The sequence below is a fragment of the Devosia sp. ZB163 genome (assembly GCF_028613635.1).
GTDB lineage: Bacteria > Pseudomonadota > Alphaproteobacteria > Rhizobiales > Devosiaceae > Devosia_A.
Genome location: NZ_JAQRMY010000004.1, coordinates 225,439 through 282,346, shown reverse-complemented (window position 1 = coordinate 282,346; position 56,908 = coordinate 225,439). Strand labels below are relative to the sequence as shown.

General features: G+C 65.7%; 53 protein-coding genes and 1 other RNA gene. 15 read left to right on the top strand and 39 right to left on the bottom strand.

Annotated elements, in window-relative coordinates:
- Positions 1-92 precede the first annotated feature (92 nt).
- The 24 genes from PRN20_RS19565 to PRN20_RS19450 all read right to left on the bottom strand — a co-directional run bounded on the left by PRN20_RS19565 (position 93) and on the right by PRN20_RS19450 (position 25,303).
- Complete coding sequence (locus tag PRN20_RS19565) at positions 93-932, bottom strand: outer membrane protein assembly factor BamD (RefSeq protein ID WP_273959319.1); 840 nt, start codon at positions 930-932, stop codon at positions 93-95.
- Positions 933-1,012: 80 nt separating this feature from the next.
- Complete coding sequence (gene lpxC / locus PRN20_RS19560; protein ID WP_273959318.1) at positions 1,013-1,939, bottom strand: UDP-3-O-acyl-N-acetylglucosamine deacetylase; 927 nt, start codon at positions 1,937-1,939, stop codon at positions 1,013-1,015.
- Positions 1,940-2,075: 136 nt separating this feature from the next.
- Positions 2,076-3,725: a cell division protein FtsZ gene (gene ftsZ / locus PRN20_RS19555; protein WP_273959317.1), complete on the bottom strand. Its 1,650-nt coding sequence runs from the start codon at positions 3,723-3,725 to the stop codon at positions 2,076-2,078.
- A 200-nt stretch (positions 3,726-3,925) separates the two neighbouring features.
- Entirely contained in the window at positions 3,926-5,239 is a 1,314-nt protein-coding gene (ftsA, locus tag PRN20_RS19550) for a cell division protein FtsA (RefSeq protein ID WP_273959316.1), read from the bottom strand.
- Positions 5,240-5,243: 4 nt separating this feature from the next.
- Positions 5,244-6,239, bottom strand: coding sequence for a cell division protein FtsQ/DivIB (locus PRN20_RS19545; RefSeq protein ID WP_273959315.1), 996 nt, complete (start codon positions 6,237-6,239; stop codon positions 5,244-5,246).
- Positions 6,227-7,147, bottom strand: a complete 921-nt coding sequence (locus tag PRN20_RS19540; protein WP_273959314.1) for a D-alanine--D-alanine ligase — start codon at positions 7,145-7,147, stop codon at positions 6,227-6,229. Before PRN20_RS19540 ends, PRN20_RS19545 begins: the two co-directional genes overlap by 13 nt.
- Before the next feature lie 221 nt (positions 7,148-7,368).
- Positions 7,369-8,361 carry a UDP-N-acetylmuramate dehydrogenase gene (murB, locus tag PRN20_RS19535; protein ID WP_273959313.1) on the bottom strand — a complete coding sequence of 331 codons (993 nt, stop codon included), beginning with the start codon at positions 8,359-8,361 and terminating at the stop codon, positions 7,369-7,371.
- Positions 8,358-9,782 carry a UDP-N-acetylmuramate--L-alanine ligase gene (gene murC, locus PRN20_RS19530; RefSeq protein WP_273959312.1) on the bottom strand — a complete coding sequence of 475 codons (1,425 nt, stop codon included), beginning with the start codon at positions 9,780-9,782 and terminating at the stop codon, positions 8,358-8,360. Before murC ends, murB begins: the two co-directional genes overlap by 4 nt.
- Complete coding sequence (gene murG / locus PRN20_RS19525) at positions 9,779-10,864, bottom strand: undecaprenyldiphospho-muramoylpentapeptide beta-N-acetylglucosaminyltransferase (RefSeq protein WP_337956265.1); 1,086 nt, start codon at positions 10,862-10,864, stop codon at positions 9,779-9,781. Before murG ends, murC begins: the two co-directional genes overlap by 4 nt.
- 14 nt (positions 10,865-10,878) lie before the next feature.
- Entirely contained in the window at positions 10,879-12,042 is a 1,164-nt protein-coding gene (locus PRN20_RS19520) for an FtsW/RodA/SpoVE family cell cycle protein (protein ID WP_273959310.1), read from the bottom strand.
- 152 nt (positions 12,043-12,194) lie between these two features.
- Positions 12,195-13,280 carry a phospho-N-acetylmuramoyl-pentapeptide-transferase gene (gene mraY / locus PRN20_RS19515; protein WP_273959309.1) on the bottom strand — a complete coding sequence of 362 codons (1,086 nt, stop codon included), beginning with the start codon at positions 13,278-13,280 and terminating at the stop codon, positions 12,195-12,197.
- A gap of 25 nt (positions 13,281-13,305) precedes the next feature.
- The gene (locus PRN20_RS19510) at positions 13,306-14,730 is read right to left on the bottom strand and encodes a UDP-N-acetylmuramoyl-tripeptide--D-alanyl-D-alanine ligase (protein WP_273959308.1); all 1,425 of its coding nucleotides are present in this window, start codon (positions 14,728-14,730) and stop codon (positions 13,306-13,308) included.
- A 3-nt stretch (positions 14,731-14,733) separates the two neighbouring features.
- The gene (locus PRN20_RS19505; protein ID WP_273959307.1) at positions 14,734-16,218 is read right to left on the bottom strand and encodes a UDP-N-acetylmuramoyl-L-alanyl-D-glutamate--2,6-diaminopimelate ligase; all 1,485 of its coding nucleotides are present in this window, start codon (positions 16,216-16,218) and stop codon (positions 14,734-14,736) included.
- Positions 16,196-17,926, bottom strand: coding sequence for a peptidoglycan D,D-transpeptidase FtsI family protein (locus PRN20_RS19500; RefSeq protein WP_273959306.1), 1,731 nt, complete (start codon positions 17,924-17,926; stop codon positions 16,196-16,198). The genes PRN20_RS19505 and PRN20_RS19500 overlap by 23 nt, the downstream gene beginning before the upstream one ends.
- On the bottom strand, positions 17,927-18,301 hold the full coding sequence (gene ftsL, locus PRN20_RS19495; RefSeq protein WP_273959305.1) for a cell division protein FtsL: 375 nt from the start codon (positions 18,299-18,301) through the stop codon (positions 17,927-17,929).
- Positions 18,298-19,284 (bottom strand): 16S rRNA (cytosine(1402)-N(4))-methyltransferase RsmH, encoded by a 987-nt coding sequence (rsmH, locus tag PRN20_RS19490; protein WP_273959304.1) that lies wholly within the window; start codon positions 19,282-19,284, stop codon positions 18,298-18,300. Before rsmH ends, ftsL begins: the two co-directional genes overlap by 4 nt.
- Before the next feature lie 96 nt (positions 19,285-19,380).
- Complete coding sequence (locus PRN20_RS19485; RefSeq protein WP_273959303.1) at positions 19,381-20,343, bottom strand: NAD(P)-dependent alcohol dehydrogenase; 963 nt, start codon at positions 20,341-20,343, stop codon at positions 19,381-19,383.
- Entirely contained in the window at positions 20,340-20,567 is a 228-nt protein-coding gene (locus PRN20_RS19480) for a helix-turn-helix transcriptional regulator (RefSeq protein WP_055880152.1), read from the bottom strand. Before PRN20_RS19480 ends, PRN20_RS19485 begins: the two co-directional genes overlap by 4 nt.
- 5 nt (positions 20,568-20,572) lie before the next feature.
- The gene (locus tag PRN20_RS19475) at positions 20,573-20,998 is read right to left on the bottom strand and encodes a hypothetical protein (protein ID WP_273959302.1); all 426 of its coding nucleotides are present in this window, start codon (positions 20,996-20,998) and stop codon (positions 20,573-20,575) included.
- A gap of 323 nt (positions 20,999-21,321) precedes the next feature.
- Positions 21,322-21,711: RNase P RNA component class A (gene rnpB / locus PRN20_RS19470), an RNA gene on the bottom strand.
- 33 nt (positions 21,712-21,744) lie between these two features.
- Positions 21,745-22,443 (bottom strand): J domain-containing protein, encoded by a 699-nt coding sequence (locus PRN20_RS19465; protein WP_273959301.1) that lies wholly within the window; start codon positions 22,441-22,443, stop codon positions 21,745-21,747.
- A 125-nt stretch (positions 22,444-22,568) separates the two neighbouring features.
- Positions 22,569-23,303 (bottom strand): hypothetical protein, encoded by a 735-nt coding sequence (locus PRN20_RS19460; RefSeq protein ID WP_273959300.1) that lies wholly within the window; start codon positions 23,301-23,303, stop codon positions 22,569-22,571.
- 141 nt (positions 23,304-23,444) lie between these two features.
- Complete coding sequence (gene metF, locus PRN20_RS19455; protein ID WP_273959299.1) at positions 23,445-24,344, bottom strand: methylenetetrahydrofolate reductase [NAD(P)H]; 900 nt, start codon at positions 24,342-24,344, stop codon at positions 23,445-23,447.
- A complete protein-coding gene (locus tag PRN20_RS19450; RefSeq protein WP_273959298.1) occupies positions 24,341-25,303 on the bottom strand; it encodes an ArsR/SmtB family transcription factor in 963 nt (320 codons plus the stop codon). Before PRN20_RS19450 ends, metF begins: the two co-directional genes overlap by 4 nt.
- Positions 25,304-25,445: 142 nt before the next feature.
- On the opposite strand from PRN20_RS19450, the gene PRN20_RS19445 reads away from it, so the two are divergent.
- Together PRN20_RS19445 and PRN20_RS19440 are read left to right on the top strand one after the other, a co-directional pair.
- Positions 25,446-25,790, top strand: coding sequence for an ArsR/SmtB family transcription factor (locus tag PRN20_RS19445; RefSeq protein ID WP_273959297.1), 345 nt, complete (start codon positions 25,446-25,448; stop codon positions 25,788-25,790).
- Complete coding sequence (locus PRN20_RS19440; protein WP_273959296.1) at positions 25,787-26,263, top strand: SRPBCC family protein; 477 nt, start codon at positions 25,787-25,789, stop codon at positions 26,261-26,263. The genes PRN20_RS19445 and PRN20_RS19440 overlap by 4 nt, the downstream gene beginning before the upstream one ends.
- A 60-nt stretch (positions 26,264-26,323) precedes the next feature.
- Here the strand turns inward: PRN20_RS19440 and PRN20_RS19435 are convergent, their stop codons facing one another.
- Positions 26,324-27,460: a DUF2336 domain-containing protein gene (locus PRN20_RS19435; RefSeq protein ID WP_273959295.1), complete on the bottom strand. Its 1,137-nt coding sequence runs from the start codon at positions 27,458-27,460 to the stop codon at positions 26,324-26,326.
- A 217-nt stretch (positions 27,461-27,677) separates the two neighbouring features.
- Positions 27,678-29,858, bottom strand: coding sequence for a catalase/peroxidase HPI (gene katG, locus PRN20_RS19430; protein ID WP_273959294.1), 2,181 nt, complete (start codon positions 29,856-29,858; stop codon positions 27,678-27,680).
- A 98-nt stretch (positions 29,859-29,956) separates the two neighbouring features.
- Here katG and PRN20_RS19425 point away from each other — a divergent pair, with 98 nt between their 5' ends.
- Entirely contained in the window at positions 29,957-30,868 is a 912-nt protein-coding gene (locus PRN20_RS19425) for a hydrogen peroxide-inducible genes activator (RefSeq protein ID WP_273959293.1), read from the top strand.
- On the opposite strand, the gene PRN20_RS19420 is transcribed toward PRN20_RS19425, so the two are convergent.
- Complete coding sequence (locus tag PRN20_RS19420; RefSeq protein WP_273959292.1) at positions 30,850-31,437, bottom strand: MOSC domain-containing protein; 588 nt, start codon at positions 31,435-31,437, stop codon at positions 30,850-30,852. The genes PRN20_RS19425 and PRN20_RS19420 overlap by 19 nt on opposite strands.
- Positions 31,434-32,342, bottom strand: coding sequence for an EamA family transporter RarD (gene rarD, locus PRN20_RS19415; RefSeq protein WP_273959291.1), 909 nt, complete (start codon positions 32,340-32,342; stop codon positions 31,434-31,436). The genes PRN20_RS19420 and rarD overlap by 4 nt, the downstream gene beginning before the upstream one ends.
- 170 nt (positions 32,343-32,512) lie before the next feature.
- Between rarD and PRN20_RS19410 the strand changes: the two genes are divergently transcribed.
- Positions 32,513-32,965 carry a host attachment protein gene (locus tag PRN20_RS19410; RefSeq protein WP_273959290.1) on the top strand — a complete coding sequence of 151 codons (453 nt, stop codon included), beginning with the start codon at positions 32,513-32,515 and terminating at the stop codon, positions 32,963-32,965.
- Here the strand turns inward: PRN20_RS19410 and PRN20_RS19405 are convergent, their stop codons facing one another.
- Positions 32,966-33,397, bottom strand: coding sequence for a rhodanese-like domain-containing protein (locus PRN20_RS19405; RefSeq protein WP_273959289.1), 432 nt, complete (start codon positions 33,395-33,397; stop codon positions 32,966-32,968).
- A 96-nt stretch (positions 33,398-33,493) separates the two neighbouring features.
- Between PRN20_RS19405 and ftrA the strand changes: the two genes are divergently transcribed.
- Positions 33,494-34,462 carry a transcriptional regulator FtrA gene (gene ftrA / locus PRN20_RS19400; RefSeq protein WP_273959288.1) on the top strand — a complete coding sequence of 323 codons (969 nt, stop codon included), beginning with the start codon at positions 33,494-33,496 and terminating at the stop codon, positions 34,460-34,462.
- On the opposite strand, the gene PRN20_RS19395 is transcribed toward ftrA, so the two are convergent.
- From PRN20_RS19395 to tam, 4 genes are all read right to left on the bottom strand, one after another.
- On the bottom strand, positions 34,459-35,304 hold the full coding sequence (locus tag PRN20_RS19395) for an alpha/beta fold hydrolase (RefSeq protein ID WP_273959287.1): 846 nt from the start codon (positions 35,302-35,304) through the stop codon (positions 34,459-34,461). The two genes, ftrA and PRN20_RS19395, sit on opposite strands and share 4 nt — an antisense overlap.
- A gap of 66 nt (positions 35,305-35,370) precedes the next feature.
- A complete protein-coding gene (locus tag PRN20_RS19390) occupies positions 35,371-35,517 on the bottom strand; it encodes a hypothetical protein (protein WP_273959286.1) in 147 nt (48 codons plus the stop codon).
- A 6-nt stretch (positions 35,518-35,523) separates the two neighbouring features.
- Entirely contained in the window at positions 35,524-35,697 is a 174-nt protein-coding gene (locus PRN20_RS19385; RefSeq protein ID WP_273959285.1) for a hypothetical protein, read from the bottom strand.
- A gap of 131 nt (positions 35,698-35,828) precedes the next feature.
- Positions 35,829-36,593: a trans-aconitate 2-methyltransferase gene (gene tam / locus PRN20_RS19380; protein WP_273959284.1), complete on the bottom strand. Its 765-nt coding sequence runs from the start codon at positions 36,591-36,593 to the stop codon at positions 35,829-35,831.
- A 176-nt stretch (positions 36,594-36,769) separates the two neighbouring features.
- On the opposite strand from tam, the gene argG reads away from it, so the two are divergent.
- Entirely contained in the window at positions 36,770-38,107 is a 1,338-nt protein-coding gene (gene argG, locus PRN20_RS19375; RefSeq protein ID WP_273959283.1) for an argininosuccinate synthase, read from the top strand.
- Positions 38,108-38,160: 53 nt separating this feature from the next.
- On the opposite strand, the gene PRN20_RS19370 is transcribed toward argG, so the two are convergent.
- The gene (locus PRN20_RS19370; RefSeq protein WP_273959282.1) at positions 38,161-39,219 is read right to left on the bottom strand and encodes an ADP-ribosylglycohydrolase family protein; all 1,059 of its coding nucleotides are present in this window, start codon (positions 39,217-39,219) and stop codon (positions 38,161-38,163) included.
- A 7-nt stretch (positions 39,220-39,226) separates the two neighbouring features.
- The gene (ettA, locus tag PRN20_RS19365; protein WP_273959281.1) at positions 39,227-40,882 is read right to left on the bottom strand and encodes an energy-dependent translational throttle protein EttA; all 1,656 of its coding nucleotides are present in this window, start codon (positions 40,880-40,882) and stop codon (positions 39,227-39,229) included.
- A 194-nt stretch (positions 40,883-41,076) separates the two neighbouring features.
- Here ettA and PRN20_RS19360 point away from each other — a divergent pair, with 194 nt between their 5' ends.
- A complete protein-coding gene (locus tag PRN20_RS19360) occupies positions 41,077-41,976 on the top strand; it encodes a TolB family protein (RefSeq protein ID WP_273959280.1) in 900 nt (299 codons plus the stop codon).
- A 191-nt stretch (positions 41,977-42,167) separates the two neighbouring features.
- Here PRN20_RS19360 and PRN20_RS19355 read toward each other — a convergent pair whose 3' ends face one another.
- A complete protein-coding gene (locus tag PRN20_RS19355; RefSeq protein ID WP_273959279.1) occupies positions 42,168-42,644 on the bottom strand; it encodes an Lrp/AsnC ligand binding domain-containing protein in 477 nt (158 codons plus the stop codon).
- Positions 42,645-42,786: 142 nt separating this feature from the next.
- Here PRN20_RS19355 and PRN20_RS19350 point away from each other — a divergent pair, with 142 nt between their 5' ends.
- Entirely contained in the window at positions 42,787-43,803 is a 1,017-nt protein-coding gene (locus PRN20_RS19350) for a 1-aminocyclopropane-1-carboxylate deaminase (protein ID WP_273959278.1), read from the top strand.
- Positions 43,804-43,863: 60 nt separating this feature from the next.
- Here PRN20_RS19350 and PRN20_RS19345 read toward each other — a convergent pair whose 3' ends face one another.
- Both PRN20_RS19345 and PRN20_RS19340 read right to left on the bottom strand, forming a co-directional pair.
- On the bottom strand, positions 43,864-44,544 hold the full coding sequence (locus PRN20_RS19345) for a DUF2461 domain-containing protein (protein ID WP_273959277.1): 681 nt from the start codon (positions 44,542-44,544) through the stop codon (positions 43,864-43,866).
- The gene (locus PRN20_RS19340; RefSeq protein ID WP_273959276.1) at positions 44,541-46,712 is read right to left on the bottom strand and encodes an FdhF/YdeP family oxidoreductase; all 2,172 of its coding nucleotides are present in this window, start codon (positions 46,710-46,712) and stop codon (positions 44,541-44,543) included. Before PRN20_RS19340 ends, PRN20_RS19345 begins: the two co-directional genes overlap by 4 nt.
- A 106-nt stretch (positions 46,713-46,818) precedes the next feature.
- Here PRN20_RS19340 and PRN20_RS19335 point away from each other — a divergent pair, with 106 nt between their 5' ends.
- The 7 genes from PRN20_RS19335 to PRN20_RS19305 all read left to right on the top strand — a co-directional run bounded on the left by PRN20_RS19335 (position 46,819) and on the right by PRN20_RS19305 (position 55,477).
- A complete protein-coding gene (locus PRN20_RS19335; RefSeq protein WP_273959275.1) occupies positions 46,819-47,016 on the top strand; it encodes a DUF2934 domain-containing protein in 198 nt (65 codons plus the stop codon).
- 109 nt (positions 47,017-47,125) lie between these two features.
- Positions 47,126-48,190, top strand: a complete 1,065-nt coding sequence (locus PRN20_RS19330) for a linear amide C-N hydrolase (protein ID WP_273959274.1) — start codon at positions 47,126-47,128, stop codon at positions 48,188-48,190.
- 279 nt (positions 48,191-48,469) lie between these two features.
- The gene (locus tag PRN20_RS19325) at positions 48,470-49,030 is read left to right on the top strand and encodes a cysteine hydrolase family protein (RefSeq protein ID WP_273959273.1); all 561 of its coding nucleotides are present in this window, start codon (positions 48,470-48,472) and stop codon (positions 49,028-49,030) included.
- Positions 49,027-50,028, top strand: a complete 1,002-nt coding sequence (locus PRN20_RS19320; RefSeq protein ID WP_273959272.1) for a GlxA family transcriptional regulator — start codon at positions 49,027-49,029, stop codon at positions 50,026-50,028. Before PRN20_RS19325 ends, PRN20_RS19320 begins: the two co-directional genes overlap by 4 nt.
- A gap of 90 nt (positions 50,029-50,118) precedes the next feature.
- A complete protein-coding gene (locus tag PRN20_RS19315) occupies positions 50,119-50,766 on the top strand; it encodes an ankyrin repeat domain-containing protein (RefSeq protein WP_273959271.1) in 648 nt (215 codons plus the stop codon).
- A gap of 186 nt (positions 50,767-50,952) precedes the next feature.
- Entirely contained in the window at positions 50,953-52,167 is a 1,215-nt protein-coding gene (locus tag PRN20_RS19310) for an efflux RND transporter periplasmic adaptor subunit (protein ID WP_273959270.1), read from the top strand.
- A gap of 175 nt (positions 52,168-52,342) precedes the next feature.
- Entirely contained in the window at positions 52,343-55,477 is a 3,135-nt protein-coding gene (locus tag PRN20_RS19305) for an efflux RND transporter permease subunit (protein WP_273959269.1), read from the top strand.
- A gap of 39 nt (positions 55,478-55,516) precedes the next feature.
- Here the strand turns inward: PRN20_RS19305 and PRN20_RS19300 are convergent, their stop codons facing one another.
- Positions 55,517-56,233, bottom strand: a complete 717-nt coding sequence (locus PRN20_RS19300) for a hypothetical protein (RefSeq protein ID WP_273959268.1) — start codon at positions 56,231-56,233, stop codon at positions 55,517-55,519.
- Between the last annotated feature and the right edge of the window lie 675 nt (positions 56,234-56,908).

Below are 56,908 nucleotides of genomic sequence, written 5' to 3'. Positions count from 1 at the left end.
AAGAACAAACAGGCAACGGATTTGTTGCCTGCTTGTGGTGGAATAAACAGCGAAGGTCCGATCGAGTCCGACGGGCCCGCGCCCGTCGCCGGTCAGGTGCGCTTGAGCTGCGCGAGGCTGCTACCCGGGTTCACCTGCGGGGAAATCCCCTGCTTGGCGAGCAGGTCGAAGGCCTGCTTGTACCAGGTCGACTGCGGATAGTTATGCCCCAGCACCGCCGCCGCAGTCTGCGCCTCGGAGACGAGGCCAAGCTGCAGATTCGCTTCGACGAGGCGATAGAGCGATTCTTCGATGTGCGTCGAAGTCTGGAACTGCTCGGCCACCATGCGGAAGCGGTTGATGGCCGCCGGATAGTTGCCATTGCCGAGGTAGTAGCGGCCGACCGACATCTCCTTGCCCGCGATCTGGTCGACGGCAATCACCATCTTCTCGCGCGCGTCCTTGGCGTACTCGCTCTTGGGATAGTTGGCGACGATCAGGCTGTAGGTCTCGATCGCATCCTTCGAGATCTGCTGGTCGCGGGTGATGTCCTTGATCTGGCCGAAGTAGGAATTACCCTTCAGATACAGGACGTAAGGCACTTCCTTGGAGGACGGGAAGAGCGCCAGGTACCGGTCGGCGGCGAGAATCGCCTCAGGGAACCGGCCAATGCGGTAGTTGGCGTAGATCTCCATCATCTTCGCCTTCTCGTTGAATTCGGAGAAGGGATGCTGGCGCTCGAGCTTCTCGAGCGTGGCGATGGCGGTGACATAGCGCTGCTTGTCCATCTCGCCGAGCGCCTGCTGATACAGGGTGTCGGGCGGGATGATCGGTTCTTCCTTGATCTTGGGCTGGCCGAAGAGGTTGCAGCCGGCAAGCAGCAAAACAACACCGGCTAGCGCCACAAAGCGCGCAACACGAACCGAAACACCTGCATGCTGAGAGATCGTCACGACCTGCCCCATCCCTTGACGCACCACCGAAATTTGGCAGGCGGACTAATGACAAAAAAGATCAAAACTGTGGCGCGGCCTTAGCCGACGGACCGCAGGTAGGACCTTACGCTGAGTCCCTCGGGGACGTCGTCGAGTGCATCGAACTGAGCGGGCAACTGGTCCGCAGTCACGATCTCGTAGTTTGCCTCGCTGGCAAACAGACCGTTCAGAACGAGCGCATTGAGCGCATGTCCGCCCTTGTAGGAACGGAACCGCCCATAGATCGGCAGACCGCACAGCGCGAGATCGCCTATGGCATCCAGAAGCTTGTGACGGACGAACTCGTCCTCGTAACGCAGGCCGCCCGGATTGAGGATCCGATCTTCGTGAACCGTGATCGAATTCTCCATCGAGGAGCCTAGCGCATAGCCAGCCTGGCGCAGGATCTTGGCATCGCGCACGAAGCCGAAGGTACGCGCCCGGGACACATCGTCGTAATACTTGCGCGGCGTCCAGTCGAAGATCATCCGCTGCCGGCCGATGACACGGCTGTCGAAGTCGATCTCCAGGTCGAGCAACCGCCCATTATAGGGCTCGAGCGCAGCCGAAGCTTCGTTATTGCGGACAGTGACTTGCCGCATGATCTTGATGTAGCGGCGCGGCGCCGGCTGAACCATCAGGCCGACGGCCTGGATGCCTTCGACGAAAGGCCATGCGCTGCCATCGATGATCGGGCACTCCGTGCCGTCGAGCAGAAGGTGGCAATTGTCGACGCCCATGCCGGAGAGCGCGGAAATCACATGCTCGACCGTCGCAACCGAGACGCTGTCGCCAAGGTCGATCGTCGTGCACAGGGTCGTGCGGGTAACGCGCGAGAAATGCACCGGCACCGGGCCGACGCGGCGACCGTCTTCCAGCACCCGCGTAATGGTGTACCCGCTGTCCGGAGCTGCCGGTTCCAGGGTGAGGGTGACAGGGGCGCCGGAGTGGACACCGAAACCGCTGAATTCGAGCGCATCGGCCAAAGTCCGCTGCCGCGTCGAAAGTTTATGCATGCTCTAAAGGACTCCAGCCCCGTATCAACCCGGTGCAGTCATAGACAATAAAATCCCGGCGCGGAAGCCGCGCCGGGGCTGTGAAAACAGGCTCCTGTGGCGGCATTTAGCCGTGCTTGCGGAGGAAAGCAGGTATCTCGATATGCTCCTTGGGAGCCTGCTGCGGCGCTGCCCGACCGTGTTGGTCGAGATTGCCGCGGGCGCCCTCGGCACCGCCGGAAACCCGTGCATTCCGGGCGCCTCCAGCTTCGATGGCGCTGCGTGCAGCGGCATCATCGTCGCTCGAACGGACGTTCGGCTCCTGCCGGGCAGGCTCGTTCGACTTAAGGCTAATCCCCACATTCGACGCGAGCCGCTTGAACAGAGCGCGAGCGTTGCGAGGCTCTACTTCCTGCTTTTCTTGCGCAGCAAGTGACTGCCTTGCAACAGCAGGAAACTCCTCGGTGCGCGGCATGCGGCGCTGACCGTCCGGGCGCTCGGCACTCGACGGTACGTAAGCGCTCGGAATCGGCGCTTCGATGAGCCGCGGAGCATCTTCGAGCTGCGTGTGAGTCGCAGCCGGGATGTACGGCTCGACGGTGATTCCGTCGTCTTCCTGGTACCCGCCATAGGCTGGCTCGGTATACGTGATCGCCTCGGCGACTGCCTGTTGAACCTGGGTGTCAAACTCGGGCTCGGGCTGCTCCATCGTCACGGGCTGCTGGCGCTCAGGCATCGCCTGGCGCATCACGGCGGCCTGCAGCGGCACGCGGGCCGGGTTGGCCTTCATCGGCTCGAGCGCCTGCACCATCGTGGCGTCTGTGCCGGTGGCGACGACCGAGACGCGGATCGTGCCGGTCATGTCCGGATCGAAGGTCGCGCCGAGGATGATGTTGGCATCCGAGTCGACTTCCTCGCGGATGCGGCTCGCCGCCTCGTCGACTTCGTACAGCGTGAGATCCGGACCGCCGGTGATCGAGATCAGGAGGCCACGCGCGCCCTGCATCGACACATCGTCGAGCAGCGGATTGGCGATCGCCGCTTCGGCTGCATGCCGCGCACGATCCTCACCCGAGGCTTCGCCCGTACCCATCATCGCCTTGCCCATGCCGCGCATCACGGCGCGCACGTCGGCGAAGTCGAGGTTGATCAGGCCTTCCTTGACCATCAGGTCGGTGATGCATGCGACGCCGGAATAGAGCACCTGGTCCGCCATCTTGAAGGCGTCCGCGAAGGTGGTCTTCTCGTTGGCGACACGGAAGAGGTTCTGGTTCGGGATGACGATCAGAGTATCGACATGCCGATGAAGCTCGTCGATGCCATCCTCGGCGAGGCGGGCGCGACGATTGCCCTCGAACTGGAACGGCTTGGTCACCACGCCAACGGTGAGGATACCCTGCTCACGCGCCGCGCGCGCCACCACGGGGGCTGCGCCGGTGCCGGTGCCACCGCCCATGCCGGCGGTGATGAACACCATGTGCGCGCCGCTCAGGTGATCGTTGATCTCGTCATAGCTCTCTTCGGCGGCCGCCCTGCCCACCTCGGGATGGGAGCCGGCGCCCAAGCCTTCGGTGACAGAGACACCCAGCTGGATGATGCGCTGGGCGCTCGAGAGTGCAAGGGCCTGTGCGTCGGTGTTGGCGCAGACAAAATCCACCCCCGACAACCCAGATGCGATCATGTTGTTGACCGCGTTGCCGCCCGCCCCGCCCACACCGAATACGGTGATGCGCGGCTTCAGTTCTTGAATGTCCGGGATGGTGAGGTTGATGGTCATGTTGGCCCCATAAGTGGCGTGTGGGACCAGTATTAGTCGCCAATTCGTTAACCAGACCCTAACAATGCCCTCGAAAGCGTTAACGTGATGGCAATTTGCAAGGCGGCCTAAGCGCTTGGTTACGTTGCGTTAAGCATAGCGGTTCGGGTCACATTGTGGTGGTGCCGGCGCCCTCCTCCGCCACCCCGTCGAAGTGGGGTCTAAAAGCTCGTCCGGAGCCAGTTGCCGACGCGGGCAAAGTAGCCATCCGTACCCGTAAGGCGGACCGAGCGATGCGGCTCGACGTATTCGCCCGCACAGACCTGCGGATAGATCAGCATGCCGGAGACAGTCGCAAAGGCCGGGCCCTTGGCAAGCTCGGGCAGCCCCGAAATGCCCATCGGGCGACCGTTGCGGACGTTGCGGGCAAGGATGCGACGAGCCACCTCGGGCAAGCCGGTCAGTTCGCTGGCGCCGCCGGTCAGCACGAACCGGCGCCCGCACACGTCCATCATCCCCGTGGCCTGCATGCGGTCGCGGATGGCAGTGAGCACTTCCTCGACACGCGGGCGGATGATGCGGGTGATGTGGGAGCGCGGAATCTGGCTCGGAGCCTCGTCCCGAGTCGCCCCGACCGGGGTGATCGGAATCATGTCGCGCTCATCGGCCTGGCCGGGAAGAACCGAGCCGTACATGGTCTTGAGCCGCTCGGCCTCGGCAATGCCGATGGAAAGCGAGCGCGCGATGTCGAGGGTCAGGTGGTGACCGCCGATGGCGATGGCATCGGCATAGACCAGATGCCCCTCGGCGAAGACCGATACGGTTGTGGTCGCGCCACCGAAGTCGATACAGGCAACCCCGAGCGAGGACTCATCGTCGACCAGCGTCGCGAGGCCGGACGCATAGGGTGTGGCCATCAGCGCTTCGATCTGCAGGTGGCAGCGGTGCAGCACCAACTCGATGTTGCGCATGGCCAGCGTCTCGGCCGACACCACCGCCACGTCGATCGACAGCTTCTCGCCGACCATGTTCTTGGGATCCTTGATCCCCTTCTGGCCATCGAGCGCATAGCCGATCGGCAGCGCATGGATGATCGAGCGTTCCGGGCGCACGGAGCGCTCGTTGACGGCGCGCAGCACGCGCTGGATGTCAGCCCGCTCGACCTCCTGACCGCCAAGGTTCACTCCGGCGGAGAAGGTCTCCGAACCGAGCCGCCCGGCGGTGACATTGACGATCACCGATTCCACCGTAAGGCCAGCGGCGCGCTCGGCGATGCCCACCACCGTGCGAACGGCCTGCTCGGCCTTGTCGAGGTCGGTGATCACGCCCGACTTGATACCCGCGGACGGGCCATAGCCGAAGCCGATGATCTCCGCGGCGTGCGTCCGGCCCCTCAGCGACTTGCCCTCCGGACGGGGCACGAGCCGGGCAATAACGCAGCAGATCTTGGTCGAGCCGATATCGAGCACGGTCACCAAAGAGGTGCGCCCCGGCTGCACAGGCTTGAGCCGCGCGGTCATGGCATCGGTCATCATGGTCTTACTGGGTCCGTGTTACAGGCACGACTGGAATGGGGGCAGCGCCGGCGGCTGGCGCGCCGGTAGCGGGCGGCGCATCGATGGCCGCGAATGCCGGCTTCTTGGCCGATTTCTTCCCGCTCGCCTCGGCGATCTGCGCCGCAGCGATCTCGCCGGGCTTGAGCGTAACCAGGCCGGGCACCCGCAGGTCGATCACCGTGACGTCGCGGTCGAGCAGCGCATAGTCCTGCTGGTACATTTCGAGGCGGTCGAGTGCCTGCGCCACACCGCTTTCGGGCACCTGGACGCGCAGGCCGTTGCGATAGATGAGGTCCCAGCGACGATCGCCGATACGGCTCAGCGCTGCCAGGTTGTCGCCGAGCATCTCGTGGCGGGCGAACAGCCTCACCATGGCGACGGCATCGTCGGCAGCACCCTCCCCGATCACCAGCGGCAGATCGGTGTAGGACGCGATATCGGTGCCGATCTTCTTGCCGCTCTCGTCGATCAGCCAGGTGGTGTCGCCGATGCGCCAGCGCACGACCGGCACCTTCTCGACGACTGAGACGATGACCTTGTTGGGATAGACCTTGCGAACGGTTGCCGACTCGACGGCCCTCAGCCACTCGAGTCGCGCCTGCGCCTTCTGCGCGTCGAAGGTGAGCGTCGAGTTGCCGGTCCCGACCGTCAGCAGCGTGATGATGTCCCTGTCGGAGGTCAGCGTCTGGCCGGTAATTTCGATCGCATCGATGCCGAATCCGACCTCGGCGAACTCGCCCTGAACGAAGCGATAGACCGTCAGCCCCGCCGAAGCGATTGCGTCACGCGCCTGGAACGCCCCTACGATGACCAGCAGCGCCAGCACCGCGCCGGCGATCCGGACGATCAGTTGCCGGTGCAGCACCCAGACGTGGTTGGCCTTGACCAGCGCACGGCTGGAGCGGGGAATGACGACTGGGAACTGGCGAGGATCGACAGGCTGGGCGTTGGCGAAACTCTGGGCCCCTACCTGTTGCAACTCGCATCCTCCACCATCCAGGTGACCAGCTCCTCGAAGCTGTGACCTGCATGGCGGGCCTGCTCGGGAACAAGTGACGTTTCGGTCATGCCCGGCTGGGTGTTGATCTCAAGGCAGACGAGTTCACCGTCTGGCCCTGCTTGGTCGTTGAAGCGGAAATCCGTCCGCGATACGCCCCGGCACCCAAGCGCAGCATGCGCCTTGAGCGCCATCTTCTGCACTTTGTCGTAAATTTTCGGTTGAATTTCTGCCGGAATGACATGGCGGGAGCCGCCGAGAGCGTACTTTGCCTCATAATTGTAGAAGCTGAGGTCGGTGACGATCTCGGTCACGCCAAGCGCGACGTCCCCCATCACCGCGCAGGTGAGCTCGCGGCCGGGGATATAGCGCTCGACCATCACCTCTTCGCCCGAATTCCAGTCCTCGCGCAGCAGCTCCTGCGGCGGATGGGAATGGTCAGCCTTGACGATGAACACACCGAAGCTCGATCCGTCCGAGATCGGTTTGACCACATAGGGTGGCTGCATGACGTGCGACCGGGCGACCTCGGCCCGGTTGGCGATCGTGTGATCGGTGACCGGAATACCGACCGCCTTGAACATGATCTTGGCCTGGTGCTTGTTCATCGCCAGCGCCGAGGCGAGAACGCCCGAATGCGTATAGGGAACACGCAGGAACTCGAGCACGCCCTGGATCGTGCCATCCTCGCCGAAGGGGCCGTGCAGCGCGTTGAACGCGACGTCCGGCTTCAGCTCGCGCAGGCGCTCGGCGATGTCGTAGCCGACATCGACTTCGGTCACCGTGTAGCCGGCATTTCGCAGCGCGCGAGCGCACTCGCCGCCCGACTTTAGCGAGACGGGACGCTCATTGGCGACCCCGCCCATGAGGACGGCAACATGCTTGGTCATTGTTTGATCCTATCCGCACGCCGTGAGCGCGCTGCGATCGCCTTCTCCCCTTGTGGGAGAAGGTGGCCAACGGCCGGATGAGGGGTCCGCAACCGTGGGTTGCGCGGTCTGAGCGAAGCGAGGAACGTCTCGTGCGGAGGAGAGATACCCCTCATCCGCCCTTCGGGCACCTTCTCCCACAAGGGGAGAAGGCGACCACCGATAGGTTGCTGTGCGCCCAATCAGACGGCTCCGGTGAACGGCTCGCCGTCCATGAATTCACGCACCTCGCGGCCGGGCACGAAATGGCCCATCCGGCGGACTTCCCATTTCAGCTGGACGCCGTGCTTGTCGCGCACTTTCTGGCGGATCGTCTCGCCTACGGTTTCGACCTCGAACGCGTCCGCCTCACCCGTATTGATGAGGAAGTTCGAGTGCATCTCGCTCATCTGGGCGCGGCCGAAGGTGAAGCCGCGGCCGCCGGCCTCGTCGATCAACTTCCAGCTCGAGTGGCCTTCGGGGTTCTTGAAGGTCGATCCCGCCGTCTTGGCCCGGGTCGGCTGCGAACTCTCGCGCCGCTCGGTCACGGTGCGCATCTCGGTCAGGATCTTCTCGGGATCGCCAGGGAAACCCTGATAGACGCCGGACACGAACACCGCGCCGCGCGGCCCGTTGGACTTCCGGTAGAGGTAGCTCATGTCGTCATTGGTGAGGGTGACGATCTCGCCCTGCCGCGTCACGGCGCGCAGTTCAACCATGCGGTTGCGCGTGTCCGTGCCGTAGCAGCCGGCATTCATGTAGAGCGCACCGCCGATGCCGCCGGGAATGCCCCGGTAGAACCACAGCCCGTCGATGCCCGCTTCGGCCGTGGCCGTCGCGACCTTCACGTCAGGCACGGCGGCCCCCGCACGCACCCGGTGGCCATCGAGGATATCGATAGCGCCAAAGCCTTTGGCCGGCAGCCGGATGACCACGCCGTCGAGGCCGCCGTCGCGGATGAGGAGATTGGAACCGAGCCCGATGACCGTGACGCGGATATGCTCTGGCAGGTTCTTGAGAAAGAACGCCAGGTCGTCCTCGTCCACCGGACGGAAGAACAGCTGCGCCGGCCCACCGACCCGCAGGGTCGTCATCTCGGCAAGCGGCTGGTTGGGGACGAGCTGCCCGCGTACCTCCGAGATCCACGGCTGCAGCGTCGGGATCAGGTCCGGCCACTGGGGAACATGCATGTTCATGCCGCTTCGACCTCCTGGCCCAGAAGCTTCCCGAGCTCACCGGGCAGCGCCGCGGCCCATTGCGTGATGTTGCCGGCACCGAGGCAAACGACATAGTCGCCCTGCTCTGCCCGCACGGCGACCATCGCCGCCAGGTCTTCCGGCCGGTCGAGCACTCGTGCGTCGCGATGCCCGCGGGCCCGGATACGGGCAACCAGTTCCTCATGCGTCACGCCGTCGATCGGCGCTTCGCCGGCGGCGTAGATCGGCGCCACGATGACGGTATCGGCATCGTTGAAGCAGGTGGCGAACTCGTTGAAGAGGTCGTGGACGCGCGAGTAGCGGTGCGGCTGGACGACGGCGATCACGTCGCGTCGCGTCGATTGCCGCGCCGCCTTCAGCACGGCGGAAATCTCCACCGGATGGTGCCCGTAGTCGTCGATGACAGTGATGCCTGCGACGCTGCCGGTGCGGGTGAAGCGTCGCTTAACGCCCGAGAAGGTCTTGAGCCCCTTGCGGATGGCCTCCGCCGGGACCTTCAGCTGGTCTGCGACGGCAATGGCTGCCGTTGCGTTGAGCGCGTTGTGCTCTCCCGGCATGGGGAGTTCGAGCCCGTCGATCCTCAGGTGCGTCATGCGGATGCGATCGCGAATCTCGACTGAGAAATGCTGCACCCCGTCGCGGTTCTCGACATCGACCAGCCGCACGTCGGCCTGGGGGTTGCGGCCATAGGTGATGACACGGCGATCGCGGATCTGGCCGACCAGCGCCTGCACCTCGGGGTGATCGAGACACATCACGGCGAAGCCGTAGAACGGCACGTTCTCGACGAAGTTGATGAAGGCCTGCTTCACCTTCTCGAAGTCGCCGTAATAGTCGAGGTGCTCGGGGTCGACATTGGTGACGATGGCGACATCAGCCGGCAGCTTGACGAAGGTGCCGTCGGACTCGTCGGCCTCAACCACCATCCACTCGCCGTCGCCGAGACGGGCATTGGTGCCATAGGCATTGATGATGCCGCCGTTGATGACGGTCGGGTCGTAGTTCGCCGCATCGAGCAGCGTCGCAACCAGCGTGGTCGTGGTCGTCTTGCCGTGCGTGCCGCCAATGGCGATGGCGTTCTTGAACCGCATGATCTCGGCCAGCATCTCGGCGCGCCGGACTACTGGCAGGCCGCGCGCGCGTGCTGCGTCGAGTTCGGGGTTGCCCTTCTTGATGGCCGAGGAGATGACGACGACCGCCGCATCCTTGAGGTTCTCGGCCTTCTGGCCGACCTCCACCTCGATGCCCATCTTGCGCAGGCGCTGGACATTGGGGCTTTCGGAGCTGTCCGAGCCGCGGACCTTGTAGCCCTGGTTGTGGAGGATTTCGGCAATGCCACTCATGCCGATGCCGCCGATGCCGACGAAATGCACCGGTCCGATGTTGCGGGGCATCTTCATTCTTGTCTGTTCCCCCTGGCCGCAAGGCGCTCTGCCAAGTCAGCGAGTTTGATGACCGCGTCGGGCTGACCCAGCGATTTTGCCGCCGCGGCCGCGCTTTCCAGTGCGTCCGGATCACCGAGAAGTGAGGCCAAGCGAGTGCCAAGCGATTGGGGCGTAAGCGTGGCCTGCTCCGCGATCCAGCCACCACCGGCGGCCTCGATCACCAGAGCATTGTTCTTCTGGTCGGCGTCGATGGCGCCCGGCAGCGGCACGAGGATGGCCGGCCGGCCAATTGCGGTCAACTCGGCGACGGTCGATGCGCCCGAACGGCAGATGACGAGATGCGAGGCGGCCATGCGCTCCGGCAGGTCGTTGAAGAATGGCGCCAGCTCCACGTTGACCTTCGCCTGCCGATAGCTCTCCGCCACCCGGTCGAGATCCTCGGGCCGGCACTGCTGTGTGATGAGCAGCCGCGAGCGGAGCTCAACCGGCAGCGTCGCGACGGCTGGCGGCACCAGGTCCGCGAAGGCTCGCGCGCCCTGGCTACCGCCGAAGACGAGCAGCCGTACGACGCCGCCGGGCTCCAGCGCCGGGTAAGGGATACGAGCCACCGCGCGAACCCGGTCGCGGATCGGGTTGCCCACGACCTCGCTCTTTGCTGCAAAAGCCTCGGCCTTGGCAGTGCGCGGGAAGGTCAGACCGATTGCCCTGGCCATGCTGGCAAGCGCCCGGTTGGCGCGCCCCATCACCGCGTTCTGCTCGTGCAGCAGTCCGGGAATGCCGCGCAGGCTGGCTGCGACGAATGGCGGGAACACGGGATAGCCGCCAAAGCCGACGACGGCGTCCGGCTTGATGCTGCCAAGCTTGCCGAAGGCTGTGCCGATACCCCAGACGATCTTCAGCCCCGCGCCGACGAAGCGCACAGGGTTGCGCACGGAGGGGGTCGCCGATGGCACGACATGGGTCGCGCTGGCGGGAAAGTCGCCGCCGTAGCTCTCGACCCTGTGGTCGGTCATCAGCTGGACGTCGTGGCCGCGTCGCCGCAGCTCCTGCGCTAGCGCCATTGCCGGGAAGAGATGGCCTCCCGTACCGCCCGCCATTAGGACGAATCTGCTCATTCGGCCGGGGATAGCACCCCACTGCGATAGACGGGAAGCCCGCTCGCGAGCCGCTCCTCCGGCTTCTTGCGCGTTAGCGCCAGCATCAGGCCCATGCCGAAGGCGATGGCGAGCATCGAGGTGCCGCCATAGGAGACGAATGGTAGCGTCATGCCCTTGGGGGGCATGAGGCTGAGGTTCACCGCCAGGTTGATCGAGCATTGCAGCCCGAACTGGATGGCCAGGGTCGAGGCCGCAAGTCGCGCGAACAGACTCTGCTGCTGCTGGGCCCCGATCAGCGCCTTGATCACGATGAAGCCGATCAGCGCCACGAGGCACAGGCAGAACAGGATGCCGAACTCCCCCGCCGCCGCCGAGAACACATAGTCGGCATGCGCGTCGGGAATGATCTTGTTGGCCATGGACTCACCCGGCCCCCGCCCGAACCAGCCGCCTTCGAGCAGCGAGCCCAGCGCCTTGTCGACCTGGTAGGTGTTGCCGCCGCCCTCCGGGTTAAGGAAGGTATCGATGCGCTTGGCGAAGTGCGGGAAGAACGCATAGGCCGCGAACAGCAACCCCACCGCGGTGGCGCCGAGGCCGAAGATCACGACCCACGAGATGCCCGACAGGAATAGCAGCGCACCCCAGGTAGCGAGTACCAGCGCCGTCTGCCCGATATCAGGCTGGAGCAAGAGGCCTGCGACGATCACCAGCATCAGCAGGAACGCGATACTGCGGGCCGGCACGCCCGGCCGCTTCATGCTCTCGGCGAACAGCCAGGCGCCGATCACGGCATAGGCGGGCTTCACGAACTCGGACGGCTGTACCGTGTTGCCGGCAATCGAGACCCAGCGCGTGGCGCCCTTCACCTCGACGCCAAGGACCAGGGTCAACCAGAGCAGGATGGTGGAACCGACGAGGACGGCGAGAGCCAGGAGCCGGGCCGGCCTGCGCGGCAGGAACGACGTCGCGATCATCACCGGCAGCGCCAGCGCCGCAAAGATCGCCTGGCGGATGATGAAGTGCCACGGCCCGAGCCCGAGACGCTCGGCGACCGGGGGGCTCGCCGCAAAGCTCAGCAGCACGCCGACCAGCAACAGGAGGATCAGCGCCGCAAGCAGGGACTTGTCGATCGTCCACCACCACTCGGCGATGGGGGTCTTGCGCTCGCGTGAAAACATCTGCTTGACGCCGCCCGCACCCGGACGGCCTCCCGTACGCACAACTAGAGGCAAATTGTACGGACGGTTTGGTTACCAAGTTCGCAACGCCGCTCGCGTTTTGCGAATCCTCCCCACTGGCTGCCATCCGGCGCCAGCGCGGTCGCGCCGCCTCAGCGCAGCTTCAGCGAGCTCAGCCCGATCAGCGCCAGCACGAAGYTGATGATCCAGAACCGGATCACCACCTGGCTCTCGGTCCAGCCCAGCATCTCGAAATGGTGATGGATCGGCGCCATCTTGAACACGCGCTTGCCGGTGAGCTTGAACGAGACCACCTGCACGATCACCGAAACCGTCTCCAGCACGAACAAGCCGCCCACGATCGCCAGCACGATCTCGTGCTTGGTAGCGACCGCGATGGCACCCAGTGCGCCACCCAGGGCAAGCGAACCGGTGTCGCCCATGAAGATCTGGGCCGGCGGGGCGTTGAACCACAGGAACCCGAGTCCGGCGCCGATCAGCGCACCACAGACCACAGAGAGCTCTGCCGTGCCCGGCACGTAGTTGAGCAGCAGGTACTCGGAGAAGTTCGATGAGCCGACGAGGTAGGCGATGAGGCCGAAGCATGCCGCTGCGACCATCACCGGCACGATGGCCAGCCCATCCAGTCCGTCGGTGAAGTKCACCGAGTTGCCGGCGCCCACGATGATGAAGGCGGCGAAGAAATAGAAGAAGTACCAGAGCGGCAGGCCGGAACCCTTGATGAACGGGAACATCAACTGCGTGGCGATGGTCGGATCGGTCACCGATGCCATCACAAAGGCCGCGATCAGCGCGACAATGCCCTCGATGATCAACCTCTGCTTCCCGGAGAAGCCCTTGTGGGACATCTTCGTGACCTTGAGGTAATCGTCGTAAAAGCCGATGGCGCCGAACGAAATCGTCACGAACAGCACGGCCCAGACGTAGACGTTGCTCAGGTTGGACCACAGCAGGATCGAGATCACCGCACCGGCGAGGATCATGAGCCCGCCCATGGTCGGCGTGCCCTTCTTGGTCAGCAGGTGCCCCTGCGGACCATCCTCGCGGATCGGCTGCCCCTTGCCCTGACGGATTCGCAGGCCCGCGATCATGCTGGGGCCGAAGAGGAAGACGAAGAACAGGGACGTCATCACCGCGCCCGCAGTGCGGAAGGTGATGTAGCGGAACACGTTGAAGGCGGCGAGGCTATCGCCCAACTGCCCGAGGAAATACAGCATGCTCTCGGTGTCCCACCCGTCGCCCTTAGGCGTTCTGGAAGCGCTCGCGGATCTTCTGCACCAAAGGTGACAGGCGGACGCCTTTGGACCCTTTGACCATAACTGCGTCGCCGTAGGCAAGCGCCGACAGAACCGTATCCGCGATCTCCTCGGCGGTTGTCATGTGGGTCACGGCCGGGGCATCCCGATCACTCTCGGCCTTGCGGCGCAGCTCATCCGCCAACGACCGCATGGCCTCGCCGACGAGGAAGACCTCGGCCGCACCGGTATTCAGCACCGCGCCGGCCAGTCCGGCATGCAGCACCGGCCCCTGCGGCCCCATTTCCAGCATGTCGCCCAGCACCAGCAGCTTGCGGCCGTCGGGCGGCGTCACGCCGGCATAGAGGTCCATCGCCGCCGTCATTGAGGCGACGTTGGCATTGTAGCTTTCGTCCACGAGGAGCAGCGGCTTCTTCTCCGGCCCGAGCCTGAGCGTCAGCCCCCGGCCCTCCGGCGCGCCGAACTTGGCGAGCGCAGCAATAGCCGGTTTGGTGCCCTCGCCCGAGATCTGCGCCACAACCAACGCCGCCACGGCATTGGCCACCATGTGCCGCCCGGGTACCTGCAGGTTCAGATGATAGGTCTCGCCCTCATGCGACACGTCGGCAGTCGTCGAAGTACCCGAACTGCCGACCTGGTCTATATGCCAGTCGGCGCTCTCGTCGTACCCGTAGATCACCACGTTCGACACGCCCGCGGCACGCGCTTGAGCGAAGAGGATGTGCAGGTACTCATGGTCGCCGTTGAGCACGGCCGTCCCCCCCGGCTCCAGCCCGAGGAATATCTCGGCTTTTGCCTCGGCAATTTCGGCAACCGAGTTGAAGAACTCGAGATGCGCCGCCGCCACCGTGGTGATGACCGCGATGTGCGGACGGACCATTTTCACCAGCGGCGTGATCTCGCCTGCATGGTTCATGCCGACCTCGAACACGCCGAACTGCGCCTCACGCGGCAAGCGCGCCAGCATCAGGGGCACGCCCCAGTGATTGTTGAAGCTCTTGATCGAATAGTGCGTCTCGCCGAAGGCGGCGAGCACCGTCCGGATAGCCTCCTTGGTCGAGGTCTTTCCGGCGCTGCCGGTCACGGCGATGATCTGGCCGCGGTTGCGGGCGCGCGCCGCAATGCCCAGCGCCTCGAGAGCCTTCAGCGTATCGGGGACAACGATGACCTGCTTGCCGCCATGCGCCTTGAAGTGATCCTCGGACACCAGCGCTGCCGAGGCACCGGCCTCCAGCGCCTTGCCGACAAAGTCGTGCCCGTCATGCACCTCGCCCTTGATGGCGACGAACAGCGCTTCATGCGCGATCTCGCGCGAGTCGATGGAGATCGAGGAGATCGGGCCGTCCGACAGCCCCTCCGGGTGGCCGCCGGTGGCTTTGACGACCTCGGCGACGGTCCAGAGAGGTCGCATGGGCTAGAGTCCTTTCAGCGTCTCCAGCACCACCTCGTGGTCCGAGAAGTGGTGCTTGGTGGTGCCGATGATCTGATAGTCCTCGTGGCCCTTGCCCGCAATCAGCAGCACGTCGCCGGGCTGAAGTTCCTTGATCGCGGTCTCGATGGCCAAGCGGCGGTCACCGATCTCGCGGGCGTTGGATGTCGCGATCAGGATGTGGTTGCGGATCGTCGCGGCATCCTCGGCACGCGGATTGTCGTCGGTGACAATGAGGTCGTCGGCCAGCCTGTTGGCGGCATCACCCATCATCGGACGCTTGCCCTGGTCGCGATCACCGCCCGCGCCGAACACGACCTTCAGCTTGTTGCTGACATAGGGCCTCAGCGCCTCGAGCGCCGTCTCCAGCGCAACCGGCTTGTGCGCATAGTCGACGAAAATGGCCGCCCCGTTGTGCTCGGCGACCAACTCAAGGCGCCCCTTGGCGCCCTTGAGATGCTCGAGCGCCTTCACGGCCTTGTCCGCCGGTGCTCCGGTCGTGACAGCGAGCGCCAGCGCGACCGCGGCGTTGCTGACCTGGAACGCGCCGGTAAGCGGCAGCAGGAAGCTGACGGGCTCCCCGACCATACGCCCGGTGACGCGCTGGCCGTAACCCTCGTTGCGGATGTCGGTGAGCTCGAGATAGGCGCCTTCCCTGCCGACGGTCAGCAAGGTCGCGCCACGATCAAGCGCGGCGAACATGAACGGCATGTGCTCGGGATCGTCGGCATTGACCACAGCCGCCCCGCCATCCGCGATCAGGTCCTTGAACAGCCGCAGCTTCGCCTCGCGATAGGTCTCCATATCGAGGTGATAGTCGAGATGGTCGCGGCTGAGGTTGCTGAACGCCACCGCGTTGAAGCGGATGCCGTCGGCACGGCGCTGGTCCAGCCCCTGGCTCGAAACTTCCATGGCGACGTGGTCGACACCCTCGGCCTTGAGCTCGCCGAGGTCACGGTGCAGCGACAGCGCATCGGACGTCGTCAGCTCGCGCGGCCGGATACCGTCCTTGGTCTCGACACCCACAGTGCCCATGCTGGCCGCCTCGATGCCGCAAGCCGCCCAGATCTGGCGCACGAACGACACGATCGAGGATTTGCCGTTGGTGCCGGTGACGCCCACCATGGTCTGCGGCTGCGGCGCGAACTGGCGCGCTGCGGCTTGGGCATAGGCGGCGCGGACGTCTTCGACGATCACTACCGGCACGCCGGGCGAACTGTCAGGCTTGCGGTCCGTGATCATCACGCTGGCGCCCCGCCCCACGGCCTGGGCCGCAAAGCTGTCGCCATGGACGCGCGTTCCGGGAAGCGCATAGAACGCCTCTCCCGGCCCTATGGCCCGGCTGTCGGAATTGATGCCTTCGACTTCGAGGGCGGGAACGGTAGCAGCACCGGTTCCCTTGAGCAGTTCTGTAAGTGGAAAGGGCACGCCGTCTTCTCGGATGGCTTCAGCGAAGCTCGACTGGGACAAGGTTCTGATCCAACATTTCGCCGAAATCGGGCGCGATTCCAAGCATCGGCGCGACGCGCTGCACGATGCGGCCGGTCACTTCGCCGGCGTTCCAGCCGGCGGTGACACCGGTCTGCTCGTTCTCTGCCTTCGGCTCATCGACGATGATGACCATCGCATAGCGTGGCTTGTCGAGGGGGAACGCCGAAGCAAAGACGTTGAAATTGACATTGGAGGCATAGCGTCCATTGACGACCTTCTCGGCGGTACCAGTCTTGCCACCGACGCGATAGCCGTTGGCGATCTTGTTCATCCGTGACCCGGACCCGCCCGCTCCGATCGCATTCAGACGAAGCAGGTAACGGATCTCGGCGCTGGTCGAGGGGGAGATGACCGGCTCATAGAGCTGCCGCGCCTCGGCCTCGTCGCGCTTGTACATCGTCGGCGGCACCATGTATCCGTCGTTCACGAACGCGGCAACCGCCCGAACCATATGCAGGGGCGACACGGACAGGCCGTGCCCGAAGCTCGAGGTCGCCGCAACAATCTCGGAGAACTTGTCCGGCACCTTGGGTTTGCGCATCTCGGGCAGCTCGAACGGCACGGTCCTGTCCATGCCGATCTTGGTCAGGAAGTCGCGGAACTCATCCTTGCCCAGCTCCTGCATGATCTTGATGGTGCCGATGTTGGACGAGTACTTGAATACTTCCGGAACGGACAGAACGCGGTGCTTGCCGTGGAAATCGTCGATGGTGAAGCGCCCGAAGCGAACAGCGAACCGGGCATCGAACTCGTCGGTGATCCTGACTTTGCCGCTGTCCAGAGCCCCCGCCAGCGTCACCGTCTTGAACGTCGAGCCCAACTCGTAGATGCCCGAGGTGATCCGGTTGAAGCGGTCGTTCTTCACCCCGTTGTAATCCTGGAACAGGGTCGAGGGATTGTTCGGGTCGAAATCGGGCAGCGAGGCCAGCGCGACGATCTCGCCAGTCTTCACGTCCATCATCACGCCGGCGGCAGCGACGGCCTTGTAGCGCACCAGCGCGTCCTGCAACTGCTCGTACATCACGTGCTGCACGCGCAGGTCGACCGACAGGCTCACCGGAGTGAGGTCCGTATCGCGGGCGATCCCGATCGACTGGAGCACCGCCAGGCTGTCATCGTCCATGTGCTTCTCGATGCCCATGGTGCCCTGGTTGTCGATGTTGACCGCCCCCAGGATGTGCGACGCCTCCTTGCCGGAGGGATAGAAGCGCTTGCTCTCGGTGACGAACTCGAGTCCCGGGATGCCGAGCTGGTAGATGCGCTCCTGAATTGCAGGCGTCAGTTCGCGCTTCACCCAGACGAAGCCTTTGTCGCCGGTCAGCCGGTTGCGCAGCCAGTCCTCGTTGAGGTCGGGGAGCACCGTCCGCAGCTTCTGCACCGCCTCCTCCACATCGACGATGCGGCGAGGTTCGGCAAACAGCGACGGCACGCGGATATCAACCGCCATCTCGAGGCCGTTGCGGTCGAGGATGGGAGGGCGCGACGCGGTAATGACATCACGCGCGACGCCCTCGATGGTCGAGTCGGTCACCGTTGCGCCGAGCTGGATGAGGCGACCGCCCACCGTGCCGAAGACCAGGACAAGCGCGACAATGACCCACCGGATACGCGCCTTCGTCAGGTTGCCCCGGGACTTGCGCCCGCCGTCCAGCGAAATGGTCTCGGCGACTTCGGAGAGGATCGCCATCTAGTTGGCCTCGATCAGTTGGCCGATCGGGTCGATGCCCGCATCGAGGGAGTTCAGCAGGTCGTCGAGCGCCGCCGTGTCCGGTGCCGCTGGCCGCATGGGCAGGTTGTCCATCCGCCCGAACTGTTCCTGGCCGGTCGGGACCAGCCCCAGCGCCTGCTGGTGCCGCACGACGATGGGCGCCACGTGCGCCGGCTGGTTGAGATAGGACCAGTCTGCCTTGAGCAGGCTCAGGACGCCCGTCTGCCGGTCGATCTGGCGCTCGATAGCCGCCTTCTCGGCAGCAATGTCCTCGACCGAGTACTTGAGCCCGTAAACGCCGACCAGCACGATGAGTGTGGTGGCGAGCAGGACCACGTTGAGCATCCGAATCATGTCGCACCTCGCGACATCGGCACTCCGAGCCCGGCATAGGTCACTGCGCGCGCCGGCGCGGCAGTGCGAATGCCGGCACGCAGCGTGGCGGAACGCGAACGCGGGTTACGCGCCACTTCCCCCGACGATGCCTTCAGCGCCTTGCCGGCGCGCGCCCAGCGGGGCGCCTCCAGCGCGACTTGTGGCAGGTGCCTCGATTGCGTCGGCGCGCCCTTCTCGGGATCGAAGAAGCGTTTGACGATCCGGTCCTCAAGTGAATGGAACGTCACGACCGCCAGCCGCCCACCTTCGGTGAGCAGCCGCTCGCTCGCGAACAGCCCCTCGACCAGTTGGTCGAACTCGCCATTCACCGCAATGCGCAGGGCCTGGAAGCTGCGGGTCGCCGGGTGCGCGTCCCCGGGCTTCCGGCCAATGCTCTTTTCGATCAGCCTCGCCAGCTGCGTCGTCGTGGTGATCGGCTGGCTCGCCCGCGCCATCACGATCGAGTGCGCAATGCGGCGCGATTTCCGCTCCTCGCCGAAGGCGAAGAGCAGGTTCGCAAGCTCTGCCTCGTCGAGCGTGTTCACCAGGTCCGCAGCGCTCTCGCCCTCGGACGACATGCGCATGTCGAGCGGCCCTTCCTGCATGAAGGAGAAGCCGCGCTCTGCCTGGTCGAGTTGCATGGATGAGACGCCGATATCGAGCACGACACCATCGACGGGGCCGTCCGCCAGTTCATCCAGTTCGGAAAACGTGCCCGCCACGAACTTGAACTGACTCGGGAAATCCGCTGCGAGCCGATCTACATGGGGGAGCACGGAGGGATCGCGATCGACCGCCACCACTGAGGCGCCCGCCTCGAGCAGCGCGCGCGAATAGCCTCCAGCTCCGAAAGTGCCGTCGAGAATGCGGGCGCCCTCCAGTGGGGCCAGCGCATCGAGCACCTCGGCCAGCAGCACCGGCACATGCGGCGCCTGGCTGTCGCTGCCCCTGGGCTCACTCATTCCCGCTCGAACTCCACTCCGGCAACGCCGGCACACAACGCACCCATGTTGGGTATCGGCGCACTTTGATGCGGGGAGGTTAAGGTTCCATTGAGGTTACGGGACGTTCACCACGATCGAGCCGACCTTATGACCAGCTTCGACATGCGCATGGGCCGCCGCGATGTCGGCGAAGTCGTACTCACGCTCGATGACGGTACGGAGCTTACCCGCGGCCAGCCAGTCGAACAGTTGGACCAGGTCCTTGGCCTTCTCAGCGGGCCGTCTCAGTCCCGTCGCCGCAAACCGCGCGCGACGGCCCGATTTCCGCAGCATCGCCGGCGAGAGCATGGGCGTCGGCGTGAGGTAGATACCGTCTGGCTTCAGGGCATCATAGCAACGGGCAAAGCTGCTCTTGCCGACCGTGTCGAAGATCACGTCGTATGCGGCGTCGACCGCGGTGAAATCCTCGGCGGTATAGTCGATCACCCGATCCGCACCGATCGAGCGGACCAGTTCGACGTTGCGCGTGCTGGTCACCCCCGTGACAACCGCACCCATGGCTCGCGCGACTTGTACCGCGGCCGTGCCAATGCTGCCCGAAGCGCCGTTGACAAGCACGTGCTGCCCAGCCTCGAGCCTCGCCTGATCGCGCAGAAATGGCAGCGCCACAAGGCCGCCGTCGCAGAGCCCGGCTGCAGCACCGAACTCCACCTCGCTCGGCAGGCGGATCATGGCCCCAGCCTCGTCGACGACCACGAACTGCGCATGCGCCCCTAGCGCGGGGCCGGTAGCCCCCGCCACGCGATCACCGGCAGAAAAGCGGGTCACACCCGCCCCGACGCTGACGACAACGCCGGCAAAGGCATCGCCCAGGATCGGCAGGCGGGGCTTGAACGGGCCCGAGAACAGCCGGGCGATCCATAGCTCGCCGTTTCTGAAGGCCACGTCCGAGGGCGTCACAACCGTCGCGTGTATCTGCACCAGCACCTGCTCGGGGCCGGGTACCGGCGTCGGCACCTCTCGGATAACGAGAGCCTCCGGCGGACCGTAGCGGTCGACGACTGCGGCAAGCATCATTCCCCCTCCCCGCGATACTGGAACACCTGCTCGAGCGGCACGCCGAAGGCGCGCGCCACCCGGAAGGCGACTTCGAGCGAGGGCGAGTACCGCCCCTGCTCCATCGCGACGATGGTCTGGCGTGTAACCCCCACCTTCTCGGCAAGCGCAGCCTGGGTCATCTCGCCGGCGTTGAACCGAAGCGTGCGGATGGTGTTGTCGATCCGCGCCTGTCCCTTGCCCATGGCCGTCAGCCGATCCGGTAGTAGAGGAGGCGCGAGGCTGCATCGACGATGCCGGCCAGCATCAGTCCGAAGAACAGCGCATAGGCAGCTTCGGCGGCATTGGAGCCGAAGGCGAGGTAGAGCAGGCTCGTCACCCCGGCGATCGAGGCAACGACGTAGCCATTGCGCATGGCGCGCAGGCCCACCAGCTTGTCGCGCTCATCCGCCTTCTCGTCCCTGAACTGCTCGCGCCGCGCGATGGAGACAAGGATCGACATCACGATCATCGCCCCGATCGTGAACAGCACCCCGTAGAGGATCGCCCACAGCAACCGACTGGCCGCCACGACGACAGTCGCGGGCGGGTTGGTCAACGCCTCGAAGATCACCCAGGCGCCAATCACCACCGCCGCGATGATGTTCACCACGGCTTCCCACTCCTTGTAGCTCATCTCGGCCTCCCAGCCTGCGCTCAACGTTGATAAGCATGTAATGCGAACCAGACATGATGTCAATTTTTCCATACATAACGTCGTAGATTTCGGACATACCGCGACTCAGGTCGGTCCGCGATGGAACGCGCTCGCTCCACCCGATCGGTGTCATCCCTGCGAAAGCAGGGACCCAACCATCAGCTGGCGCGGGGCCGTGAGATGGGGTCCCCGCTTTAGCAGGGATGACATCCGGTGTGAGGAGGCAAGGCAGCGGCCGAGGTCCGCCAGTCGGTGCTCCGCGGATCGCGAACGCACCGGCGCGACAAGCGACGGTGGGGGAGAATGCCAGTTGACCTGTAAGCCGGGTTCTGTAGGGCCGGGTTTCCCCGACGCGGCGGCCATTCATCTAGAGGCGGCATTGCTGCCGACTTCATGCGACCAACCCGGATGACAGGCCTCGAAAACCGGCTGGGGCGAACCCCGTGTCATCCCTATTTGGTCTTGCTCCCGGTGGGGTTTGCCGTGCCGTCCCTGTTGCCAGGTCCGCGGTGCGCTCTTACCGCACCCTTTCATCCTTACCGACGAACAAGCACCGAAGTACTTGGCGAAGGCGGTTTGCTTTCTGTGGCACTTTCCCTGGGGTCGCCCCCGGCGGCCGTTAGCCGTCACCGTATTTCGATGGAGCCCGGACTTTCCTCCCCGCGAAGCGGAGCGGCCACCCGGTCAACTGGCGAGGCGCATATGGGGGAGAGGGGCCCGCCCCGTCAAGCCGCGCGCTTCATGATCTGGTTATAGGCGTTGTTGATCGCCGCCATGCGGGCGGTCGCCACGTCGATCAGTTCCTCGGGCACGCCCTTGGCGATCAGCCTGTCCGGATGGTGCTCGGCAATGAGCGAACGATAGACCCGCCTTACTTCCTCGCGGTCGGCGGCCGGCGCCAGCCCGAGCACGGTGTAGGGATCGATGCCCTGCTCGAACAATACGTGCTGCGAGGTCAGCTGCTCGAAGCGTGCTTCATCAAAACCGAAGATGTCGCTGACATGCTTCAGATAGTCGAGCTCGGCTTCGTGGATCATCCCATCCGCGGAGGCGATGAAGAAGAGGCTGTCGAGCACGTGCTCGAGCGTGTCGGGGCTGTCGACGAAGAAACGCCGGATCTTTTTGGCATAAGCCTCGTAGCCCGCCACGTCCTCCTGGGCGAGCCGGAACAGTTTGTCGACCTGCGGCTCGATGCCGGACGGAATCTCCACCGTGCGCTGGAAAGCCCGCAGTTCCGAGGCCGTCACCACCCCGTCGGATACTGCCATCTTGGCCGAAAGGGCAATGAGCGCCAGCGTGAACGCGGCGTCCCTGCCGCCGGGCAGCCAGTTGTCCGGATCGAGCATGTTGACGAACGAGCCGACGATTCCCGTCCGCTCGGATGCCGAACCCACCAATGCGCCCAGCCGCTGCCAGACCGACATAAGCCTCTCCGATTTGGGCGCACAATAGCTGCCGAAAGCGAATTTGGTAGCCCTTAGGCATGCGGCCGATTGCACAGGTTAACCCCCAGAAAAGATCGGCCGCCTGATGGGGCGGCCGAGGGAACTTAGAACAGGACGAAGTCCGGTAGTCGCCTGACCAGGCGCCTCGGCTCGTTGGGGCCCTCGTCGAGGTAGAACCCATCGGAGTCGTAGTTCTCCGACGCCTGGGAGTTGGACATCAGGCCCTTGCGCTCCAGGTAGTCGGCGAGCGAGCCCGAATCCCATTCCTCGAGCTGGTCGCTGGTGACGACGTCCCGATTCTCATCACTGAGCGGGAAGCGCTCGATGCCAGCCTGGTTCTGCTGAACCTTCTTCTCGTCGAGAATGAGCGGCTTCTCGCCCGTCGCCGACGGCAGCGAGGCAACTTCCGTGGCCTTCGGCCGTGCGCTGCGCGGCAGCGGCATCGGCGGATTGGCCGGGGTGATCGCGACATCAGTCGGCGCCTTCACGGCAGCCGGAGTCTTGGTCGCCGGAGTCGTCACCGCGGCGGCCGGCTTGGTCGATTCGACCTCGTCGGCATCCGAAATGTACGACGGCAGCTTCTTGCCGGCCTTCAGGAACTTCCCGACCGCTTCGCCCTCTTCCACACTCGATGTCTGGATCGGGTCGGTCGTGGCCGCAGCCGGCGCCTTGGCGGCTGGGACCTTGAGCTGTGTCTTGCCCGCTTGCGCATCCGAGGTAACGGCGGTGGCTGCCGTGTCGCCAGGCTTGCCGAGCAGGATGTCAGCGGCGGGCACCGCGAGGATGACGACCAGGCCGGCCCAAGCCAGTCCGCCCTTCACCTTGCCATCGAGTTTCATAGGCTGCTGTCCTTCAAATCGCCCCCGCCTCAACACCCCCGACGGAAGCCAATCAATAGGGCCATTTTGTGGATGGCCGGGGAATCAACCCCACCATGAACCCTGACAGCAGAGACCTGAACGGACGCTGAACGTTCGGTGTCAGTCCGGCCGGTAGCCGAGCAGCCGGGCCAGCGCCAGAACCAGGTTCGACCGGTTCAGGGTAAAGAAGTGGAACTCCGTAATCCCCTGGTCGACGAGTTCCAAGACCTGTTCGGCGGCTACCGCCGATGCGACCAGCGCATGGGTCTCGGGATCTTCGTCCAGCCCGTCGAACCGGTCGGCGACCCAGCCGGGAATCGACGCGCCGCAGCGGGCCGCAAAGCCCGAGATCTGCTTGAACGAATGGATCGGCTGGATGCCCGGCACGATCGGCGCGGAGACACCGGCCGCTTGCGCCCTGTCGACCAGGCGGAAGTAGTCATCGTTGTCGAAGTACATCTGGGTGATGGCCCGGGTCGCCCCGGCATCGAGCTTGCGCTTCAGGTTGTCGATTTCCGCGTCCCAGCTCGGGCTTTGCGGGTGCCTCTCCGGGTAAGCCGCAACCGAAATGTCGAAATCGCCGATCCGGCGAATGCCGGCCACGAGGTCCGCGGCATCCTTGTATCCATCTGGATGGGGCGTGAAGGGCTTACCGACGCCCTCCGGCGGGTCGCCGCGCAGCGCCACGATCCGGGTGATGCCAGCGTCCTTGTAGCCCTGCACCACGGCGTCGACTTCTTCGCGCGTCGCCCCGACGCAGGTGAGGTGCGCCGCAGCATCGACGCCTGTCTCGGACTTGATCCGGCTGACCATGCGCAGCGTCCGCTCCCGGGTCGAGCCGCCGGCGCCGTAGGTGACCGAGACGAAGCGCGGGTGAAGCGGCGAGAGCTTATGGATCGACTCCCAGAAGCGCTCCTCCATGACGTCCGTCTTGGGCGGGAAGAACTCGAACGAGACGAGGAAATCAGGCCGCGCGTCCGGGCTCCGGCGGCTCGGGCGGTCGGTGTAGTCGGTGCTCATAAGGATCTGTCCGTCTCGTCGATAAGGCGCCAGAGGCACACGGTGAGGCCCTCTGTCGGATTGGTGGGCGGGAAGCACTGGAGGTCGGCCACGGCGAGGTCCGCGGCCCGGGCCCAGGCTGTCATCTGTGCCTCGGACAGTCCGAGGCGGCGGTGCGCATGATGGCTGCGCAGGAACTCGAGGCCATGCGGCGCAAAATCGACGATCAGCATCTCGCCGCCGGGCTTCAGCGCGCGGCGTGCCTGCAGCAACACCCGACCCGGATCGTCGAAATAGTGCAGCACCTGGTGGACGATGATCATGTCGGCCTTGAGCGCCACGCCATCGAGATCGCTGATGTCCCCGAGCCGCACCTGCGCGTGGCCGATGGACGTCGCGGCGAGCTTGGCGCGCGCCACCGCGATCATCTCGCGACTGGCGTCGATGCCGATGCCCCGCCGATAATGCCCCGCAAGCAGTTCGAGCATGCGACCGGTGCCGGTGCCGAGATCGACCAGCGTGTCGACGGCCCTGCCCTCCAGCGTCTTCACGATGGCCGCCTCCACGGCCTCCTCAGGCACGTGCAGAGACCGCAGCAGGTCCCAGCTGTCGGCCACCTTGGCGAAGTACTCGGCCGCCTGCTCGGCTTGTGCAAGTCGCACCGCCTCGAGCCGCTTGGTGTCCCGCAGCCGATCCGGATCGTCGGGCGAAAGCCGCGAGATGAGCCAGCGGGCGAGATCACCACCGGCCCCCTCCGGCGCGAGGCCGTAGTAAGCCCAGGCGCCCTCGGCGTTGCGGCTCACCAACCCGGCGTCGGCGAGCAGCTTCAGATGGCGCGAGACGCGCGGCTGGCTCTGGCCCAGAATCTCGGTCAGGTCCTTGACCGACTGCTCGCCATCGGCGAGCAATGCCAGGAGGCGCAGCCGGGTCGTCTCCCCCGCCGCGCGCAGCACCCCCACCAAGTCAGCCGTGTCGTTCATCGAGCCTCGCGAGATATAAAGATATCTTTATATGCGTTGCGAGACGAGGTCTAGCCCCCGCCAACCTGCTCCCATGATCGCGGCGGCCGGCAGCCGATCACTTAGCCATTGCGCTAAGTATCAATCCGGATTACTTAGCCACATGGCTCAGCATCAGACTCAGCTCGACGACGTTTTCCTGGCCCTCGCCGACCCGACCCGACGGGCCGTCATCGCCCGGCTCGGCCGGAACGAGGCCAGCGTCAGCGAGCTGGCCGCGCCCTTCGAGATGGCCCTGCCCTCGTTCATGAAGCACATCCGCGTGCTCGAGGACGCAGGCCTGATCCACACAAGCAAGCATGGGAGGGTGCGCACCTGCCGGATCGACACGGCGCGCCTTTCGCTCATCGATGGCTGGCTCGATGAGCAGCGCCGGACCTGGGAGGGCCGCACCGACCGGCTCGAGCAGTTCCTCCTGGGCGCACAACACAAGGACGGTCACAGATGATCACACGCAACCCCGAGCTCGACCTTTCGCTGACACGGACCATCAAGGCGCCGCGCGACCTTGTCTGGAGTGCCTGGACCACGCCGGCAAGCTTCGAGCAGTGGTGGATTCCCCGCCCTGCCCTGTGCCGGATCGCCCAGATGGACGTCGTGCCCGGCGGCGCGCTCGTCACCCGCATCAGCGAAAATGGCGGCGACTTCGTCACCCATTTCGACGGCTGCTACCTTGCCGTCGACGACGGCCGGCGCCTCGTCTTCACCAACTCCCTCGTTTCCGGCTGGCGGCCGGCGGAGCAGCCGTTCATGACGGCGATCATCACCCTGGCCGACCACGCCGAGGGCACTGAGTATACCGCCTACGTCATGCACAAGAGCCCTGACGACCGGAACCTGCATGAGGAGATGGGCTTCTTCGACGGCTGGGGTACGGTCGCCGACCAGCTCGCCGAGTTCGTCGAACGCGGCGTGCAGTAGCCGGACAAAAAAGGGCGGTCCGAGGACCGCCCTATAGGGTTGGACAGACTTTGGATGGTCTCAGGCGGCGCCGACGACGTCCTCATTGGGCAGACGGCGGCGGAAGGCATGGGTCCGCCAGAGCTCGAAGATACCGGCCGCCTCGTCCTTGCTCAGCGCCTCGAAGCGCTTGCGGACGTTCTGCAGGTCGGCCTGGGTGGGCAGGTCGCGCCACGGCATGGACGCGATCATTGCCTCGAAGAGGTCGGGCTGGATGCCGAGCGCACGAAGCGCCACCGTGATCGCCACATAGTCCTGCATGGCCAGCCACTTCACGAACACTTCCGGCCCCACGCGCAGCAGCATGGTGAGCGCGGCGGCAGTGTGGTGGCCGTAGCCGAAGCGGGCAAAGCGGATCAGCGCGCGCTCATCGAGCTGCTTGCGGTCCGACAGGGCCTTCACCTGGTTGTAGGCGACCTTCCAGTCCTGGCTGGAGAAGCCGGCGCGGTTGCGCATGCGGTTGTAGACCACCGCCTGCACCTTGCCGACCGTAACCGGATCGACCCGCGGGTCGATCTGCTCGATCGTCTCGCGCACCTTGTCGCCGACGGCGTCGATCTTGGTCGAGAGCGCTTTCCAGTTGATGTCGTCGCGGCCGCGCAGGTCGGCGGCGATCGTCGCATCGGCAGCGGCGCGCTCGGCCAGGCGCTCGAGCGTCGTCTGCCCGAGTTCTGCATTGGTGTTGCGGACCAGCTTGATCACTGAAGCCGTCTCGCCGTGCTCGACGATGGCTTCGCCGACGCGCTCGGGCACCTGCTGGCGACCGGCGATGGCGATACGATGTGCCTCGGACTGCTTGGCGATGATTTCGATCAGGTCATCGTCGCTCAGCACGTTCGAGAATTCGAGCAGCGGCCGAGCCACCTCGATCTCGTCATTGGCGAGCTTGACCACGACGTTGCCCGGCGCGCGGTCCAGCGGTGCGAGGAGCTTGGCCACATGGGCCCGCGCCTCGGCTTCCACGAGTTCGGCGAGCTGGCACAGCACCTCGTCGTACTGCGCGACCTGCTCGTCGTCGCAGCGATCCGACACGTAGGAATAAAGCTGGGCCATGTTGCGGAACAGCTGTTCGCGTTCCACGATGTTGGAGTCACCGTTCAGGACCCTGAACGTCGAGAAGGCGCGAGTGTTTGCGGTGCCCTCTTCCATATCAGTCATGTTCACTTCCCTCCGGCTTCTGCCGACTGCTCGACAGATTTGTCCATCAGTTAAGTGCGGCCGCTGAAGGTAAGGACGGGGATTTGATTCAAATTGTAGCAATCCGGTTCACCGGTTGCTCATCATGGAAAGGGCCCGGACAGCATTGCGACCGGGCCCAGAAGGCGTCCGTCAGACGCGACGGCTGAGGCGCCCGACCGCATCGGACGCCTCAATGTCAGTGTGCGAGATCGAAGCGATCCGCGTTCATCACCTTGACCCAGGCCGCCACGAAATCCTTGGCGAACTTTTCTGTCGCATCCGACTGGCCGTAGACTTCGGCAAGCGCACGCAGCACCGAGTGCGACCCGAAGATCAGGTCGACGCGGGTGGCGGTCCACCTGGGTTCACCGCTCTCGCGGTCGACGCCCTGATAGACGCTGTGCGTGTCGTCCGCCGGCTTCCACTTCGTGCCCATGTCGAGCAGGTTGACGAAGAAGTCGTTGGTCAGCGTCTCGGGCCGGCTGGTGAACACGCCGTGCTCGGGATTGCCTGCCTTCAGCACGCGCAGGCCACCGACGAGCACCGTCATCTCCGGCGCGGTCAGCCTCAGCAGTTGGGCGCGATCGACCAGGTTCTCTTCCGGCGTAAGCCGCTGGCGGCCGCGCGAGTAGTTGCGGAAGCCGTCGACGACCGGCTCGAGCGGGGCGAACGACGCTGCGTCGGTCTGCTCGGCGGAGGCATCGGTGCGGCCCGGAGTGAAGGGCACGGCAATATCGAGACCGGCATCCTTGGCAGCCTTCTCGACGCCTACCGAACCGGCAAGGACGATCAGGTCGGCCAGCGACACTGTCTTGCCACCGGCGTTGAACTCGGCCTGGATGGCCTCGAGGTGGCCAAGCACCTTGCCCAGCTGCTCGGGCTGGTTGACCGCCCAGTCCTTCTGCGGTGCGAGCCGGACACGGGCGCCATTGGCGCCGCCCCGCATATCGGAACCACGGAAGGTCGAGGCCGAGGCCCAGGCAGTGCTGACGAGCTCGGAAACCGTGAGGCCGGTAGCGAGGATCTTGCCCTTGAGCGCGGCGATATCCGCGTCGTTCACCACGTCATGATCGAGCGCCGGGACCGGATCCTGCCAGATCAGGTTCTCCGCCGGGACCTCCGGACCGAGATAGCGGGCCTTGGGACCCATGTCGCGGTGAGTGAGCTTGAACCAGGCGCGGGCGAAGGCGTCGGCGAACTCGTCCGGGTTCTCGAAGAAGTGGCGCGAGATCTTCTCGTAAACCGGATCGACGCGGAGCGCGATGTCGGACGTCAGCATGGTCGGCGCATGGCGCTTGGAAGGGTCGTGCGCGTCGGGGATCGTGTTTGCCCCCATGCCGTGCTTGGGCGTCCACTGCTGCGCACCGGCCGGGCTCCTGGTCAGCTCCCACTCGTAGCCGAACAGGTTCCAGAAGAAGTTGTTGCTCCACTTGGTCGGCGTCGAGGTCCAGGTAACCTCGAGCCCGCTGCCGATGGTGTCGCCGCCCTTGCCGGAACCGTAGCTGCTGGCCCAGCCGAGGCCCTGCTGCTCGATGGGGGCAGCTTCCGGCTCCGGCCCGACGAGCGACGCATCACCTGCACCGTGCGTCTTGCCGAACGTGTGGCCACCAGCGATTAGCGCCACCGTCTCTTCGTCGTTCATCGCCATGCGCGCGAAGGTGTCGCGGATGTCGCGTGCCGAAGCGAGCGGGTCCGGATTGCCGCCCGGGCCTTCCGGATTGACGTAGATGAGGCCCATCTGCACTGCAGCCAGCGGGTTATCGAGATCGCGCTCGCCGCTGTAGCGCTCCTCGGCCAGCCACTCGCCTTCCTTGCCCCAGTAGATATCGAGCTCTGGCTCCCAGGTGTCGGCGCGGCCGCCGGCAAAGCCGAACGTCTTGAACCCCATCGACTCCAGCGCGACGTTGCCGGTCAGGATCATCAGGTCGGCCCAGGAGATCCGGCTGCCGTACTTCTGCTTGATCGGCCACAGCAGGCGTCGGGCCTTGTCCAGGTTGACGTTGTCCGGCCAGCTGTTGAGCGGCGCAAACCGCTGCTGGCCCTCGCCGGCACCGCCACGCCCGTCGGCAATGCGGTAGGTACCGGCGCTATGCCAGGCCATGCGGATGAAAAGCGGGCCATAGTGCCCGAAGTCCGCCGGCCACCAGTCCTGCGAGTCGGTCATCAGCGCCCGCAGGTCCGCCTTCAGCCCCTCGTAGTCGAGCTTCTTGAACTCTTCGGCGTAGTTGAACAGCGGGCCCATCGGGTTGGACAGCGCCGTGTGCTGGTGCAGCACCGACAAATCCAGCTGGTTCGGCCACCAGTCACGGTTCGAACGCCCCTTGCCGCCATGCGGCACCGGGCACTTGCCCGCGCCACTCTCGGTTGCTGCTTCCATCTCGGTCTCCTGGTCAGTCTGGAATCGTTCCAGGGTTTTCGCCTACGCCGTCCGATAATGCCAATTGATTGCGCTACTGATGCTGATAACATCAGATTATGATCACTCTGAGACAGATGCAGTATGCGGCGACCCTCGCGGAAACGGGTCATTTCGGTCGCGCCGCCGAGCGCTGCCACGTCACCCAGCCAGGTCTGAGCCAGCAGATCCGGCAGCTCGAGGCGCTGTGCGGTGGTCCCCTGTTTGACCGCCTCGGCAAGACTGTTCGGCTCACGCCGCTGGGCCGCGAGTTCGTGGAACGCAGCCGCCCCATCCTCGATCAGGCCGATGCGCTGGAAGGCTTCCTTGCCGGGGCGCACGGCCATCCGTCCCGCCCGCTCCGGTTCGGGGTCATCCCCACAGTGGCGCCCTACCTCTTGCCCCACATTTTTCCGGCCCTTCAGCGCGAACACCCGACGCTGAGCTTCACCATTTCGGAGAGCCGCACCGACGCGCTGGTCAAGGCGCTCGCCGAAGGCGGCCTCGACTTGGCGCTCATCGCGAGCGAACCCCGCCCCGGCGGTCCCAAGCTGGCCAGTGCCCCGCTCTTTGACGACGAGTTCGTGCTCGCCACCGGTCTCGACGAGGAGCCCCGGGACCCGGTGCCGCTCACCGGCATCGACGGCGGACGCATGCTGCTGCTTGACGAAGGGCACTGCTTCCGCGACCAGGCCATCGCCGTATGCGACATCGGTCAGGAAGCAGCGGCCCGAACCTTCGCGGCCACGTCGCTCTCGACCATCGTCGAGTTCGTCGCCAACGGACAGGGCATCACGCTCCTGCCCGAGATCGCGCTACGCAAGGAGGCAACCGGCGACCGCATCCGTATCCACCGGCTCCAGTCGCCCGGCGCTCGTCGGCAATTGTCGCTGGTCTGGCGCGAGGCGACTCCCTTCGGCGAGGTCTTTTCGGAAGTCGCGGAAACGATCCGGCGGGCTCGCCCAGCCGTGGATCAGCTTACGGCCGGATAGATCGCCTGCCGCCAGACCCTGACCTTCACGCTATCGCCCGGCCGGATGATGCCCTCGCGCTCAACCCAGCCCACGAGGCCGCGCTTGCCCATCGCAGCCTGCACGAACGCGAACTCGACATCCCGCCGATCCGGGTAGTGCGCGACGATGGACTTGCCGGACTTGCGGCACGGTCCGTTGTCGCCATCGATCCGGATGGTCGCGCCGCTCGGAAACATCAACAGCGTCCGCGGCGGCAGGCTCGTGAAATGCGGAATGCCCGACAGCACGAGGTTCGCCCCGATCCAGCCGCCATCCAGCCGATCGAGCCCGAGTGTTGCCGCCACCTCGGCCAGTTCCTCCGCACTCAGCAGCGAAATCTGCCGCTCGTTTCGCATCGGCGTGCCGCGGGGATACCACGGCTCACGTGCGTTGCTGGGGCGGGTCAGCCCTTCGTGGCGGTCGCCGACGACACCGGCATAGGTGAGCATGATCTCGTCGCGCACCGTCGACTCGACGGCGTCGCTGTCGACGACGAACACGCCCTCCACCTGCCCCGATAGCGCGAGTGCCGGCAGTTCCTCGATCATGCTGCTCCCCTGCGCCGGCGCACCACCGAGTCGGCAGTGTAGACGATGAGGGAAAGCCAGATCATCCCGAAACTCAGCAGCCGCACCCAGTTGAGATGCTCGCCGAACACGACGATGGCGAGGATGAAGGCGATCGACGGAGCGAGGTACTGAAGCATGCCGATGGTGGTCAGCCGCAGCCGCTGCACCGCGTAGGCAAAGAGCAGCAGTGGCACCGCGGTCGCCGGTCCGGTCATGACGAGCAGGAACAGCGTGTAGGGATCAGCATGGACGCCGACGCCCCCATCGATCACGAAGCTGAAGAGCAGGTAGGCCAGTGCCGCGGGCGACAGGATCAGGGTCTCGACGAACAGGCCCGTCGCCGACGACGCCTTGGCCGTCTTCCTGAGATAGCCGTAGAGCGCAAATGTCAGCGCCAGCCCGAGCGCGATGTACGGCACGCCGCCGAGCCCCACTGCCTGGATTCCGATGGCGACGACGGCGATGGCCACCGACACGCCCTGCCACCGGTTGAGCCGCTCGCCCAGCACCAGCATGCCGATCGCCACGTTGACCATCGGGTTGATGAAATAGCCGAAGCTCGCCTCGAGCACCTGGTTGGTCTCGACCGCGTAGACATAGATCAGCCAGTTTGCAGCGAGCACGAACGCCGCCAGGGCCATCGAGCGCACCGCGGCGCGATCCCTGAGGATCGATCGGACTTCGGCCGTTCGGCCACCCACGATCATGATGGTTCCGACCAGCAGCAGGGACCAGAGCGTCCGGTCAGCCACCAGCGTCATCGCTCCCACGTGCCGGAGCAGGTCGAACAGCAGGGGCAGGAAGCCCCAGAGCAGATAGGCCGCAAGGCCCGCGGCAAGGCCGCTTTCGGTGGTTCGGGTTTCGGTGCTGCTGATGGAGGCCACGGCCGGACTTTCTAGGCCTGGCGGCCCCTGTGCTGCTCCGCTTCTAGCAGCCGCCCCACACACCGACAAATGAGAGTTTGTGATCGGAAACGTCACGATCCTTGATCGTGATCAAACCAATCGCCACGTCCTGCATTGAGACTGGCGTAAACCCAACAATGGAGAGTGCCATGAAAGCCAAGGTGACCTGGATCCTCATAGCGGACGGAGCGACAGCCAAGGTTTTCGAGCACTCGGGGCCCGGCAAGGGCCTCAAGGCCGTCGACGGACTGATGTTCGAGCAGGAGCCGCTGAGGGCCAGCGAGATCATGGCTGACAAGCAGGGGCGCAGCTTTTCCTCCGGCAGCGCTTTCGGCCGCAGCGCCATGGAATACTCATCCGACCCGGTGGCGGTTCGCGAGCGGCGCTTCGTCGAGAGCGTCGCCGAAGAGCTGGAGCGCAAGCACCAGCAGCATGCCTTCGACCGCCTCATCGTGGCCGCGGCACCCACTGCCCTTGGCGATCTGCGTCCCGCCCTCAGCAAGGGCCTGAAGCACACCATCATGGCCGAGCTTCCCAAGGATCTGACCAACATCCCCACAGACCAGCTCAGCCAGCACTTCGAAGACCTGCTGCCGGTCTGATCACTCCGCCGCGGCGGGCGCGAGGCTCACCAGTGCCTCGCCCGCCGCGAGCGGGAACCCCTCGTCCAGCCATCCGGTGACGCCGCCGATCATCTCCTTGACCGGGCGACCGAGCTGGGCGAGCCGGATGGCGCCCTTGTTCGCGCCGTTGCAGTGCGGCCCGGCGCAGTAGGTCACGAACATCGTCCCGGCCGGCCACTCCGCCATCCGCCGCTCGGTGATCTTGCCATGCGGCAGGTTGATCGCGCCGGGCACATGTCCCTCGGCGTAGAGCGAGGGACTGCGCACATCGAGCAGCACGAAGTCCTGCACGCCCCGGCTGAACGCATCGTGCACGTCCCAGCAGTCGGTCTCGAAACCGAGCCGGCGCGAGAAATGTGCCAGCGCTTCTGCGGACTGCGCGGCGGGGACCTGAGTGACATTGCTTGGCATGAACGCCTCCAATCGGTTCGAATGGCAGGAAGCTGCCGTGAAATGACATGATCTGCGAGTGGCGGGATCGCCAATATGCGGTAACATCCCGCCATCATGATTGAGCCCAACCGCCACGTCGCCAGCCTAGCCTACGACCAGCTCTGCATGTTCGAGTTCGGCATCGCCGTCGAAGTCTTTGGCCTGCCGCGACCCGAGTTCGCGCACCTCGACTGGTACAGCCACGAGGTCGTCGGCATCGAACCCGGCCCGTATCGCTCTACAGGCGGCATCACGGTCGACGCGGCACATGACCTCGGCCGGCTCGAGCAAGCCGGGCTCATCGTCGTGCCCGGCTGGCGCGGCGCGAAGCAACCCATCCCTGAGCCATTGGCCGATGCGCTGCGGGCTGCACACGCCCGTGGCGCCCGCATCGCCACGCTCTGCTCCGGCGTCTTCGTGCCCGCGAGAGCCGGCCTACTCGACGGTCGCCGGGCCACGACCCACTGGCGCTATGCCGGCATTCTCGCCGAGGACTTCCCCGGCATCACCGTCGAGCCGGACATTCTCTACACCGAGGACGGCAACCTGCTGACCGCTGCGGGATCAGCCGCCGGGATCGACCTCTGCCTCCACATCGTCCGGCAGGATTTCGGCGCCGAGGTCGCCAACATGGTTGCCCGCCGCCTCGTGCTGCCGGCCCATCGCGAGGGCGGCCAGGCCCAGTACGTCGCCCGCCCCGTTCCACGCGAACGCCGGGGTCGCATCGGGCCTTTGCTCGACGCGCTGAGGGGGCGGCTCGACGACGATTGGTCGATCGCCCGCATGGCCGAAACCGCAAGGCTTTCCGAGCGGACCTTGATTCGACACTTCAACGAGGGCACCGGCCTCAGCCCGCTCAACTGGCTGATCGCCGAGCGGGTCGAACGCTGCAAGGAACTGCTCGAAACGACCGGGCTCGACCTCGACGCCATCGCCACCGCGAGCGGCTTCCGCTCGCAGGAAACGCTGAGGCACCATTTCCGCGCCCGCACCGGGGTCAGCCCGACGGCCTTCCGCCGGGCCTTCGGACGAAAGGCTGCCTAGTCGGCCTCATCCTCGTCGTTCTCGCCCTGCCCCGTCACCGCCTCGAGAAACTCGAACAGGATCGGGTTGAACAGGTCCGGACGCTCGAGGCTGGGGAAGTGCGCCGTGTCCTCGAGCACCACCGCGAAGGCGTTCTCCATCTCCTCCGACAGGTCCTCGTGCCGGTCGATGATGTCGGGCATGTCGAGCTCGCCGACGACCAGCAGCGTCGGCGCGGTGATCGAACCCAGGTTGTCGATCGCCGGCTCGGGCTCCTCTTCCTGCGTCAGCTTGGGGTGGTTGAGGTGCACCGCATTCATCTTGAGGAAGAGCTCGCGCGGCTCCCCCTGCACGCGCCCGGACTCGCTCAGCGGACCGTCGAGCCACAGGTGCGCCTCGATGCGGTTGATCGTATCGACGTTGCCGCGCTCCTCGGCATACTCGAGCGCATCCTCGAGATCGGCGGCTTCCTCCGGAATCTCGGCGCTCTCGCCGCCCGTGATCGCCGTCCCCACGAGGACGAGGCCGATCGTCCGCTCCGGATGCTCGAGCGCGAAATCGAGCGCCAGCGCGCCACCCATCGAGGAACCGACGAGGATCGCCGCGTGAACGCTCAGCTGGTCGAGCACCGTCTCGAGATCGACGAGGTGGTTGAAAGGCACATCCTCCGTCTGCGTCTCGCCAAAGCCGCGCCGGTCGTAGCTGATGACGTGGTAGCCCTCCTCCGCCAGCTCGCGCATCTGCTCCGCCCACATTCGCCGGTCGGTGACGCCGGAATGGAGGAACACGACAGGGATGCCGAAGCCATCCGCCTCGCCGCGGATCACCGCGCCATCGAACGGGATTTCAAAGGGAGAGGTCATGGTGATGCTCCGCGTTCCGCCAAAGGCGCCGCACTTATCACCGTGCTCGGCGCTAGGCCAGCCCGTCTACCAGGCGCAGATCTGGGTGGCCGTCTCGTCATTGTCCCAGCACGCGCCATCCTGCTCGTTGCGCAGGTACGAACCGGGCAGCGCGACGAAGTTCCCGCCCGGCTCATACCGGCCATAGCCGAACGCGACGCCGGGACTGTCCATGACCAGCTAGAACGACGGATAGCCTTCCGCCGTGATCTCGAAACTGCCGTCGCCGAGCGGTTCGAAATCGCAGTCGTAGTAACCGTCGTCGGTCGTGAAGCACCGCGCGTCCTTGGCGATGGCGGGCGCTGTGAGGGTCAGCACGGCGACGGTTGCGAGGAAGGCAAGGCGAGGTAGCATCCTGGGCTCCGGCGGCGCGTGGACTATGGCTTCCGAGCTATCGCAAAGCGGAGCGGGACGCTAGGTTCCAGCTTTACGTCCTCGACCCCGACCGCAACGTGGTGGAAGTGAACGCCGCCGCCTGAGGCCGCCTACTTCACCGCAACGATGAACAGCCGCGGAAACCGCAGCAGAACCTTGCCGTCGCCGGTCCGGGGATAGGCCTCCGCAATCAGCGCGAGATAGCGCGCGAGAAAGTCCTCGCGCTCGTCCGGCTCGAGCGGATCGATGAACGGCCTGAGCCCGGTGCCCTTCACCCATTCGACGATCGCCTCGGGGCCGGACAGCACGTGGTTGTAGACCGCATGCCAGATGTCGAGCCGCTGCGAGACCGGCCTCAGCGCATCGTAATAGGTCCGCACCGGCGGCAGCGGCGGCCTCGCCGCGTCGCGCAGCTTCTCCGCCCACGGCCCCTCCGCCGCCACCTGCCGCATCAGTTGATGGCTGGGCTCTGCCACGTTGTCGGGCATCTGAACGGCCAGCACCCCACCTGCGGGCAGGCCTGCGGCGACCCTCGACAGACCCTCCAGATGGTCCGGAACCCACTGGTAGATCGCGTTGGCGAAAACCACATCGGTTCCCGCGTCCGGGACCCATTTCCCTGCATCCGCCTCCGCAAACCTCGCTCGCGGGACACGCTTCCGCGCCTCCGCCAGCATGTTCGGCGAGTTGTCGAGCCCGACCACCTCCGCCTCGGGAAACCGCTCGACCAGCAACTCCGTGGAGTTGCCCGGCCCGCACCCCATATCCACCACCCGCCGCGGTCGCGCGACCGGCACCTGCGCCAGCAGATCCCGAGCCGGCCGCGTTCGCTCGTCTTCGAACTTGAGGTAGTTGGCGGGAGACCAGTCAGCCATCGTGTGCATCCGCGTTGTCGCCCCGACTTCTCGATCCAGCCGCCGATGCGGTCAAGTCGTACGCCCAGCCGGCCGCAGAATCGATGCGCCCCGCTCCTATGCGAGCGATGTGAAATTTGTTATTCGCGCCGGCAACAGCGTCCCTGACCAACCTTTCGAGCCGACTGGAGCCCCCTATGAGCACAATCCTGAAGAGCCTGCCCAAGGGGGAAAAAGTCGGCATCGCCTTCTCCGGCGGCCTCGACACCAGCGCCGCCCTGCTGTGGATGAAGCTAAAGGGCGCCAAGGTCTACGCCTACACCGCCAATCTCGGCCAGCCCGACGAGGCGGACTACGACGAGATCCCGAAGAAGGCCATGGACTTCGGCGCCGAGAACGCGCGCCTCGTCGATTGCCGCACTCAGCTGGTGCACGAAGGCATCGCCGCCATCCAGTCCGGCGCCTTCCACATTTCGACCGGCGGCATCACCTACTTCAACACCACCCCGCTCGGTCGCGCCGTCACGGGCACCATGCTGGTCTCGGCCATGCAGGAAGACGGCGTCAACATCTGGGGCGACGGCTCGACCTTCAAGGGCAACGATATCGAGCGCTTCTACCGCTACGGCCTGCTGACCAACCCGAACCTGCGCATCTACAAGCCTTGGCTCGACCAGCAGTTCATCGACGAGCTGGGCGGCCGCTCCGAGATGTCGGCCTTCCTCACCTCGCATGGCTTCGCCTACAAGATGAGCGCCGAGAAGGCGTACTCGACCGACAGCAATATCCTCGGCGCCACGCATGAGGCCAAGGATCTCGAGAGCCTCGACACCGGCATCAAGATCGTCAACCCGATCATGGGCGTGCCGTTCTGGCGCGACGACGAACCTGTGAAGGCCGAGAAGGTCGTCGTGCGCTTCGCCGAAGGCCAGCCGGTCGCACTCAACGGCCAGACTTTCACCGATCCCGTCGCCCTGTTCCTCGAAGCCAACGCCATCGGCGGCCGCCACGGCCTCGGCATGAGCGACCAGATCGAGAACCGCATCATCGAGGCCAAGAGCCGCGGCATCTACGAGGCGCCGGGCATGGCGCTGCTGCACATCGCCTACGAGCGCCTGGTCACCGGCATCCACAACGAAGACACCATCGAGCAGTACCGCATCAGCGGCATGCGGCTGGGCCGCCTGCTCTACCAGGGCCGCTGGTTCGACTCACAGGCCCTGATGCTGCGCGAAACCGCCCAGCGCTGGGTCGCCAACGCCATCACCGGCGAAGTGACGCTCGAGCTGCGCCGCGGCAACGACTACTCGATCCTCAACACCGAGAGCCCCAACCTCACCTACGCGCCCGAGCGCCTGAGCATGGAAAAAGTCGAAGACGCCCCCTTCACCCCCGCCGACCGCATCGGCCAGCTCACCATGCGCAACCTCGACATCGCGGACACGCGGGCGAAGCTGGACCTGTACAGCAAGACGGGCCTGATCTCGCTGGGCGAAGGCGGGGATATGCTGCGGCTCGAGGGCGAGAAGGACTGACTTGGCGGGCGAGGAGCCGGGCAGCCGCGCTGCCCGCACCCTGCCCCACCTCTCTACCAGCCTGGGTAGCGGGCCCCGGCCGCGCTGGCACTGAAATCTTGCGCAATGCTTCCGGCAAGGTCGACCGCCAGCGTCTCTAGCAGGTCCCGCACTCCCAGTTGCTCGACCCACTCGGCAGGGAACACGTCGGCCCCAAGGGCAGCGCCGAGCAGATTGCCGCAGATCGCTCCGGTTGAGTCGGAGTCGCCATCGTGATTGACCGCGGCGATCAGTGCGGCGCGCGGCGTTTCGGCCGACAGCGCGCAAAGCACTGCAATGCCGAGGGCTTCTTCGGCGACCCAGCCGCCACCAAGTTCCAGCAGGCTGGACCGCCAGCCAGTCGTGCCGGAAAACTGCAGCGCCAGGGACAGCGCAGCCGCCACCTCGACCCCGTCCGGGTCCATGAGGTTCTCTGCAATGGTCCGATCGACCGAACCCGCGAGATCCATGCCAGCGCAAAGTCTTGCGACGATTGCGGCCACTGCCCCGGACGCGTAATGCGCCGTCGGATGACCGTGCGTCGTGGCAGCTGCGTTGAACGCCAGCTTGAAGGCGGTGTCGGGATCGCCCGGAAAGGCCAAGCCCCAGGGCGCATCCCGCATGACGGTGCCGCACCCCTTGCTGTCGTTATCTGCTGGAATCCCAAAGTCAGTCGCGCTTCTGAGCGCCACCAGGCAGGTGGTGCCCGGCGCGCGCTGCGACCACAACCGCCGTTCTTCGATCAGCCAACCATCAAGGCCTTCGATCGTGGATCGTGCATCGTAGGTGCTGAGCTGAGTCCTCAGCCAGCGCAGGTAGGCATGGTGCACGACAGCCGCCCAGTCGACGGCGCCGTGAAGGCTCTGTCGCACCCTGGCGCGGATCAGGCCTTCGACCGTGAACATGGTCATCTGGGTATCGTCGGTAATCGCGCCTGCCGGACCGACGTCGTGGGCGAACCCAACTATCCCCTTGCTGCCATAGCGCGCCGCAATCTGCTGCGTCGACCAGAACTCCACCGGAGCGCCGAGCGCATCACCGCAGGCGCCCCCCAGGAGGCAACCACGGATGCGCTCGGTCAGCGGCAGATCCACCGCGGCCTTACCGCGTCAGCTTCTTGTATGTCACCCGGTGGTTGTTCACCGAGTCCGCGCCCAGCCGCCGGATCTTGTCCTGCTCGTAATCCTGGAAGTTGCCTTCGAACCACTCGAAGTGGCTATCCCCCTCATACGCCAGCATGTGCGTGGCGAGGCGGTCGAGGAACATGCGGTCGTGGCTGATGATCACGGCGCAGCCGGCGAATTCCTCCAGCGCCTCTTCGAGCGCCGCCAGGGTTTCGGTGTCGAGGTCGTTGGTCGGCTCGTCGAGGAGCAGCACGTTGGCGCCCGACTTCAGCATCTTGGCGAGGTGCACGCGGTTGCGCTGGCCGCCTGAAAGGTTGCCGACCTTCTGCTGCTGGTCGGCGCCCTTGAAGTTGAACGCCGACGTGTAGGCACGCGAGTTCATCTCGCGCTTGCCCAGCATCAGGATCTCGTTGCCGCCGGAGATTTCCTCCCACACCGTCTTGTTCGGCGCGAGCGTGTCGCGGCTCTGGTCGACATAGCCGAGGTTGACGTTGTCGGCGACAGTGATGGTGCCGGAGTCCGGCTTCTCCTGGCCGGTGATCATGCGGAACAGCGTGGACTTGCCGACGCCGTTCGGGCCGATGACGCCGACGATGCCGCCCGGCGGCAGCTTGAAGGTCAGGTTGTCGATCAGCACGCGGTCGCCGTAAGACTTGGTGACGCCCTCGATGTCGATGACATTGTGGCCCAGACGCTCGCCCGGCGGGATGATGATCTGCGCCGTGTTCGACTGCGTGCGGGCTTCGTTGACCTTCACCAGCTCGTCATAGGCGCGGATACGGGCCTTGGACTTGGCCATGCGCGCCTGCGGGCTCTGGCCCATCCACTCGCGCTCGCGCTCGAGCACCTTGGCGCGGGCCGCGTCTTCGGACTGTTCCTGCGCGAAACGCTTGGCCTTGGCGTTGAGATAGGCCGAGTAGTTGCCCTCGTACGGCACGCCACGGCCGCGATCGAGCTCGAGGATCCAGCCCGTGACGTTGTCGAGGAAGTAGCGGTCGTGGGTGATGATCAGCACCGCGCCAGCGAACTCGCGCAGGTGGTTTTCCAGCCACGCCGTGGTTTCGGCGTCGAGATGGTTGGTCGGCTCGTCCAGCAGCAGCAGGTCGGGCTTCGACAGCAGCAGCGCGCAGAGCGCCACGCGGCGCTTCTCGCCACCCGAGAGATTGTCCACCGAGGCATCGCCCGGCGGGCAGCCCAGCGCCTCCATGGCCACTTCGACCTGGCTGTCGAGGTCCCACAGGTTCTGGCTGTCGATGATGTCCTGGAGCTTGGTCGCCTCGTCGGCGGTCTCGTCGGAGTAGTTCATCATCAACTCGTTGTAGCGGTCGATGATGTCCTTCTTCTCCTTGACCCCCGTCATGACGTTGCCCTTGACGTCGAGCTGCGGGTCGAGCTGCGGCTCCTGCGGCAGGTAGCCGACCTTGGCGCCATCGGCCACCCAGGCTTCGCCGGTGAACTCGGTGTCGATACCGGCCATGATGCGCAGCAGGGTCGACTTACCCGAACCGTTCGGACCCAGGACGCCGATCTTGGCGTCCGGGTAGAAGCTCAAGTGGATGTTGTCCAGAACCTTCTTGCCGTTGGAGTAGGCCTTGTTGAGGCCGTGCATGTGGTAGATGAACTGGCGCGCCATGAAGCGTAAGGGTCCTGCCGCTGAATTCGGGGAAACAAGCGCCGTATGTAGGGGAACCCGCCGCGCGGGGCAACACCACCTCCGTTGAGTGGCGGGCGAGGAAGGTTTCCCGCCTCGGCCCCAGGCCGAGTACCGCAGGAATCTGTCCCCGCACCCGATCAAATCGGCTATTGAGGGCCCCTCTGGGGGAACTCATGCCAACTACGCCATTCGCACGCCGCGGCCGCGAGCTGCAGCAGGGCCAGCTGTCCGAACTGACCACGATTTCGTTCGATGGTAGCGATCGCCGGGTCGTCTTCACCGCCTCCGAAGTGATCGAGGCGCCGAACTGGACGCCGGATGGCCGGACGCTCGTCTTCAATGCCGGCGGCGAGCTGTGGCGCATCCCCTCCGACGGTTCGGCTGCCCCGGAGAAGATCGACACCGGTCACCTTCGCGACCTCAACAACGACCACGTGCTCTCGCCCGACGGCCAGACGATCTACGTCAGTTCCGACGACGGGCACCTCTATGCGCTGCCGATCGGCGGCGGCACGCCGAGGCGGGTGTCGAACACCTACCCGCACCGCCACCACTATTACCTCCACGGCATCTCGCCCGACGGCAAGACGCTGTCCTATGTCGGCATCAACGCCATCGGCGATAACCAATGGGCCAAGGTGAACATCTGGACCATTCCTGCCGATGGCGGCCCGGACACACAGTTGACCGACTTTCTGGTGCCCAACGATGGCGCCGAGTATTCGCCGGACGGCCAGTGGATCTGGTTCAACTCCGAGCAGGGTTCGCCCGGCCACGCCCAGATCTACAGGATGCGCACCGACGGCTCGGAGCTGACGCAGGTCACCTTCGACGAGCGGGTGAACTGGTTCCCGCACGTCTCGCCCGACGGCCAGTCGATCGCCTACCTGAGCTATCCCCCGGGCACCCAGGGGCACCCCGCCGACAAGGACGTGATCCTCCGCTTCATGCGCCCGGATGGCACCGGCACCCGCGACATCATCGGCTTCAACGGCGGCCAGGGCACGATCAACGTCAATTCCTGGGCGCCCGACAGCAAGCGGTTTGCCTACGTGGCGTATCCGGTGCGGTAGAGCTTCCTCACGCTTGGACGCCTCATCATGCCCCTCATGGCCGGGCTTGTCCCGGCCATCCAGCCACGCGGCGTCTGCCGCGTGAAACGACTCCCTCGCCGCACCGACGCGCGGTTGCTGGATCACCGGGACAAGCCCGGTGATGAGGGAGAGGCTGCAGGCCACGGTGCCCCAGCGGTCGCCAGGCCCCCTCAAAAATCCAGTGGCCGGCTATCGGCCACTTCCTTCATCACGAAAAAGGTCCGGGTCTGCCGCATGCCGGGCAGCCCGAGCAGTTGCGTTCCGTGCAGGCGGTTGAAATCCGCCAGATCGCGCACCCGGATCTTGAGGAAATAGTCGAAGTCGCCGGCCACCAGGTGGCAATCGAGCACGAACTTCAGCTTCTGCACCGCGCTCTCGAAGGCCGCAAAGCTCTCCGGCGTCGAGCGATCGAGCACCACCCCCACGAGCACGAGCGTCCCAAGTTCCACCCGCGCCGGATCCACCATGGCGCGAACGCCGGAGATGTAGCCGGCTTCGATCAGGTGCTGCGTCCGCCGGTGGCAGGTTGCGGCGCTGACGCCAACCTCGGCGGCAAGGTCCGCATTGCTGATCCGGCCATCGCGCTGCAGAGCGCGCAGCATCTTGAGGTCGATGCGGTCGAGATCCACTTCGGAAGATTCTTTCATTTGTGGCCTCATCGGTGAGCTGGATGGCGCGATGTGCTGCGATCAGCCGATCACACCACCGCAGTCCACTACCCAAAATAGAAAGCACCCTTCGCGAGACAATTGCTAGCCTTGAGGCAATCCCGACCTCAGGAGCCTGCCCATGAACCTCGCGAAGTTCCCTCGCTATCCGCTGACCTTCGGGCCGACACCGATCGAGAAGCTGGAGCGCCTCGGCGCCCATCTCGGCGGCGAGGTCGAGATCTACGCCAAGCGCGAAGACTGCAACTCCGGCCTCGCCTTCGGCGGCAACAAGCTGAGGAAGCTCGAGTACATCGTCCCCGACGCCATCGCCTCGGGCGCCGATACGCTGGTGTCGATCGGCGGCGTGCAGTCCAACCACACGCGCATGGTCGCCGCAGTCGCCGCCAAGATCGGCTTCAAGTGCCGGCTGGTGCAGGAAAGCTGGGTGCCGCACGAGGACGCCGTCTACGATCGCGTCGGCAACATCATGCTGAGCCGCATCATGGGCGCCGACGTGCGTCTGGTCGACGACGGCTTCGACATCGGCATCCGCGACAGCTGGAAGAACGCCATCGCCGAGGTCGAGGCGGCCGGCGGCAAGCCCTACCCCATCCCCGCCGGTGCCTCGGTGCACAAGTTCGGCGGGCTCGGCTATGTCGGCTTCGCCGACGAAGTGCGCCAGCAGGAGGCGCAACTCGGCTTCACGTTCGACTACATCGTCGTCTGCACCGTGACCGGCTCGACCCATGCCGGGATACTGGTGGGCTTTGCCGCCGACGGTCGCGCCCGCAACGTCATCGGCATCGATGCCTCCTGCACCCCGCAGCAGACCCGGGCCCAGGTGCTTGAGATCGCCCAGCGCACCGCCGAACTGGTCGAATTGGGCCGGCCAATCACCGGCGACGATGTGGTGCTGCTGGAGGAATACGCCTACCCGATCTACGGCGTCCCCTCCGAGGAAACCAAGGACGCCATCCGCCTCGTCGGTCGCCTCGAAGGCATGATCACCGACCCGGTCTACGAGGGCAAATCCATGCAGGGCATGATCGACCTGGTCGAGACCGGCTACTTCCCCAAGGGCAGCAAGGTGCTCTACGCCCACCTCGGCGGCGCCCCTGCCCTCAACGGCTACGGCTACGCCTTCCGCAACGGCTGAACTGGAGCGCTTTCAGGAAAAGTTGCAGACTTTTCCGAGAGCGCGACAAGCGCCGAAATGCTAGCTCGCCACCTCGGCGATCAGCCAGCGCGCGATCGGCCAGGTGTTGGTGAAGTGCTCCATGCACACGTCGGCAAAGTCTGGCTGGGCAGCGGCGTTGGCCGGCAACTCGATGCCGGCCGTCAGCCCCTCGTAGAGCAGGAACTCGGCGCGGTCCGGGTCCGCCTCGAAGCCGCGCGGCATCAGCTTGCGCGTCTTCTCGCCGATACCGTAGGCACCCTTCGCCTTCACTTCGGCCACCGCGGCGACCAGCGCCTTGCCGGAACGCGGGTGGATCACCGACTGGCGGAAGTTGTCCAGCATGTTCTTGTCGAAGCCGTACATGCCGGCGCCGAGAAACACCCGCTCGGCCTCGATATGCACGTAGAAGCCCGGCCGGTCCCAGCCGCGCTTGTCGCCATGCCAGAACCACAGCGCCAGGTGCTGCTTGTATGGCCGCTTGTCCTTGGAAAAGCGGATGTCGCGGTTGATGCGGGAGATCGACCCGTTGACCTTGGGATCGAAGTTCACCTCGGGTGACAGGGCCTTCAGCTTCGGCCCGATCTCGGCGACGAATGCCTTTCCCGGCTCCACATAGCCGGCCTCGTAGAGCGGCCGGTTGGCGTCGAACCAGGCTTTCTCGTTGTGCGCTGCGATCCCCGCGAGGAACTCGAAGGTCTGCTTGGGAAAGCCGCTCATCATGCCTCGATCCAGATGGGCACGGACTTGAAAGCCGGCGTCTTCGAGCGCGGGTCGACCGCGGTGCCGCAGAGAACGTTGGCCTCGGGATAGTAGGCGAGCGCCGAGCCGCGCGGCAGGTCGAAGCCGGTTGCCGTCCCCGCCATCCGGCCGGTGTCGGATGCGATGGTGATCCGCTGCCCCTCGGTAACTCCTTGATCCGCCATGTCTTCCCGGTTGAGGAAGATTGCGTCGCGGCCTGCCTTCAGGCGATAGCTGTCCTGCTCCTCGTAGATGATCGTGTTGAACTGGCCTTCCGAGCGGACGGTGGCCAGCGTCAGCTTGGTCGGCGGCTTGGGGACCGAGACGACCGTGAAGTGGGCCTTGCCATCCGGCGTCGCGAACTCGGGGGTGTGCATCACGCGGTTGCGGACGTGGAACTCGCGTTTGGCGACGTCGATATCGGCGAGCTGCTCGAGCCCGGGCACGATTTTCGCAATGGCCTCACGGACTTGCCGGTGTTCCTTGAATCGCTCGAAGGGGATCGGCGTGTCCGGGAGCAGCTGCTTGGCGAGGTCGCAGAGGATCACCGTTTCGGGGCGGACGTTGTCGAGGCGCTCGATGCCGCCGTCGGAGAGGCGGACATAGTTGAACATCGACTCCTGGGTGGTCGGAGACCACTCTTCGTCGCGCGCGGTGACCGGGAGGATCATGACCTCGCCGTCACCTAACCCATTGACATGTCCGCGGTTTAGCGTGGTCGTGAGGAACAGCTTGAAGCCGATCGCCTCCATGGCGCGGGTGGAGAAGGCGGTGTCGGGGGTGGCGCCCCAGAGGTTGCCGCCCATGATGACGGCGGCGTCGATCTCGCCGCGGGCGGCAGACTCGAGGCTGGCCATGGTGTCCAAGCCATTGATTCGGCTGAGGTTTATTCCGAAGGTTTGCTCCATGGCGGTGAAGACCTGCTCGGAGACGACCGGCTTGACGCCGATGGTGCCGATGCCCTGGACATTGGAGTGGCCGCGCAGGGGCAAGAGCCCGGAAAAACGCTTGCCGATCATACCTCTAAGCAGGGCGAGGTTGGCGATCGCCTCGACGTTGCCGACGCCGTGGAGGTGGTGGGTCATGCCCATGCCCCAGGCGAAGACGACGTTCTGCCGGCGGGCGTAGATGGTGGCGGACCGCTCTATGCTTTCGACCGAAACACCGGTGATAGTCGCGATTTCTTCCAGCGATATGTCATGAAGATCTGCCAGGAGTTGCTCGACGTTCGCCGTGTGCCCCGAAATGAAGGCGCGATCCTCCGCGCCCATGGCGAGGATCGCCTTCATCAGCCCCTTGAGCAGCCAGATGTCGGTGCCGATGCGCGGCTGCAGATAATCCGACGCGATCTCGCTCCCACCCTTGAGCATCGAGCTCGGCGACTTGGGCACGGCGAACTTCACCAGCCCAGGCTCCTTGGCCGGGTTGATGACGATCACGTCCCCGCCCCGGTCGCGGCAGTTCTTCAGCATGTGGATGAAGCGCGGATGGTTCGACGACGGGTTGGCGCCGATGACGAAGATGAGGTCGGCGCCGGTCAGGTCCTCGAGCTCCACCGTGGCCGTGCCCTTGCCGATGGTGGTGGCGAGCCCCTCGCTGGTCGCCTGGTGGCAGTAGTACGAGCAGTTGTTGACGTTGTTGGTCCCCCAGGCACGCGCCAGCAGCTGGAAGACGAAGCCCGCCTCGTTGGAGGAGCGGCCGGAGGAGTAGAAGAACGTCCGGTTGGGATCGGTGGTCTTCAGCTGCGCCGCCGAATGGGCGATGGCGAAGTCCCAGTTCACCGGCTCGAACCGGTCGGCGCCCGCCGCCTTGAACAGGGGCGTATTCAGCCGGCCGAGCCGCTCCATTTCGCGTCCCGAGAGCTGCTGCAGGTCGCCCAGCGGATGGAGGAACGCCTCGTTGGGAATCGGCGGCTGGATATCGGTCGATTGCGCCTGCACCGACTTGTTGCAGACGGACGGGAACTCGCCGAGTTCATTGGTCATCCCGCCCCGCTGGCCGCCCATGCCATAGGCGCAGGCCTTGCAGGCGTTGTGGGCGGTGAGTGCCTTGGCTGCCTTGCCGATTCCGATCTTGCGGATGGTTTCGACCGTGTAGAGCAGCTTCTTTGGGCCACCGCCTACGATCCGCGGCCTGTCGTCGATAGTCATCTGAACTCCTCGTCGGGCGCGAAGCTAGCATCGAGCGCGCAGCACCGCCAATGGCGCAACCGCAGGAGCGCAGCGACGTTGTCACCGCGTTGTGGAGGAAGAGCCAATGAACCCTAACATCGAGAACCGCATCCGCGATCGCGCCTACTACCTGTGGGAGAACGATGGGCGTCCCGAAGGCACGGACAAACAGTACTGGGCCCGGGCCGAACGCGAGCTATCCGAAGAAGGCGAGCTCGACCTGTCCGAGGAGGACAGCACGGTGACGCCGATCCCGCTCCAGGCAGGACTTCCGACGCTTTAGCCTCGATATTTCGGAGAATGCGACCTGGGCGGGCAAGCCTCGCTTCGGCACTGCCCGCCTAGAACGGCATGGCCTCACGTTGCCCTCCAGAACGGCACGGAGCCTTGCCATGTCCAGTCTTGCGCCTTCCTTCGGCCTGCTCCTCGTGACCGCGGCTCTTGCCGGCCTGCTCGGTCTCACCCAGGTGCTTGCCTGCACCCGGCTCGTCTACCTGGGCCCGAACGACAATGTCATCACCGCCCGGTCGATGGACTGGAAGACCGACATCGGCACCAACCTCTGGATCCTGCCCCGCGGCGTCGAGCGGACCGGGGAGACCGGCCCCAACACCATCCAGTGGACGTCGAAATACGGCAGCGTCGTCGCTACGGCCTACGACATTGCGACCACGGACGGTGTGAACGAGAAGGGCCTGATGGCCAACCTGCTCTGGCTGGTGGAGTCCGAGTACTCCGCCTTCGACGGCACCCAGCCCGGCCTCGCGATCTCGCTCTGGGCCCAGTACATGCTCGACAACTTCGCCACCGTTGCCGAGGCGGTCGCCGTCCTCGAGACCGAGCCCTTCGTCCTCGTGACCGACAAGATGCCGGATGAGGACAGGCTCGCCACCGTGCATCTGTCGCTTTCCGATGCGACCGGCGACAGCGCCATCGTCGAGTACATCGGCGGCAAGCAGGTGATCCACCACGGCCGGCAGTACCAGGTGATGACCAACTCGCCGACCTTCGACGAGCAGCTAGCGCTCAACAGCTACTGGGAACAGATCGGCGGCACGGTGTTCCTGCCCGGCACCAACCGCGCCTCGGATCGCTTCGCCCGCGCCATGTTCTACGTCAACGCCATCCCCAAGGACGAGGAGCCCAACCGGGCGCTCGCCAGCGTGGTCAGCGTGATCCGCAACACCTCGGTCCCGTTCGGCATCACCACCCCGGACCAGCCCAACATCTCCTCGACCCGCTGGCGCACCGTCCTCGACCACAAGCGCGGGCTGTACCTGTTCGAGTCGGCGCTGACCCCCAACACGTTCTGGGTTGATCTGAAGAAAATCGATTTCTCCGAGGAGACCGGCACGACCCGCAAGCTCGACCTCGGGCCTGATCAGGCGAACACGTTTGCCGGCGACGCGACGGAAAAGTTCGTGGAGACGAAGCCGTTCCGGTTCCTGGGGTTGTAGGCGGGTTCTGAGCACTCGGCGCCATCGCCGGGTCCCCGGGTCAAGCCCGGGAATGACGGTGACAGAGATGCGTATTGGGTGGAGTGGGCATGCCTTGTGAACTGACAAAGCAACCAACCACCGTCATCCCCGGGCTTGACCCGGGGACCCATGCGATGGCGATGGACCACAGCACCAACCAATGTCCTTTTCTGTCCGCTCCTTGACCGCTCCGTGCCTTTCGCCGCATGCTCGCACGGCCTAGCCTTGGGCAACTCATCCAGCCCGCGAGGTCCAGAAATGTCCGATACCGCCCTTCTCGTCATCGATGCCCAGGAATCCTTCCGCCAGCGGCAGAACTGGTTCGAGACCGATTATGCGACCTATCTCGGCAACCAGCAGGCGTTGATCGATGGGGCGCGGGCCAAGGGGCACGCCGTCGTCCGGATACTGCATGTGGAGCCCGAGGGTATCTTCTCGCTGGCGTCGGGCTTCGTGCGGCCGCTGGCGGAGCTGCAGCTGACGCCCGATGCGGAGTTCATGAAGACGCGCCATTCGGCGCTGGTCGGCTCGGGCCTCGATGTGTGGCTCACCGAGAACGGCATCCGCCGGCTGATCGTTTCGGGCATCCGCACCGAGCAGTGCTGCGAGACGACGACGCGCCACGCCTCCGATCTCGGCTGGCAGGTGGACTACGTCACCGAGGCGACCCACACCATGGCGCTGACCGATGCCACCGGCCGCACCTGGAGCGTCGACGAGCTGAAGGCCCGTACGGCTGCGGTACTCGATGGGCGCTTCGCCCGCGTCTGCACCATTGCCGAGGCCCTCGCCGGCCGCCCCGCGGCCGCCGCCGCATGAGCCCTGCCCCGCGCCGGATCCCGGTCTACTGCGTGCTGCCGGCGCGGACGCTGCTGCTCGACGTCGCCGGGCCGATCGAGGCCCTGCGCGGCGCGAACATGCAGCAGGCCGATGTGGCGTTCGATGTCCGCTATGTCGGCCCCCTGCCCGAAGTTACGAGCTCCATCGGCCTCAAGCTCGCGGGCATTGAGCCGCTCCCCGAGGGCATCGAGCCCGACGCCATGGTGGTGATCTCGGGCCATGCCGAGGAGCCGATGGCGGCCGGCCATCCACTCGATCCGCCCGGCGCCGGCACGGACGAGATCGTCGACTGGCTCAGAACCAGCATAAGACCGGGCATCCGCCTCGTCTCGATCTGCTCGGGCGCCCTGCTCGCGGCCCGCGCCGGGCTGCTCGACGGCAGGAGCTGCACCACGCATTTCTCCGATTGCTCCGAGCTGGCCGCTGCGGCGCCCACGGCGCGCGTGCTCGACAACCGGCTCTATGTCGAGGACGGCGAACGCTACACCAGCGCCGGCATCACCGCCGGCATCGACCTGATGCTCCACATCATCGCGCAGCTGACGAGCCCGTCGACAGCCGCCGCCGTGGCCCGCTACCTCGTCGTCTACCATCGCCGCGCCGGCACCGACCCGCAGCTCTCGCCCTGGCTCGAGGGGCGAAACCACATCCACCCCGCGATCCACCGCGTGCAGGATGCGATCACCGCCGACCCGACGCGCGACTGGACGCTGGAGGCCCTGGCGGGCATCGCCATCGCCAGCCCGCGGCATCTGTCGCGCCTGTTCAACGAGCACGCCGGGATGAGCATCCCCGACTACGTCAACCGCCTGCGCGTGGCCCTCGCCCGGCAGTTGCTCACCGAGACGCGGCTCGACCTCGAGCGCGTCGCCGAGCGTTCGGGCTTCGCCTCGAGCCGCCAGTTGCGCCGGGCCTGGGGCCGCGTCAACGACGTCCCACCCAGCGCCGCACGGCTGCTGGCCCGCTCCACCGTCTGACGCGGCGGAACGCTGGAGGCACACGCGCGTTCTCCGACTTAGTGCGGGGAGGCCCTTCAAGTGCGGTTTGCATACGCGTATGCTCGTCCCATGAGCGATCCTTTCGATCTCGTGGCCAAGGGAGATCTGGATGGGCTCCGGTCGGCGCTGTCGCACGATCCGGGGCTGGTCGGCACGCGCCATACGAGCGGCGCCTCGCTCGTCGCCTGGGCAGCCTATATGGGCAATGTCGGCGCCATTTCCGCCGTCCGCGCCATGCTCCGCGAACTCGATCCGCACGAGGCGATCATCCTGAGGGATGGCGCCCGCCTCGAAGCCGCCCTTGCCAACGGCTGGGATGCCAACGAGCTGTCGGCCGACGGCTTCACGCCGCTGTCGCTGGCGGCCTTCTTCGACAACCCCGAGGCCTTCGACCTGCTGCTGCCGCTGACGACCAACGTCAACGCCGCGGCGCAGAACCCTCAGAAGGTCGCGGCCCTCCACGCCGCCTGCGCCAAGCGCAACGCCGCGATGGTGGAAAAACTGCTCCGCGCCGGGGCCGACCCCAACCAGGTCCAGGCCGACGGCTTCACCCCGCTGCACGCAGCCGGACATCATGGCGACGGCGCCATTGCCGGCCTGCTGCTCCTCGCTGGAGCCGATTCCTCGGCGAAGAACGCCAAGGGCGAGACGGCGGCCAGTCTTGCCCGCAACGCCGGCCATGCCTGGCTGGCCGACCGGCTGGAGACGCGGCACTAAGTCCGCCATCGGCGCGCGCGCCGCGTCCGCCGCAACGACGCCCAGCCGGGAAGCTCCTGCCAGCGCAAGGAATTGTTACGTTGATTTAATGTCGGGCGCCGGTTGCCGATGGTATCGTTCGCGCCATTGTCGCCCGCTTCTCCCGCGGGCCTAAATCGCGTTGGGAACTGTGACTTGATAAGGCAATTGCTGGTTTCGCTCATCGTCTTGGGAGCGGCCGCGGCCGCCTATGTCTTCTTCGTGCCCGGCGCACCCGAGACACTGGCGCGCTACGGCATCGAGCTGCCCTTTGCGCCCCAGGCGGAAGCCGCGACCGGACCGGCCGGCGGCCAGGGCGGTGGCCAGCAGGCGGCACCGGGCGGACAGCGAGGCGGCCCGGGTGCAGGCGGCGGGCGTGGCGGCAATCGCAGCCTCGTGGTCGTCACGGCGCCCGTTACGGTTGCCACCATCAACGACAAACTGACCGCGATCGGGGACAGCAGCGCGGCCCGCTCCGTGACCGTCATCTCTCCCGCGGCCGGCACGCTCGCCGAACTCGTGGTGAAGCCGGGTGACGCGGTCGAGGCCGGCGCCGTGATCGGCCGGCTCGACGCCGACGCCGAAAAGATCGCTGCCGAGCGCGCGCAGCTCGCGTTCTCGGACGCCGAGGAAGCCGTCAAGCGCTTCGACGAGCTGGCCAAGGCCAATGCCACTACGACAGTGCAGGTCGCCACGGCGCGGCTCGCCTACAACAATGCCCGGCTCGAACAGCAGAACGCCGAACTCGCGCTGGCCAAGCGCACCATCTCGACCCCCATCGCCGGCACGGTTGGGCTGTTCCAGGTGAGCCCGGGCAACACCGTGACCACGCAGACCGTGGTGACGACGATCGAGGACACCTCCCACATCACGGTCAGCTTCTGGGTGCCAGAGCGCTATGCCTCGTCGGTCACGATCGGCATGCCGCTCACCGCGTCCGCCGTGGCCCTCCCCGGCGAGACCATTGCCGGCACGGTCAGCGCCGTCGACAACCGCATCGACACGGCCAGCCGCACGCTCAAGGTCGAAGCCCAGATCCCCAATGACGACGGCCGCCTGAGGCCGGGCATGTCCTTCTCGGTGTCCCTCACCTTCGCCGGCGAGGAATTCCCCACCGTCGACCCCCTCGCCATCCAGTGGTCGAGCGCCGGCAGCTACCTATGGAAGTTCGTCGACGGCAAGGTCGAGCGCGTCCCGGTGCAGATCATCCAGCGCAACTCGGACGGCGTGCTGGTGAAGGCCGAGCTGACGCCCGGCGACCAGGTGGTGACGCAGGGCGTCCAGCAGCTCACCGCCGGCGCCAGCGTAAGGCTGCTCGATGAGCCGGCGGGCGGCGGCGAGGGTGGCAATCGGCAACGGCCGACGGAAGGAAATCCGTCGTGAGGGCGGCGCGGGAAACGCTTCCCCACCCCTGTCCCCTCCCCGCAAGGGGGAGGGAGACCAGACCGAATAGCCTTCGTCCCACGGTCACCCAGCGTTGTGTGGGCGTCTCCCGCCCCCCTGCGGGGAAGGGACAGGGGTGGGGGTACTCTTTGCGCGCCGGCTTTGGGGGCAAACCATGAGCATCCAGTCCCAGAACGAACGCGGCGGGGCCATTGCGGGACTGTTCGTCCGCCGCCCGGTGCTCGCCATCGTCGTCAGCTGCCTGATCATCGTGGCCGGACTCGCCGCCTTCTTCGGCGTCGAGATCCGCGAGCTGCCCAATGTCGAGCGCCCGACGCTCTCGATCAGCACCACCTTCTCCGGCGCCTCGGCTGAGACCGTGGATCGCGAGATTACGGCCGAGATCGAGGGCGTGGTCGCCCGCATCCAGGGCGTGGCATCGATCTCGTCGGATTCGTCCTACGGCCGCAGCCGCGTGTCGATGACGTTCAACGACGGCACCAATCTCGACAACGCCACCTCGGACATTCGCGACGCCCTCGGCCGCATCGCCAACCGCCTGCCCGACGGCGCCGAGACCCCGACCATCGTCAAGGCCGACGCGAATGCGCAGGCCATCATCCAGCTCGCCGTGACATCGGACACGATGAGCAAGGACGAGCTGACCGAGCTGGTCGAGAACACCATTTCCGAGCGCCTCGCCGCCGTGCCCGGCGTTGCCGACGTGCAGGTCAACGGCAGCCAGAACCGGTCGTTCGAGATCGACGTCGACCAGATCAAGCTCGCGAGCCTGGGGCTGACGGTCGGCGACATCCGCAACGCGCTGTCCACCATGGCCTTCGACAGCCCGGCGGGCTCGCTCAACGGCACCAACCAGAACATCGCCATCCGCGCCATCGCCGAGGTGAACACGCCCGAGGCGTTCGAGAACATCGTCATCAAGGGCACGACCCGGCTCGGCGACGTCGCCAATGTCGTCTTCTCGCCCGGCGCCGCCAACTCGGGCCTGCGCAGCGACGGCAAGTCCGGCATCGGGCTCGGCATCGTGCGCCAGGCGCAATCGAACACCATGCAGATCTCGGACGGCGTCAAGGCGGCGGTCGAGAGCCTCAAGACCACCCTGCCCCCGGGCGTCGACATCAAGATCTCGTCCGACGAATCCGTCTTCATCGCCGGCGCCGTGCACGAGGTCGAGCGCTCGCTGATGATCGCCGTCATCGGCGTCATCGTCATCATCTACCTGTTCCTGCTCGACTGGCGCGCCACTATCATCCCGGCGGTGACGATGCCCGTTGCGCTGATCGGCACGGTGGCCGGAATCTATGCTTTCGGATTTTCGCTCAACATCCTGACCTTGCTGGCGCTTGTGATCGCCACCGGGCTCGTCGTGGACGACGCGATCGTCGTGCTCGAGAACATCACAAGACGGCGCGGCATGGGGTTAGGGCCACGCGCCGCCGCCGTGCTCGGCACGCAGGAGGTGTTCTTCGCCGTCATCGCGACGACGGTGACGCTGGCCGCGGTCTTCATCCCGATCTCGTTCCTGCCGGGGCAGACGGGACTGCTGTTCCGCGAGTTCGGCTTCACCCTCGCCATCTCGGTCGGCCTCTCGGCGGTCGTGGCGCTGTCGCTGGCTCCCATGCTGGCCTCGCGCATGCTGAAGCCGCATACCGAGCGCCCGCCCAATGCGATGGAACGCTTCGGCGGGCTGCTCTCCGGCTTCTACCGGCACACGCTGCGCTGGGCGCTCAACAACCCGCTCGTCGTGATCGTCTTCGCGCTGGTCTTTGCGGCCGCCGCCTGGGGCGTGTTCGGCACGCTGAAGCAGGAGCTGACGCCGCCCGAGGATCGCGCGCAGATCGCAATCAACGTCAACGCGCCTGCCACGGTCAGCCTCGATTTCACCCGCACCCAGATGCAGAAGATCGAGGACATGCTGCAGCCCTACAAGGACAGCGGCGAGGCGACGAGCATCTTCTCTATCTCGGGCTTCGGCTCGAACACCAATTCCGGCTTCATCATCATGACGCTGGCCGACTGGGAGCACCGCACGCGCACCCAGCAGCAGATCGCCGCCGAGATCAACCAGCAGCTGACCCAGGTGCCGGGCGTCCGCGCCAACATCCGCCAGGGCAATTCGCTCGGCGTGCGCGGCGGCGGATCGGGCCTGCAGTTCGCCCTCCTCGGCGACAATTACGAGACGCTGTCGCAAGCGGCCAATGCCATGAAGTCCGAGCTCGAAAAGGACGAGAAATGGGGCCGCGTCTCGGTGAACTACGAGACCACCCAGCCGCAGATGACGCTCTCGATCGACCGCGATAAGGCGGCCCAGCTCGGCATCGACATCAACGGCCTCTCGGCCACGATGCAGGCGATGATCGACGGCTCGGACGTGGGCACGGTGTTCATCAACGACGCGAGCTACTCGGTCCGCATGCTTTCGACCTCGAGCCCGGTGAACGACCCCGGCGACCTCGAGTCGATCTTCATCAAGACGACGGACGGGCGCTACGTGCCCATGTCGACCATCGCCACGCTCAACGAGGCGCCGATCGCGCCCTCGCTCGGCCGCGAGCAGCAGCGCCGTGCCGTCACGGTGACGGCGGCGCTGACCGACGGCTTCGCGCTCGGCGACGCCTACAACGAGGCCGTGCAGATCGCGCAGCCCCTCCTGCCCGACGGCGCGACCATCGTGCCCATGGCCGAGGCGAAGACCCTCGGCGACAGCAATAACGGCCTGCTGATTACCTTCGGCTTCGCGCTGATCGTGATCCTGCTCGTCCTCGCCGCGCAGTTCGAAAGCGTGTGGAGCGCCATCATCGTCATGGCGACGGTGCCGTTCGGGCTCGCCTGCGCGGTGTTCGCCATGCTGCTGACGGGGGTGACGCTCAACGTCTACAGCCAGATCGGCCTGGTACTGGTGGTCGGCATCATGGCCAAGAACGGCATCCTGATCGTCGAGTTCGCCAACCAGTTGCGCGACCGCGGCCAATCGGTGCGCGAGGCGGTGGAGAACTCGGCCAACATCCGGCTGCGGCCGGTGGTGATGACCATGATCGCCACGGTGCTGGGCGGCGTGCCGCTGATCATCGCCGGCGGCGCCGGTTCGGAAGCGCGTGCGGCGCTGGGCTGGATCATGGTCGGCGGCCTCAGCCTCGCGGCGGTTGCGACACTCTACCTGACGCCGGTCGCCTACCTGCTGCTGGCCCGGTTCAGTAAGCCCAAGGCCGTGGAAGAGGAGCGCCTGCAGCGCGAACTCGAAGCTGCCGAAGCCTTGGAGCACGGGGCCGCTCCGGCTCCCGCCGAGTAGGATCGAGGGACGCGGTGCTGCCGCGCCCCACCCGCCTCGTCAGTAGACGTAGACGACCAGCTGGCCCGCCTTGCGCTGCACGGCCGCGACGTCGCCTGCGTCGTAGCGCGTGCGCCCCAGCGATGCCGAGAGCAGCTCGTCCGCCTGCACCGCACGCTGGAGCTGATTGATCTTCCGGCTGTGGCTGAAGATCTCCGCCACCTGCTTCTTCGCCGCGGGGCAGAGCCTGACCGGGACGATCTGGACATTCGCCGATCGCTTCCAGGCCCGGAACTCGGCCTCGGTGATCTTGCCCGCCGCTGCGACCTGCAGCAGCTCCCGGGTCTTGTTGACGTTGCACCTGATGACGAACGTGTCGCCGCCTTCGAGGCTCCCCACCAGCACGGGGCGCCCCGGACGACCCGGGTTGCCGGGGTCGGCCGAACCGAACCCCAGGTCGAGGTCGACATCGAGGCCGAGCCCACCCAGATCGAGCGCGACGGCGGTGCGGTCCAGAAGACCCGTGCTGGAAACGTTGGCGTTGGCCAGCGGCTTGCTCCCACGGCCCACCGCCGCGTTCAGCACGTTGCTGCCCCCGCCGATGTCGAGATTGACGAGGGCCGTGTTGTCGTCGTCGTTGAGCGAGACGACGCTGCCCACGGTGTCGCCCAGAGTTCCGGCGATGCCCTTGAGCAATCCCTCTGCGGCGACCGGCGCCGCGCCCAGCCCGGCAGCCAGTGCAACTGACGCCGCCAGAACGACCACATTCCACTGCATGCAAGCCTCCTCCATCCGCCGCTAAACGGATGCTCATCTGTCCACGGCTCCGCGATCGACGCAAGCTTCGGCAAATACACTTTCGTCTATGAACAGCGGTGGCCGACAGCAAATCCAAGAAGACCGGCACAGTGCCTGCGTACCCGCCTAACGAAAGCTGATCGCCCCGGTGGATAAAGCTTGTCGCGGACGCCGCCGCGTCGTGCCGTGATTTAGGGCCGCCCCTCGGCCGCACAAAAGAAGGCGCGGAACCGAAGCTCCGCGCCCCACCGGCTTCAATCAAAAAGGGAGCGTCAGCCCTTCCCGTCTCCGCCGATATTCCAGCGCCGGTTCAAACCGGCAGCTCGTCGGCTTAACGGTGGATGGTGGGGAAGGTTGCGCTCGCACGGGGATGATTTTCGCCCGGCCGCGTTGCGGGCACCAAGCCCCACGCCGTCTCCGGCGCGGGGCCGAGGATGTGGTGCAAACAACCTCTGCCGGAAGTGGAACTTCCGGTGCCGATTTCTTTAGCAGGACTGAAACGTCCGGTCACCGGGCAGTAGTTGCCGCTTCCGCACGCCGCTTAATTCTTAAGCAGAGGTAAATAGGCGCGCCTAGAAAACAGGCAGGTGCCTTCCCGCCTCCCGCTGCGGCACACCCGGCTTTTCCGCCACGCGGAACAGAACGCGATTTAGT

Bases quoted from the DNA above. Each gene is read 5' to 3' on its own strand.
- ftsZ (WP_273959317.1), bottom strand. From the start codon at position 3,725: ATGACCATCAACCTCACCATCCCGGACATTCAAGAACTGAAGCCGCGC.
- ftsA (WP_273959316.1), bottom strand. From the start codon at position 5,239: ATGATGACCGATGCCATGACCGCGCGGCTCAAGCCTGTGCAGCCGGGG.
- PRN20_RS19540 (WP_273959314.1), bottom strand. From the start codon at position 7,147: ATGACCAAGCATGTTGCCGTCCTCATGGGCGGGGTCGCCAATGAGCGT.
- murB (WP_273959313.1), bottom strand. From the start codon at position 8,361: ATGAACATGCATGTTCCCCAGTGGCCGGACCTGATCCCGACGCTGCAG.
- murC (WP_273959312.1), bottom strand. From the start codon at position 9,782: ATGAAGATGCCCCGCAACATCGGACCGGTGCATTTCGTCGGCATCGGC.
- murG (WP_337956265.1), bottom strand. From the start codon at position 10,864: ATGGCGGGCGGTACGGGAGGCCATCTCTTCCCGGCAATGGCGCTAGCG.
- PRN20_RS19520 (WP_273959310.1), bottom strand. From the start codon at position 12,042: ATGTTTTCACGCGAGCGCAAGACCCCCATCGCCGAGTGGTGGTGGACG.
- PRN20_RS19510 (WP_273959308.1), bottom strand. From the start codon at position 14,730: ATGCGACCTCTCTGGACCGTCGCCGAGGTCGTCAAAGCCACCGGCGGC.
- PRN20_RS19500 (WP_273959306.1), bottom strand. From the start codon at position 17,926: ATGGCGATCCTCTCCGAAGTCGCCGAGACCATTTCGCTGGACGGCGGG.
- ftsL (WP_273959305.1), bottom strand. From the start codon at position 18,301: ATGATTCGGATGCTCAACGTGGTCCTGCTCGCCACCACACTCATCGTG.
- rsmH (WP_273959304.1), bottom strand. From the start codon at position 19,284: ATGAGTGAGCCCAGGGGCAGCGACAGCCAGGCGCCGCATGTGCCGGTG.
- PRN20_RS19485 (WP_273959303.1), bottom strand. From the start codon at position 20,343: ATGATGCTTGCCGCAGTCGTCGACCGCTACGGTCCGCCGGAGGCTCTC.
- PRN20_RS19480 (WP_055880152.1), bottom strand. From the start codon at position 20,567: ATGGGCAAGGGACAGGCGCGGATCGACAACACCATCCGCACGCTTCGG.
- PRN20_RS19475 (WP_273959302.1), bottom strand. From the start codon at position 20,998: ATGAGCTACAAGGAGTGGGAAGCCGTGGTGAACATCATCGCGGCGGTG.
- PRN20_RS19465 (WP_273959301.1), bottom strand. From the start codon at position 22,443: ATGTCGGTCTGGCAGCGGCTGGGCGCATTGGTGGGTTCGGCATCCGAG.
- PRN20_RS19460 (WP_273959300.1), bottom strand. From the start codon at position 23,303: ATGAAACTCGATGGCAAGGTGAAGGGCGGACTGGCTTGGGCCGGCCTG.
- metF (WP_273959299.1), bottom strand. From the start codon at position 24,344: ATGAGCACCGACTACACCGACCGCCCGAGCCGCCGGAGCCCGGACGCG.
- PRN20_RS19450 (WP_273959298.1), bottom strand. From the start codon at position 25,303: ATGAACGACACGGCTGACTTGGTGGGGGTGCTGCGCGCGGCGGGGGAG.
- PRN20_RS19445 (WP_273959297.1), top strand. From the start codon at position 25,446: ATGGCTCAGCATCAGACTCAGCTCGACGACGTTTTCCTGGCCCTCGCC.
- PRN20_RS19440 (WP_273959296.1), top strand. From the start codon at position 25,787: ATGATCACACGCAACCCCGAGCTCGACCTTTCGCTGACACGGACCATC.
- PRN20_RS19435 (WP_273959295.1), bottom strand. From the start codon at position 27,460: ATGACTGATATGGAAGAGGGCACCGCAAACACTCGCGCCTTCTCGACG.
- katG (WP_273959294.1), bottom strand. From the start codon at position 29,858: ATGGAAGCAGCAACCGAGAGTGGCGCGGGCAAGTGCCCGGTGCCGCAT.
- PRN20_RS19425 (WP_273959293.1), top strand. From the start codon at position 29,957: ATGATCACTCTGAGACAGATGCAGTATGCGGCGACCCTCGCGGAAACG.
- PRN20_RS19420 (WP_273959292.1), bottom strand. From the start codon at position 31,437: ATGATCGAGGAACTGCCGGCACTCGCGCTATCGGGGCAGGTGGAGGGC.
- PRN20_RS19410 (WP_273959290.1), top strand. From the start codon at position 32,513: ATGAAAGCCAAGGTGACCTGGATCCTCATAGCGGACGGAGCGACAGCC.
- PRN20_RS19405 (WP_273959289.1), bottom strand. From the start codon at position 33,397: ATGCCAAGCAATGTCACTCAGGTCCCCGCCGCGCAGTCCGCAGAAGCG.
- ftrA (WP_273959288.1), top strand. From the start codon at position 33,494: ATGATTGAGCCCAACCGCCACGTCGCCAGCCTAGCCTACGACCAGCTC.
- PRN20_RS19395 (WP_273959287.1), bottom strand. From the start codon at position 35,304: ATGACCTCTCCCTTTGAAATCCCGTTCGATGGCGCGGTGATCCGCGGC.
- PRN20_RS19390 (WP_273959286.1), bottom strand. From the start codon at position 35,517: ATGGACAGTCCCGGCGTCGCGTTCGGCTATGGCCGGTATGAGCCGGGC.
- PRN20_RS19385 (WP_273959285.1), bottom strand. From the start codon at position 35,697: ATGCTACCTCGCCTTGCCTTCCTCGCAACCGTCGCCGTGCTGACCCTC.
- tam (WP_273959284.1), bottom strand. From the start codon at position 36,593: ATGGCTGACTGGTCTCCCGCCAACTACCTCAAGTTCGAAGACGAGCGA.
- argG (WP_273959283.1), top strand. From the start codon at position 36,770: ATGAGCACAATCCTGAAGAGCCTGCCCAAGGGGGAAAAAGTCGGCATC.
- ettA (WP_273959281.1), bottom strand. From the start codon at position 40,882: ATGGCGCGCCAGTTCATCTACCACATGCACGGCCTCAACAAGGCCTAC.
- PRN20_RS19360 (WP_273959280.1), top strand. From the start codon at position 41,077: ATGCCAACTACGCCATTCGCACGCCGCGGCCGCGAGCTGCAGCAGGGC.
- PRN20_RS19355 (WP_273959279.1), bottom strand. From the start codon at position 42,644: ATGAAAGAATCTTCCGAAGTGGATCTCGACCGCATCGACCTCAAGATG.
- PRN20_RS19350 (WP_273959278.1), top strand. From the start codon at position 42,787: ATGAACCTCGCGAAGTTCCCTCGCTATCCGCTGACCTTCGGGCCGACA.
- PRN20_RS19345 (WP_273959277.1), bottom strand. From the start codon at position 44,544: ATGATGAGCGGCTTTCCCAAGCAGACCTTCGAGTTCCTCGCGGGGATC.
- PRN20_RS19340 (WP_273959276.1), bottom strand. From the start codon at position 46,712: ATGACTATCGACGACAGGCCGCGGATCGTAGGCGGTGGCCCAAAGAAG.
- PRN20_RS19335 (WP_273959275.1), top strand. From the start codon at position 46,819: ATGAACCCTAACATCGAGAACCGCATCCGCGATCGCGCCTACTACCTG.
- PRN20_RS19330 (WP_273959274.1), top strand. From the start codon at position 47,126: ATGTCCAGTCTTGCGCCTTCCTTCGGCCTGCTCCTCGTGACCGCGGCT.
- PRN20_RS19325 (WP_273959273.1), top strand. From the start codon at position 48,470: ATGTCCGATACCGCCCTTCTCGTCATCGATGCCCAGGAATCCTTCCGC.
- PRN20_RS19320 (WP_273959272.1), top strand. From the start codon at position 49,027: ATGAGCCCTGCCCCGCGCCGGATCCCGGTCTACTGCGTGCTGCCGGCG.
- PRN20_RS19315 (WP_273959271.1), top strand. From the start codon at position 50,119: ATGAGCGATCCTTTCGATCTCGTGGCCAAGGGAGATCTGGATGGGCTC.
- PRN20_RS19305 (WP_273959269.1), top strand. From the start codon at position 52,343: ATGAGCATCCAGTCCCAGAACGAACGCGGCGGGGCCATTGCGGGACTG.
- PRN20_RS19300 (WP_273959268.1), bottom strand. From the start codon at position 56,233: ATGCAGTGGAATGTGGTCGTTCTGGCGGCGTCAGTTGCACTGGCTGCC.